Source organism: Paenibacillus sp. JDR-2 (assembly GCF_000023585.1).
Taxonomy (GTDB): Bacteria; Bacillota; Bacilli; order Paenibacillales; family Paenibacillaceae; genus Pristimantibacillus.
Genome location: NC_012914.1, coordinates 325,343 through 383,013, shown reverse-complemented (window position 1 = coordinate 383,013; position 57,671 = coordinate 325,343). Strand labels below are relative to the sequence as shown.

The following is a 57,671-nucleotide window of genomic DNA, read 5'->3' as shown; positions in this document are numbered from 1 at the left end:
CCAATTCCGGGGCATTATGGAGGGTGGACTCGATCCGTATCCTTCCGCCTTCACTCTGCTGAGCATGATCCAACGCAAGCCGGGAGGACCGGGGGGCCCCGTCAGCACAGTGCCGATAGAGATGCTGGCAACGCGAACGATTGACGTGCTGCTGTACGGGCTAGCCTCGGAGCTGGGAAGAGAAGAATCCAAGATTGAACAAAAGGGAGATGAGAAAGAATGAATGGACTTAAAAACATCGCAAATGCCGTCAGCGGCAAACGGGGACGATGGATTACGCTGGTGCTATGGATCTTAATCGTTGGCCTCGCGGGCGCCCTCCTGCCGTCTTCCAGCGATCATAAAGATGATGCGGCGGCCAATCTTACGAGCAGCGCACCGTCCGTGCAAGCCGATGCATTTAACGAACATAACGGTATCCCGGCTATCATTGCCTGGCACCGAACCGCCGGGCTGACGGATGAGGATATCGCACAGGTGCAGGCTTTATCCAAAAAGCTGGCGGATGATCCGCTGCCTCAGCAGACGGAGCTGCCTCCGCTTCACGAGATGCCGCTGCCTGCCTTGAAAGCGATGCTGTCGGAAGACGGCACCACGCTGCTGCAAACGGTCGTATTTGATAAAAATGCTTCGTCCGACGAGCTGAAGGTGAGTCTCGAGCAGCTTCAGGCGGATGCCGATGCGATTTTTACAACCAAGCCGTTTGATACCGCCCTGGATGACGAGGGACTTGTCGGCCGGATTACCGGGCCTGCGGGTATTGGAGTCGATGCTACGTCATTGTTCAAAGGAGCCGACGTGTCGCTCCTGATCGCCACTACTCTGCTTGTTCTTATCATTCTTTTATTGATCTACCGCTCGCCTATTCTTGCTCTTATTCCGCTTGTTGCTGTTGGCTTCGCTTATGGCCTTACCGGTCCGATTCTCGGCTGGATGGCCGATGAAGGCTGGATCTCTTACGACTCGCAAGGACTATCCATTATGACCGTCTTGCTCTTTGGCGCAGGAACGGACTACTGCCTCTTCCTGATCGCGCGCTTCCGCAGCGTACTTACGGAGGAATCGGATAAAAAACAAGCCCTGCTCAAAGCGCTCGGCGACTCCGGCGGCGCGATCACGATGAGCGGTCTTACGGTCGTCATGTCGCTGCTTGCCCTGCTGCTCGCGCAGTACGGGGCGATTCACCGCTTTGCCGTACCGTTCAGCTTGTCGATCCTCATTATGATGATCGCCAGCGTAACGCTTGTGCCCGCCCTGCTTGCCATTCTCGGCCGCGCTTCCTTCTATCCGTTCGTACCGCGTACGCCGGAAATGCAGGCTGCCCGCGCCGCGCGCAAAAACAAACCGTTGCCCGCTCCAAAAACCAAGCCGGCCTTTGGCATCCGGTTGGGCGAAGCGATCGTTAAACGGCCTAAGACTATTGCCATTACGACGCTCATCGTGCTTGGCATTACGGCGGCATTTTCGTCCCAGATCAAATTTACGTACGATACGCTGTCTTCTTTCCCTAAAGATATGCCTTCCCGCGAAGGATTTACGTTGATTGGGGAACACTTCGCGGAAGGCAGCCTGGCGAAGGTTCAAGTTCTGGTGAAAACGGACGGCAAGGACTTGCCGCTTGATCAGAAGCTTGGAGAGCTGGCGAATATAAGCAGCGTTTCCGAGCCTGCGGCCAATACGAAGGATTCGAGTATCGTCTCCTATAACGTGGAACTGGCGATGAACCCGTATTCCATCGAGGCGCTCGACATGATTCCGACGATCCGCACGGCTGCCGAGCAGTCGCTTACGGATGCGGGCATCACCGATGCTTCCGATAAAGTGTGGATCGCAGGCGCTACCGCCGAGCAATACGATACGCGCCATGTCACTAATGGCGATGCCTACCGGGTGATTCCGGTTATTATCGGAATGATTGCGCTGTTGCTGCTTGTCTACCTGCGTTCGTTTGTTGCGATGCTGTATTTGATGGGTACCGTCCTTCTCTCCTACTTCAGCGCGCTTGGAATCGGCTGGCTCGTGCTGCACTATCTGTTTGGCGCGGAAGCGATCCAGGGTCTTATTCCGCTTTATGCCTTTGTCTTCCTTGTAGCGCTGGGCGAGGACTATAACATCTTTATGGTGTCGAGCATCTGGAAGAAGAGCAAAACCATGCCGCTCAACCGCGCCATCGTGGAAGGCGTCGCACAGACCGGCGGCGTCATCACTTCGGCCGGCGTGATCCTCGCAGGTACCTTCGCCGTTCTGGCGACGCTGCCGATTCAGGTGCTTGTCCAGTTCGGCACCGTAACGGCCATCGGCGTCCTGCTCGATACGTTTATCGTCCGCTCCTTCCTTGTGCCGGCGCTGACGGTATGGATCGGCAAAGGGGTATTCTGGCCGTCGAAGCAACGGTCCGCTTCCGTTAAGGAAGTCGAGTTGTAACCCCTGAGCCGGGTGGTGCAGTTATTAATGTCCTTAACGATGCGCGGCATCGTTAAGGACATCAAAAAAGCCTCAGTCCCAACGGGACCGAGGCTTTTTGCTATTTTTTCAAATGGTACGGCACGGTGGTGATGATAACGTCCTTGCGGTACAGGAGCTGGGCACGGAGCATCAAGCTCGTTTGGTTGTGCAAAATGTTGTGCCAGCCCTTCTTCGGAATAAACTGCGGAATAATGACGGTTACCTGGTAATTGTTCTCGCTCGCTTTGCGCTGCACCGTATCAATGAACTTGAATAGCGGATTCGAAATCGAACGGTATGGCGAGTGCAGGGTCACCAGCCGGACATCCGGTTGGAATTTTTCCCACTTCTCTTCGAAGATCGTTTCATCCTCTTTCTCGAAAGGCACGTAAACGGCAATGATTTGTTCGGGCTTGAGCGACTTGGCATAGAGTATCGAGTGTTCTACCACATGCGTAATCCCTGAGACCGGCAAAATCATTACATTGCCCACAATCGGCATCACCGGCTCGCAGGTCGCAAGGCGAAGCTGCTCGCCTACTGCCTCGTAGTGCTTCTTGATCCGGTGAAACACGAAGATAATAAGCGGCAGGAAGATCAGAATCGACCACACCTGCTCGAACTTCGTCAGGAAGAACATCATCGATACGATAAAGCTGATTAATGCTCCGATAGAGTTGATGATGAACTTGCCGACCCAGCCCTTTGGCCGCTGACGGAACCATTTCACCAGCATGCCCGTCTGCGACAGCGTGAACGGTACGAACACACCCACCGCATACAGCGGGATAAGATGCTCCGTTTTACCCTGGAACGCAATGATCAGGATAATGGACAGAACGCCCAAGCTGATAATGCCGTTCGAGTAGCCGAGACGGTCACCGCGGACCGTGAACATTCTCGGGATGAATTTATCCTTCGCCAGGTTAACCGCGAGCAGCGGGAAGGCCGAATAGCCGGTGTTCGCCGCCAGTATAAGGATAAGGGCCGTTGTACCCTGGATAAAATAATACATGGTATGACGACCGAATATGCTCTCGGCAATCTGCGACACGACCGTTACTTCTTCTTTCGGCGCTACGCCGTAGTAATACGCCAGGAAGACGATACCCGCGAACAGAACGGACAGCAGACCGCCCATGGCCAGCAGCGTCTTAGCCGCATTGTTGGGAGCCGGATCCTTGAAGTTCGGGATTGCATTCGAGATGGCCTCGACCCCGGTCAGAGCCGAGCTGCCGGATGCGAACGCGCGGAGCAGCAGGAACAGGCTGATGCCCGCAACCGGCGTGCCAACGGCGGTGTGAAGCTGCGGCGATACATCGCCGGAAATGATTTTGTATAACCCAACGCCCACCATAATAAAGATCGCGAGCACAAATAAGTAAACGGGATAAGCAAGGATAGACGCGGATTCGGTCACGCCCCGCAGGTTTAATATCGTAATAAAAAGGACAAACACGATAGAGATCAGTACCGAATGCTCGTGCAGGCTTGGAAAAGCGGACGTGATTGCGTCCGTACCCGCCGAGACGCTTACCGCTACGGTCAAAATATAATCGACCAGCAGGGCGCCGCCTGATATGAGTCCCGGGAACACCCCGAGATTTTCCTTCGATACGACATACGCTCCCCCGCCATGCGGGTAGGCAAATATAATTTGCCGGTAAGACAAGATAAGTGCCGTTAACAAGACCAGCACCCCGACACCAATCGGAATCGAATACCAAAACGCCGCTGCGCTAACGGTCATCAAGACGAGCAAAATCTGCTCTGGCCCGTAAGCAACGGATGATAAGGCATCCGAGGACAGGATCGCAAGCGCCTTCGTCTTAATGAGCTTCTGTTCCCCTAATTCCGTGGACTTGAGGGGACGCCCGATCAGTAATCTTTTGATAAGAGTAAACACACAGGTCACCGCCAACATTGAAGTTAAACATCTAATACCTGGATACTTGGCTACTCGAACACTTATCAGTGCTAATGTAACCACCTTTGCTTTTTTCTACGCATAGAAAAAAGACCGCAGAGTATCCTCCCGCGGCCCGTAAATAACCGAAGTTCACCCTCTCTATCAACGCTTACAAGGTTAGCTGACGGATTCGGGCGTCTAGAGTCGCCCTACGGCTTGCTGCCGCAATCATGCGGCCGGCTTGCCGATTCACCCCGGCGACAAGCATGAACGTTCCTGCCTATCGCAATTGGTTCCCCTGCTCTCCGTTTCTAACGGAAACTCAGCGAATATGAACATATGAAGTTTTGCAGATTTGATCATAGTCCTCTTCCCCCTTTTCTGTAAACCACGATATAAACGCGAAAAAGGGCAGATTAGTCCGTTTTCTATTCATGAATGCGGATACATAATTGGTTCGCTCTCGGAATGTCCGAAATAAACCGCCATGCTTTCTTTTACCTTGCAATCGGCAGATAATCCCTGATATAACAGTGGAGATTGGCTATTATCTGTTAGGCATGCTCTATTAAAGGTGTTGTCAGCAAAAAAAGCGCGAACCTGCCGATGGCTGGCCCGCGCTTTTTTTGTTTTTATTTCGTAAGGCGGAACGATTTCGCTTCCGCATCGCGGCTGTTAGGGCCTACAAAGACATGGAATTCGCCTGCGTCGCTCTTCAACTGCAGATCCGCGTGGTAATAACGAAGCTGCTCCTCGGTAATCTCGAACGTCACCGCCTGCGTCTCGCCCGGCTGGATAGCCAGCTTGCGGAAGCCTTTCAGCTCCTTCAGCGGTCGGACAACCTCGCCGGCAAGATCGCGTACGTACAGCTGGACAACCTCTTCGCCGGCAGAAGCTCCCGTGTTTGTCACGTTAACCGATACCCGAAGCGTATCTCCCGCGTTCATAACGTCCGTCGACAGACTGGCTTCGCTGTACGAGAAGCTCGTATAGCTCAGACCGTAACCAAACGGCAGAAGCGGCGCATTCGGCATGTCCAAATATTTCGAGACGTAACGCTCATTGGCATTTTGAAGCGTAAGCGGACGTCCCGTATTGTAGTTGTTATAGTACACCGGAACTTGCCCAACGGAATAAGGGAAAGACATGGTCAGACGTCCGGACGGGTTCACGTCGCCGTAGAGCACATCCGCGATCGCATTGCCGCCTTCCGTACCCGGGAACCAGACCTCGAGAAGCGCATCCGCTTCTTCGATGACGCCATGCAGATCAAGCGGTCTGCCGTTGAACAGCACAACCACGATCGGCTTGCCAAGCGGCTTCAGCTTCCGAACAAGCTCCAGCTGCGCCTCTGGCAGACGAATGTCGCCGCGGCTTCCCGCTTCCCCGCTCATCTCGGAGCTTTCGCCCAGCGCCAATACGATTACGTCGGCTTGCGATGCCGCTGCGACCGCTTCCTGAAGCTGCTCCTCGGTCACGGCGTCGATGTCTGAACCTTTCGCTACCGCAACGATATCCGCAGCCTTATGGGCAGATAGACCCGCATGAAGCTGCACCGTTTCCTCTTGCTTGCCCCAGATCGACCAAGGACCCAGAATATCTCCGCTTTCGGCAAACGGCCCGATGAGCGCAAGCTTTTGCCCGCTGCGAAGAGGAAGAGCCTCCCGTTCGTTCTTCAGCAGCACGAAGGACTTGGCCGCAATCTCGCGTGCCGCAGCCCGGTGCCCGGGCGACAGCAGCACTTCCTTCTCCCGTTCTTCGCTTGCGGCGCGGTACGGATTCTCGAAGAGACCCAGCTTGTCCTTCAGCTTCAGAATACGGAGCACGGACTCGTCAATCAGCTTGATATCCACTTTGCCTGCTTCTACAAGCCCCTTCAAATGGTTCGCATAGTGGGAGGTCATCATCTCCATATCGACGCCGGCTTCAATCGCCTTCAGCGCGGCTTCCTTGCCGTCTGCCGCAACGCCATGGGGAATCATCTCCCCTACCGCGCCCCAGTCGGAGATCAGCATGCCGTCAAAGCCCCACTCGTCGCGAAGCAGGTTCCGCATCAGCCACTTGTTGCCGGTGGCCGGGATGCCGTCGACCGTGTTGAAGGCCGTCATCACCATCTCGCAGCCTTCGTCCAGCGCGGCTTTATAAGCCGGCAGATAAGACTCGCGAAGCTGTCTTTCCGACATGTTGACGGTATTGTAATCGCGTCCGCCCTCCGCTGCGCCATAAGCGGCAAAATGCTTCACGCATGCGGCAACGCGGTCCATATCGCCTGCCAGGTCATCGCCTTGGAAGCCGCGGACGAAGGCACGCGCATATTCGCTGTTCAGGTACGGATCTTCGCCCGTCGACTCCATCACGCGGCCCCAACGCGGGTCGCGGACAAGGTCCACCATCGGCGCAAACGTCACGTGAATGCCCGTAACGGCCGATTCCTTGGCTGCAATCGCGGCGCTTTTCTCCGCCAGCTCCAGGTCCCAGGTACTGCCGATCGCCAGCGTCACCGGGAAAATCGTACGGTAGCCGTGGATAATATCCGCCATTAGAAGCAGAGGAATGCCGAGGCGGCTGTTCTCCATGTATTTTTTTTGCAGGGCTATCGTTTCCTTCGCGCCAACGGCGCTCAGCACGGATCCTGCATTGTTCACCATATTTTCCGTAACGCCCATCCAGGCCAGCGGCCCCGTCAGGTTAGCGTCATCTTCGCTGAGAAAATTAGGGGTAAGCTGCATGAGCTGAAAAATCTTTTCTTCCAGCGTCATTTGCTCAAGTATTGCGGTCATTGATTGTTTCGTCACGTGGACAAACCCTCCATTTGAATCGGATGATTTCTTGTACTATTCCATTATACCGATTGCCGCCGGGCAGCAATATGTCGGGAATAGCCGAAAAACTCTACAATCTGGCTGTTTGGGTTCGGAACAGACGCTTGGCGGTTGCCGGGCATTATCGCTGCGCAAAAGACATGCTCCTTCGATCGCTGTTGTACCCTGATTTCCTCGAATATACCGCTACAGCGGTTGAAATCCGGGTACAAAGGCGAGCGCTGCGCTTCTCAGCGAGCATGTCTGTTGCTCCGCTCCGGCCTTGCCGCTCTTCATCGGTTCAATCTGCCAGGCCAGATTGTAATTAGTGCAGGATAAATGCCGCTTTCGCGCTGCCTGCTCAAGCTATGTTGTATAAAGTGCAGGATATTCGCCTTCCTAAGGACTTTTTAGACCAATTTGGCGGATTATCCTGTATTCCGTACAACGTAAGTCTTAACACTGCCCCTTCGGGGCTATTTATGTTGCACTCCGTACAACGTAGACCAAGTGGATCCCCTTGCTCGTCTGCCAGTCTAAACCTATTCATTCGTCCGACCAAGCGACCTTGTCCATTTCTTATATTGCTCCAACCTGGGCAGCATTGTATGATCGTAATATAAAATGGGTTTATATTCCATATGTCTGGAGAGGGTAAAATGAGCGGATCAACGGCAGAAGCCAAAATTACGGGTTCATCTACCGTTTTGCTGGTTAAAGATATACAAGAGGCCTCATCATTCTACCTCAATCTCGGGTTTACATACGAAGAGATTGGCGGACATGTCCATGTAACAAGAGAAAATATAACCTTTATTCTGCACCCTGCCGTAAACAAGGATGACGTGCGGCCAAATTCTGCTGTGCAAGGCGGCTTATACTTTGATGCTTTTGCTTACACGGATGCCGTTGACTTGCTGGCGGAAGAGTGCTTGGCTAAAGATGTCGAGATTGTTAACGGCCCTAACTACTCGGAGCATTGGAGTGAATTTACCATTAAAGACGCTGATGGATATCGGATCGCATTTGGAGGAGGCGTCTCCGCCCGGCCGGAATAAAAAATTTAGTTTAGCAATGAAACTTTTCGATACACTCATCCGTCTACATGGTGACTTCAATTCCCGAACTTATACTAGGAGGCCACCCATCATGAGAAAACCTTTTAAAATGCTTACCATTGCCGTTGCCGGCTCCTGCCTGCTTGCCTTTACTCCTGCGCTAGCCATGGCAGCGGAATCCACGGCCGTGCCTGTTGCCGTAACTGCCGAACCGATTACAGCCGTGCCAATCAGCGCCGTGCTTCCCGATACGCAAGCCGTTAAAGTAACAACAAAAGTGATTGAGGAAACATCCGACCTGCTTACCGTAAAAATCTCCGTTCCTGTAATTAGCGGTATGCTTGATACTTCCTATCAAGATAAATTAAACGCCAGCATTGAGGAAAAAGCGACGAAAGAAATCGACAAGCTGAAGGCTCTCGCGGCCGATGACAAAAAGTCCGCGCAAGAGAACGATTATCCGTTCCGTGCTTATGAACTCAATGTAGCCTACGAGCTGAAGGCCGACGGCAGCACTGCCGCGAAGGGCATCGTCTCGTTCACCGTGTCCACCTACGAGTTCACCGGCGGCGCTCACGGCGGCACTGCCGTAGAGGGCTACAATATCGTAAACAGCCAGCAGGCCGCCGAGCTTACGCTTGAGCAGGCGCTTGGCGACGGCGGCTTTGGGGCGGCCAACAGCGCGGTACGTTACACCATCAGCAAAAACCCGGATAATTTCTTCTGGGATGCCATGACAACGTTCAAAATTGACGCCGGTCATACTTACTTCGTAGACAGCAAAGGCAACGTTAATCTGGTGTTCCAGCAATACGAGATCGCGCCTTATGCCGGCGGCATCATCAACATTCCGGTTGACGCCACCACTTCGGTTGGCCCAACCTTAACCTTGTCCACCAAGGATCTGACGGCCGGTCCAAACGGCGCCCATTACATTCCGCTTCGTAAAGCTGCGGAAGCGCTTGGCTATAAAATAAAATGGAGCAACAAAACGCAAAGCGCGGAAATTTCCCGCGATGCGCAATGGACATCGGTAACCGTAGGCAAAAACAGCTACACCATTAACAAAATGGCTCCGATTCAGCTGTTTGCCGCACCTAAATTAATTAAAGGCTCCCTATACGTCCCGGATGAATTCTTCAGCAAAGTTCTTCACCTCGACGTGAAGAACAATACGAGCAATAATTCGGTGACGATTAAAGGGTAAGCGTACCGACACCGTGGCGATGATCTATGATGTTCCAACAAAAGAAAGGGCTGTCTCATTGAGACAGTCCTTTCTTTGCTTCTTAGCGTACATACATTGGATCCTCTCCAGCGTAATCGGACTGAAAGGCGCATCTTTTACGCTATGTTGGATTCATTCCAGCAAATAAACCCGGAATGAACCACTATCGTCCAAAAAGGTTGATTGTAATGGACTCCATCCATCTTAATAAAGCTCGTTATACAACAAATGAAGAACCTTAGCCGCCTCAGCGCGGGTCAAGTTGTTCTGAGGAGTCAGATAACCGTTGCTGCCGTTAATAATACCCGAAGCAATCAGCTTCTCTACGCTTGGCTTCGCGTAAGCCGCTACCTTGGCGGCATCCTTGTAGCCAGGCAGCGATGCCGTCTCCTTCAGCGGATGACCGGCTGCCGTAAAGGCACGGTCGAGCAGCACCATCATATCCTGGCGGGAGATCGATGCACCCGGATTAAACTTGCCGTCACCCGAGCCGCTTGCAAGACCAAGCGCTTGAGCGGTCATAACCGCATCATAGTAGTAAGCTTTGGACGTAACGTCCTTGAAGCCCGCGCCAGTCGACTCCGCATGCTTGGCGAGTACGCCTACCAGCAGCTTCGTGAAGTCCGCTCTCGTAATATTAGCGTTTGGCGAGAACGTGTCGGCGGTTGTGCCGTTAATAATGCCGCGGATCGCCAACGCTTCAATGTCTTGGCGTGCCCACGAGGACGTCGTGTCCTTGAAAGCTTTGCTGCTGTTCACAATCGTGTATAAGCTGAAATGCGTTGTGGAGAAGCTCATTTCACCGTCTTCCGCGTGGAAACGTCCTGTCGGTACAATCTGCAGCTTACCGTTGCTGTCGATATAAGCGGCAACAATCAGATCCGCGTTTACTTTCTCTGTAGCGGACAATGTGTACGGAAGCACGACCTGAACAGGCGCCTGCTCGTTCTTCCATTCAATCGCTTTGCCATCCAGTTCAAAATGCAGCTCCAGCACAGGGCGGCTGCCTACTTGCTGCTGGGCGGAAGCCGGCAAGGAAGCCGGATCGACCTGCTTAATACGAAGCGTCAGGCTTTGCGCCGAACCAAGCTGGCCGGCCGGAATGACATGATCCGGAATGGTAACCGTACCAAACGGCGTATTGATCTCAACCTGGCGTTTCTCGTCGGCGTTAAACAGAGAGTATGGCAACTGGAACGCAATTTCCTTCGCGCCGCCTACATCCGTGCTCTTCACTTCGAAGGAGATGGTTTTAACGTTCTGGCTGTTCGGAGCCGCATGCTCTAGAGCTTCCAGAGCTTTCGTATTGTCGATGACTTGCGTGTAAACGTTATCCGATCCACCTGTATTGCCTGTGCCTGTATTCCCGCCATTGCCCGGATCGGTTGTGCCCCCGCCCGGTGTATTCGAAGCTGATCGCGTAATTTGCAACGTTTGATTAGGAGTGAGGCTCTCGCTGGTGGCCCCGCCCGTTCCGGTCAATCTGGTCAGAGTCGTCTCCGCCAAGGTAACAACGGCAGCCGCGCTGTCCGTGTAAGTAAAGGTAAGCGTACAAGCCGTAAAGCTTCCCGAGAAATGGTTCGATGTATCAAAGAATCCGAAATAACTGATGCCGTTCTTCTCTTTAATGGATACTTGCGAGGCACTGCCAATTGCTTGCGAATAAGTAACCGATTTTAACTGCACATGGCTGTCTGTCTTGATTCCAAACTCCGCGCTGCCGAAAGGAGTCTGCGAGTTCAGAACAAGATCAACCGTGAAGGAGGAGGCATTCTTGTCAACTTCGATCGCTTGCTTCGAGAATTGAACCGTAGAAGAATCGGCCGCAAAAGCCAAAGCGTTAAACGGGAGAACCAGGAAGCAGATAAAGAGTAGACCTGCCAACAATTTCTTTTTCATCATCATGAACTCCTCATGGGTTTAAAATACAGGAAAAGGCGGCGAGGCGCCTTTTCCCGCTGCAGATTAGTGCTTACTTGCCTTGGAAAATATGAAGAATAATAATCGTGAAATCCGTCAAATCGACCTTGCCGTCGAAGTTCACGTCCGCCAGCTTCGCATTCGCCCAGTCAGTGTCCGTCGAGCTAGCGCGGTAATGATCGATTGCGACCGACAAGTCGGCCGAAGTCAGCTTGCCGTCTTTGAACAGGTCCGTAATATCTTTGTAGGAACGGATCAGGATCGAGGATGGCAATTTATCGAAGATTGCGTCTAAATCGGTATTTTCCGAGCTGGTGTTCACGACAACATTATCAAGTTGGACATCCGCTTGAACGTTGTCGACATCCGGATTAACCGGCTTGAACGTCAGCTTGATCATATCCGTAAATTCGGTAAGCGTAATCGGATGCTCCTGGAAGCCGGCGATCACACGAACCGTTCCCGGCTCGACTTCATTCGCCTGCAGGAAGCCGTTTGTTTTGTCCAGAAGCTCCGCCCCTGTCGCCGGATCAAACGTGAATTTCGTTGAATCAAACTTGAACGTTACATCAAGCACGTTAACCTTGTCGGATTTACCAAGAGCCAGATAGAACTCCGCCCCCGGACTTTCCTCTTTGATAATCGTATCTTTCTTCGCGTAAATCTTCACCATCGTGCCGACTACCACATCAAACGTACCTGTGTAAGGGACGCCGGCAATGGTATAAGTAACCGTGACATGCTTCGTGCCTTTTGTTGCGGAGTCAAAGCCAGTGATGGTTACTTGGTCAAGCGGCAAAGCCGTTTTGGAGCCGTCGAGGTTGATTTTGCTGACAGCCAAGCCCGTTGTATCCAGAAGCTCGCCTACCGCATAGTTCTTTTTCGCCGGAGCTGTTACTTCAATACCCGACATGTCCGTGTGAACCATAGTGTAAGTGTCCACTTTAGCCATTGTGTCCGTGCGGTAAGTATCTACGGAAATCGAGTTGTGGTCGATGTTGATCATCGAGAAGGTTGGAACCTTCAGCTGGCTCTTCACATCGGAGTAGTAGTCGTTCAGCGTTGTTTTCAAATCGTAGTACTTACTGCCGGAAGCGGAGTTCGCAGTCAGGTACATAATGCCTTTCGGGTTAACGAATACGCCGTTATCCATCGATTGGCCTTTGATCGCTTGGTCGCCTTCCATTTGGTACGTTTTTACGTAAGAGTGGTCATGACCCATAAAGACGAGGTCAATCTTCAGCTGATCAAATACCGGGAAGAGCACTTTACGCAGATTCAGAATTTCCGTATCCGTCGCATGGCTTGCCGCGCTATAGATCGAGTGGTGGAAGGTTACGATTTTCCATCTTGCGTTCGGGTTCGCTGCAATAGCATCCTTCATGAACGCTTCATGGGAAGCGCTGTTCGACGAGTTGGAGTTGAGGACCATGAAGAGCGTCTCGCCGTACGTATAGTAGTAGTCGCCGCCGGCAACGGTCGTGCCGTATTGAGCCGACTCGTTCGGCTGGTTGTAGTGGTACTTGTAGTTTACCGCACCGTCATGGTTGCCAACAACGGTTGCAACCGGCAGGTTGCGCAGCTGCGAAGGATTCAGGAAGTTCGTATATTCCGTCTCGCTGGACGCCGTATTCACTTGGTCGCCTGCCGACATGATGTAGCTCATATCCGGGAACATTTGGGTTGCTTTGTTCAGCGTGTTCGCCCAGCCGGCACCATCCGTTACCGCGTTGCCGCCTGCACCGATCTGCGGGTCACCTACGAACATAACGCTGAAATCATGGGAGTCTTTCGTGCTGAAGTTGTAAGCCGTGCTCCAATGCTCGTCCAGACCGTCACCTACGCGGTATACATAATCGGTCGATTCCTGAAGTCCCGTGATCGTAGCTTTGTTGGAGAAAAAGCCCGTCACCGCAGCCGAGGATGTACCGTTAAACGAAGCAGCCGTTGCAACTGGGAATACGCCGTCAACCACATCCGCTTTCTTCGCGATCTGAACAACAGTGCCTACCGGCTGCGTAGCTGCCGAATACCAAGTCAGGTTGACCTGCGATTCGTCTGCGCCCGGATTAAGCATAACGTTGCTCACCGCGTACGGATCAACCGCTTGCGTGCTGACACCTGTGCCCGGCTCATCCGCCGCATTAACCAGCGTTGCCGTCAGTGACGTAGCGAGTACAGAAGCGACCAGTACGGAGTACAGTCCTTTGCGCACGCCTTTTTGTTGCTTCAAAACGTTAAACAATGTAATACCCTCCCACTTTTTGATTGCCTTGACCTGTGGAGCTTGTCTATCTAAGGCATCATAAAAACCTTAGTGGTTAAATGTTTTGACAATGTTATCCTCATGGTGAAGTATTTGTAAACTTTTGTCGTACCTTCATGAAACCTATACATACCGCAGCGCAAATTCCGTCTATAGAAAAGCACGCTGAATCAGCCAGATCAGACCAAACACCGAAATCGTCGCCGACATTGCCGGCATGGTCCAACGGATCCTGCGGGCATAATGAATAACCGGATACAGCAGCAATACGATCATTAGCTGACCAAACTCGATGCCAACGTTAAACGTCAGCAGCGACGCCGCCATTTGCCCCCCGTCCAGCCTCATCTCCGATAGAGTAGCCGCAAATCCGCACCCATGAATCAGACCAAAGCCAAAAGCCAGGAACAGATTATGCTTGCTCGCATTTTTGTTCAGGATGCTGTTCAAGGCAACGTATATAATGCTAAGCGCGATAACCGACTCGACCAGCTTGCCCGGCAGATTAATGACGCCAAAGCCGGCCAGCAGGAGCGTTACCGTATGAGCCGCGGTAAATGCCGTTACGACGCCAAGAATCTGCTTAATCGAACGAGCGCCGATCAATAGGCTAAGCACGAACAAGATATGGTCATAACCCGTAATAAGATGCTCGATGCCAAGGATGAAGAACTGCTTCACCGCGCGGAGCAGACTGATTTTCCCGAGCTCCACTTCCCGTTTGTCGAAGTTCAGGACATAGCTTTGCTTATCGCTGCCGTCCTGCTTAAGGTCCAGCGTCACGTAATTCATGTGCCATTGATCCACGTCGTCGTAGATAGGCTGGTAGTCGAGCACGAAATGCTCGGGCTTGCCCGAAAGATCGAAGCGAAGGATCGCTTCCGCATACGGCTGATCCCGCGCTACCGTTGCTTCCAGCGTCAGCAAGGAACCGTCCAGCGGCAGGCTGTCCGCATACAGATGGATTTTGTCCAAAAGGTAATTCTCCACATCGTCCTTATGCTCGGTAACGAATTTCTGCAGCACTTCCGGCGAAAAATCGCCGACGTCCGGATCATTCGGCGCGACGGCAAGACGAAGATCGTACATATCGATCCGAAGATCATAAGCAATGGAGCCGTCCTGCAGTCCAATATCGGAGTACGCAACGCTGTTGCCGCTATGCGCTAATGCGGCTGTACCCCCGCCTAATCCGGCAACGAGCAGGAACAGTCCCAGCATGCTTGCCGCAAGCAGCCGGCGGATCCTCTTACGGTTCATAGTCGAAATAACCTCCAGTTCATGTCTAATCTTGTCTTATCGTATAGGTAAATTGTTAATGGAATTGGTTTATTCCTTAAATTAATTGTAAATTAATACCTAATTAACAATTCATTATTATGATGGGGACAAGATCGAAGGACACGGAGGGAAAACTTCAGTGAACGTATTTTGGAGCAAAATGGCGCAGCCCAGATTTCGGACAGGCGTATTTATCGCATTGCTGATCATATTTGCAGCTTCGGTATATCAGTTCAACCGGATGGATGAATTCACGTTTAATGAGCAGCTAGGCAGCGGCTATGAACGCTACGAGAAAGCACGGGTCGTGGAGATTACGAAGGAACAGCTCGAGAAGGATGCGAATATCGAAGGGCTGTATAGGGGTACGCAAGAGCTAAAGATTAAAGTATTGTCCGGCGAGCACAAGGGTGATATTTTGCCGGTGACCAACTACCTCAGTACCATGTTTAACATTCACGCAAAGGTAGGCACGAAGCTTGTCGTGAACATCTCAACGGCCAATGCCTCCCATTTCAATGTGACGATCTACAACTATTACCGCGCGCCTTATCTCTATGGCATGATCGCGATTTTTCTGGCTATTTTATGGGCAATCGGAGGCAAAAAGGGGCTGAAGTCGGCTGTTGCCCTCCTCTTTACCTTCAGCAGTATCATCTTCCTCTTCCTGCCCATGCTGTATCGAGGCTACTCGCCGATGCTCGCAGCGATAATCGTCGTGACCACAACCATTATTGCGACGCTGCTGCTGCTAGACGGCTGGAGCTCCAAGTCACTGTCTGCCATTATCGGCACGATGATTGGCGTTATTCTGGCTGGCGGCGTAGCCGCCTTAGCCGGACATCTGCTTCATATCTCCGGATTTAATACAAATGATTCCGAGACGCTCCTCATTATCGCCGACGATACAGGCATGAAGGTCGAAGGCCTTCTCTTCGCCGGGGTCATTATCGCCGCGCTAGGAGCCATTATGGATTTAGGCATCTCCATCGCATCGGCCGTCCATGAGGTGTACACAACGAATCGCGAGCTTGGGCCACGAGCCTTGTTCCTTGCCGGCATGAACGTAGGCCGCGATATGATGGGGACGATGGCAACAACCTTGATTCTCGCCTTCACCGGTTCATCGCTTATGTCCCTGCTTGTCCTCTATGCGTACAAGGTGCCTTATGACCAGCTCGTCAATATGAACCTCGTCACCATCGAAGTGCTGCAAGGCATGACCGGCAGTATCGGCGTTATCCTCACCGCGCCAATCGTGGCCTTCGTCTCTTCAAGGCTTATGCCTTATTACGACCGGATGCTGGCCCGCAAGGCTGCTTCCGCAGTAGAGCTCGATCAAGCCCGCCCAGTTCCTGTAGACAGCGAGAAAACCGCTGTACCGCAATAATAGGCCGATAAAAAAAGCCATCTTGCCCCAAATGGGCTAGATGGCCTTCTTTGTTATGCAGCTTAGTTTAGTCTTCATACTCCGCAAAGCCGTTCTCGACGAGATAATCCATCTCCGTATCGAGAATTTTCTCGACCGTCACTTCGTCCAGCTTCACATCGCGCTGCTTCAGCACATAATCGACCAGCTCGTCGCTGTCGATATCGATAACTTGGCCTTTCGCCGTGCTTTGCGCCTTATCGATAAAAGCCTGCTCATGCTTCAGCACCAGACTGATCGTTTCAGCCGCTACCTTGGTTTTCTCCGCCAGATAGTTCACTAACTCTTTTTGATTCGGTTCGCTCATTGTTACGACAACTCCTCGAATTTCAAGTTCTTGGACTATTGTACCATCCCGGGAGTCAGATTCAAAAACTGCCTTTTTAAAAGGAGGTGTCCTATAAAGACATGAAAATGAAAAAAAGGAACTTTTATCTGGGCCAAACAGCAGTCTGCGCATTAAACCTGTTTGAAAATGCTCAAACAATTATGCGAGCCTTTTTCTAGCGAGCCTCTTTTGAGGCAGCCTCTTTCCAGATCTGCCGTTTGCTGCTTATTGCGCCGTATAACCGCCGTCTACGGTTAGCGTTGTTCCCGTGATGAAGGATGCATCTTCGCTCGCGAGGAAAAGAACGGATTTGGCTATCTCCTCCGGCGTGCCGAGGCGGCCCATGGGATGCAGGTTGATCAGATATTGGCGCGCCTCTTCGCTGCCGCCTTGAATAAGCGGCGTATCGATATAGCCCGGGCAAACTGCGTTCACGCGGATATTTTGCTGCGCATAAGCAATCGCAGTGCTTTGCGTCAACAGCTTCACGCCGCCTTTTGCCGCCGAATAAGCCGGAATGGTGTTGCGGGCCACATGGCTGTGAATCGAACCGCAGTTCACGACCGCCCCGCCAGTGCCCTGCTTCAGCATCTGGTCAATCGCATACTTATCGCACAAGAAAACACCTGTCAGGTTGATATCAATCATGCGCTGCCAGTCCTTCATCGACAACTCATGGGTAACGCCTTGCGCGCCAATCCCGGCATTCGCGAACAAGATATCCAGCTTGCCGTATTTTTTCACCGTTGCGGCAACCATCGCCTTGACGCTTGCTTCGTCGGCTACGTTTGTTTTTACGAATAAGGTATCAAAGCCCTCACTGTTCAGCTCTTCGGATACCGTCGTGCCGCGGTCCGAGAAGTCCGCAATAACAACCTTCGCGCCTTCAGCAGCGAATGCGCGAACGGTCGCTTCCCCAATGCCGCTAGCTCCGCCGGTTACGATTGCTACTTTGTTGTCAAAACGCATCGTTATAGCCACCTCTTATCAAAGAATAAATAATTGCTTAGCGAGCCATCGCGCCGCCGTCGATAACCATTTCGGTACCCGTCATGTATGAAGATTCTTCCGAAGCCAGGAACAAGACGAGATTCGATACCTCATCCACGCTGCCTACTCGGCCAATAGGAGAAACGGCTTGCCCAAGCTCGGCTTTGTCACGCTTTGTTGTTGCCGCTGCATAATCAACCATAGCCGTATTAATGTACCCCGGATGAATCGAGTTGACCCGTACGCCCTGCGTGGCAAATTCCATTGCCACATCCTTCGTCATCGTCCTCACCGCGCCTTTGCTTGCGCCATATAACGCATGGTTCGGCGAACCGCCGATACCCGCGATGGACGAAGCATTAATGACCGAACCGCGCTGCTGCTTCAGCATAACCGGAATGACATGCTTCATGCCGAGGAAGACGCTGGTCACGTTGATGTTCATCAGGCGGTTCCAATCCTCCACCGTTGTGTCAAACAGCGGCTTGATCACGTAAATGCCGGCGTTATTGAACAACACGTCAATTGTTCCGAAGGTCTTAACCGCCTCGTCCACAACCTGGATCCAATTGTCCTCGCTGCCTACATCATGGGGGATCGCGATCGCTTCGCCGCCAAGTTTTTTCACCTCATCGGCCGTCTGCTGCACGCTAGCTTCATTAATATCCGTTACGACAACCTTCGCTCCCTCTTTCGCAAAACGAAGCGCCGTCGATTTGCCAATCCCGGTACCCGCACCTGTAATAATCGCTACTTTGCCTTTCAGACGCATAACCAAGCACCATCCTTGTCTCTATATTGCGTTGCGCGAAACGAATAATGAATTAACTTACAATTCAAGTATAGGACGGTTTAGTGTAATAATAAATTTAGTTAAATTTACGGTATGTTAAATAAAAATGAAGGAACGATCGTCCACCATGAATATTGACCAATTGGAATATATCCTGGAAGTCGCCAAGGTTAAGTCGATCTCGGCCGCTTCCAACAACCTGCATGTCACGCTGCCTGCGATCAGCCAATCCATTACGCATCTGGAGACCGAGCTTGGCGTGAAGCTGTTCACCCGCTCCAGGCACGGGACCTTCCCTACGGCAGAAGGCATCATTCTGATCGAGAAAGCCAGCGAGATTATCGAAAAAGTGCGGGAGCTGCGCGAGGAAGCGCAAAGCTTCACCAATACGATCAGCGGCGAGCTGCGCATCGCTACGATTCCGGGACCGATGTCGCTGCTGGTGAAGACGATTGCGGCGTTTAAGAGAGATTTTCCGAATATCCGGATCGAGATCTCGGAGACCCACTCCCAGGAGATGATCACAAGCATTCATCAGGATAAAACCGACCTTGGTCTGCTCGTCCTCTACAAGGATCTCGAGCCTAGCGTCGAAGGACTCAAATTCACGAAAGTAATGGATGTCAGCATGACCTGCTGCGTCAATAAGAACAGCCCGCTCGCCTTGCGCGACCGGGTTAAAGCGGAGGATCTGATGCGTTATCCGCTTGCCCTCTACAATGAGGACTATATTGACTGGTACGTCAAGCACCTGAACGAGAATTACGGCGCAACCAATCTGCTGTTTACAACCAATAATCTGGAGGCGATCCGTCAGGCTCTCGACGATGAGCTCGCCATTACGCTGGGGTTGAACTATTCCTTCAACTACGGGAATTACCAGAACTATCCGATCTATAAAATACTGGACATTGATCTGCCTACCGCGCCGCCCGTCCCGCTTGGCTGGATGCAGTCGAAGAGCAAGGCCAATTCCAAGATTATCAAAACCTTTATTCATCGGCTCCAAATGCAGTTCCCGATGCCGAATTGATTTGATCCGGTGTTCCCGGTTCGAAGCGTATAATAAGGTTCGGTTTGCTCCAACCTGTACCTATACAGGTTGACGCTTAAAGGAGCTGCATCATGACCGACACCGAGCCGAAAACGCTGCAGAAGCAATTGGACCAAAACCTTGCGATCATCAAGCAACGCTTCCACCATACAACCGATTTGAAGATCAGGGACATTCAAGCCGCTCATTTAAAAGCTTCAATTGTCTACATAGAAGGATTGATCGACAGCAAACGGCTGCAGGAATCGGTTATCCGCCCCCTGCTTCATATGGCACCCGTTGAACGCGAGCTGGTTGATTATATTAGAAGCAATGTCATTGAAGCTGCCGACGCAACGTCTTCTTTTCATATCCAGGAAATATCCGAAGGTCTTGTCGAAGGTAAAGCCGTCCTGCTGCTTGAGGGATATTCGAAAGCTATCCTGGTCGATGTCGCCGAGTGGAAAGAACGAAGTCTGGAGAAGCCGATTTCGGAACGTGCTCCACGAGGGCCTATTATCGGTCTGACTGAAAAAGCTTCCACGAATATCAACTTGCTTCGGGGAGCGATTAAGACCCCTGATTTCTGCGTAGATACCCATCAAATCGGAATCTTGGCCAAGACCAACGTGTCCATTCTGTACCTTAACGGTGTTGTCGATAAGCAGGTCTTGCAATTCGTTCAGAATCGGCTCCATGCCATTAAAGTCAAATACGTCACGGAATCACGAATCGTGGAAGAAGCGCTTGAGTTCCGCAAAAGCATATTTCCGCTCAGCCAAACCTCCGAAAGACCGGATAGCATCGCCTCCAGTTTGTACGAGGGCAGGGTTGCGGTTCTTGTGGATGGAACTCCGAGGGCGATTATAGTTCCGTCCTTATTTACGGACAACATCCAAACGCCGGATGAATACCATACGCGTTACGGCAGGTTAACAAACAGAATCACGAGGTTTATAGGTTTTTTGTTATCGATTTATATACCTGCCATTTTTGTTGCGTTATGCAATTTCCATCAAAGCGAGCTTCCAGAAGCTTTTGCAAAGGTTCTCATCCCAAAGGGAGTATTGATAAACCCACTATTTGAGATGATCTTGCTCATCTTTATTTTTAGAACCATGATCGATATTGCCTTCCGCCTTCCGCAGAGCTTAGTCATTCTGATTTCATTGGTGGGTACCATTACGATCGGGGATTCCTTGGTTAAGGTCAAATTGACCCACCCTTTCGCCTTGGTCATCGTCGCGGCAACCTTCATGTTAACCTTTCTCGTATTGAACAAACTAGTCGCCGCTATTTCAACCCTGAGATTCCTATTTCTGTTCTTGGGAGCTTTCCTCGATTTCACGGGGATCATTGTAGGAACAACGTTAGTTATTATCTACATGGCTCAGCTCAAAAGTGCCGGCGTTCCTTATTTATCGCCGCTAATTCCTTTCAAGCCAAGGGAATTAAAGGATACGATCATCCGCGGGGACCTGAAGAAGCTGCTCAATAGCGAGCATTCCTATCTACGCGAAGATAATGGATGAACGTATGGATGAACGAAAAAAAGAGTATCTCCTTCCGGGTAACCGGACCTGGAGATACTCTTTTATGTAGAGGAAGATATTAGTGCACGGCGGCTTCCGCGAGAATTTCGCATTTTCTCGCTTCACGCTCGTCGCTTGTCATACGCGGGCACGTATAGCATTTGGTCCCGTTCTCGCGGCGGTCGTACATGCAGCAGGAAGAAGGAACAAGCCACTTCTCCTCCGGCTTATACGGGTTCTCCACGTAACGCGGGTTCGCGAGGTAATACGGATTGCGTCTGCGGTTGAACAAGGCAGGATCAAGGAATTCCGCAAGCAGCTTGCCGTCCGCCAGGAATTGTTCCGTGAGAGGAGGCATTTGCATGTGATCCGCAATGAAATCCTGCGTCATCTTGAGCTGACCGCTGAATTGCTGCCAGATCGCATCCGGCTTCAAGTCGCCGGCCTCAGCGATTGCTTCAATCGCAGGGGTAATGAAATTCGTGAAATACTCCTCCCAATGCTGAAGCAGGAAGGCTATGCGCTCTTCGGGCTCCGTTGGCACCGGAATGGAGCGGAGCTCTTTTATTTTATAACCTAGATGGGCATGATCGTCATGCATCTCCACCTGGTAGTTGATATTATCCGGATACATATCGAGTAATTGATTATACATCGAAGCGAACAGCAGCTGTACGACGCTCACCTTGCACAGGGACGTTCCGATGAACGAAGCCGGCAGCGCATTCGAGATCGCCTGTACCGTCTCCCCGCTCCGCTGAAGCGCCTCTTTCAGGATAGCCGGATCAAAAAAGCCCGTTGCCGGTATATCGTAAATCGGATGCTCCGCCCCTTCGGGCGAAATATGATAATACATCTTTACGAGACTAAAATCGAACAACGTCTCCGACCTCCGTTTCATTATTCCGCTAGGCCTCTGGCCCACCGGATTGCCTCTTTCATCCTATGTAAAGAATCCTCTTATATGATAACGATTCTCATAATTACTGTCAATTTGCCGCATAAGATCCGCCTTTTTGCATCAAGCTGTAAAGAGAGGTGAATTGTTATGATCTTTATTATCGGAGCAGGGCTAGCTATAGCCGCAGCCATTGTCGGATGGATCAGTTACCGGAGCCAAATAGGCAAATCCGTCTTTGGCGGTCTCGCCGCCATCGCCATCTTCCTGGCTTCCACCGTTATTGCCACTTCCGCTACTCGTACCATTTTGGACGATACCATATACATGACCGAGATCCACTCGGTGCTAGGGTCGCCGACTTTTATCATTAGTACGGGGTATTTGATGGTGTACGGCATTGCGCGAATGGTTGCGGGGATTGGACGCGGGGCTGCTCGGACATAAAAAAAGCATCTCCCTTACGGGAGATGCTTTCGTCATTCTATTTCTGATGGCTAAAGCTGGTATTAGCAACCACAGCCAACATTCTTTCTTCCTTGATCATCGGGGATTGGCATAAGAAGCACACGGGAGCTTCGGATAATGAGAAGTTATCCCTCATCCATCCCTTGCATTGCTCGCTAGAGCATGACCATACCACTGTTAATTCAGTAGGCAGTTCTTCAGCCGTCTTTTTCCGAGAATACATCATATCCCTCTTTCCTCTGATCTGTAATAATGAAAAAAGCCCCAAACCTTGAAGTCCGGGGCATTTTTTACGAAAAGTCCTACAGTTTTACAACGTTTTCCGCTTGAGGACCACGGTTGCCTTGTACGATGTTGAACTCAACGCGTTGACCTTCGTCAAGGGATTTGAAGCCGTCGCCTTGGATAGCGCTGAAGTGTACGAATACATCGTTGCCGCCTTCAACTTCGATGAAGCCAAATCCTTTTTCTGCGTTAAACCATTTCACTGTACCTTGTTCCATGTTCAATTACCACCTTGTATATGATTTACATGACATTCTTATCTTGTGCTAACAATAAAAAATTCACATATCGTGCAGGATTATTTCCTTCGTTTAAAAATAACCCTCTACGAAATGTGAATTCAGGTCACGTTTATGAACTCATTGTACCACATCTTTCTGGAAATAGCTAATTCCAATGGAATCCATTAGGAAAATTGTTTTACAGAGAGCTTTTTATCGGGAAAATGTACGAGTAATGCGGTACCGGAAGCAAAAAGAATCTCGTGTGAAAGCGTCTTGTCATCCACGATTAGCAATTCATCATAACCCCAATCGTCAAAACCTCTGCGATTAAGCCAATCAGGCGGATCAATCGTGATTCCAACTCTGCTGATATTATTATAGACCAAAGTCCATTCATCCTGGACGCCCGTAACGGTGATATACAAGTCAACGACCTTCTCGTAATGCACTTCGGATTGTACGAGCTTGTATTCCTTCAAGTCATAGTCATGGAAACTGAAGGTATGGAAAAATTCATACAGTTCCTTGCCCAGCCTACCTTCTAGCCTCAAGTACTCAGTCCAGTACTGCTGATCGTTCACCTTCCACTCTGCTTTCGCTCGCTCTTGCACTTCCGGATCGCCTGAATTAATGGCTGACCAAAGGCTGGATTTGAAGTATTTCATTCGAATCATCTCCTTCGCTCAAGAAACATTTTCCTAATCGATGCGTTAATATAGGCAACCGCAGCAAACTTCGAATTGAGGTGACTCATGAAGACTTTAGACGGCCTCTAGCTTCCCCCTAAGGAGGTTAGAGAGTTATGAGCAGAAGTTTCAAGAAATCATCTGCATGGACGGAACAGAGTACACCAAATGCCATCTGGGCTAAAAGACAAGCCGCAAAAACCGTACGCCGCTTCACCGCCGATATTTCAAACGGAAAATGGTACCGGAAGCTGTACTGTCCATGGAATATTTGCGATTACCGTTTCTACCAAACGAAACAACAAGCCATTCAAGAATGGGAGACATCCCGATGGCCAAGCGACCTAACAAAGACCCGAGCTGAGATCATCAACGAGTGGGCTAAAATGTACAAAAGAAAATGAAGAGAAGCGTCGGCCAAGGGAAGCCCGGCGCTTTTTTTCTATGCTTAGATGCGGAAAAAGGCTTTCGCCGTCTGCGTAGTCGCCCGAGCCACTTCATCCGCCGGTTTCCCTATACACTCCGCAACCGCCTGCAAAATATGCGGCAGAATGGCCGGTTCATTCCGCCCGTCTTTCGGCTTCTCCTTCAAATCCCTAGGCGTCAGAAATGGCGCATCCGTCTCGATCATCAGCCGGTCCAGCGGAATCATCCGCACCAGCTCTCTGAGATGCTTGCCTCTCCGCTCATCGCAAATCCAACCCGTAATCCCGATATGGTAGCCCATCTCCAGATATGCCTTAAGCTCCTGCAGCGTGCCGGTAAAGCAATGCACGACGGCATTTTGCACGCGATGCTCCTTCAGCATCCAGATAAAATCCGCCGAAGCCTCCCGTTCATGAAGGAACAACGGCATATCCAGCTCAAGCGCCAGACGAATCTGCTCCCCGAACCATTTCCGCTGTACATCCCTCGGCGAGAAGTCCCTATTGTAATCCAGCCCGCACTCCCCGATCGCAACCACCTGCGGCATGGCTGATAACTCGCGCAGCTTCGCAATCGTCTCTTCATTGCAATTCTTCGCGTCATGCGGATGTACGCCAGCGGTGGAATAGAGCTTCCCGGAATATGTTCCGGCATAACGTGCCGCGTCCACACTGTTCCTTAAGCTAGTGCCGGTGATGATAAGAGGCGTAACATGGTTCTCCGCCGCTCTGGCAACCACTTGGTCACGATCCTCATGGAAAGAACGGTGCATCAGATTCACGCCGATATCTATAATGGAATTTGTCATTGTTATCTACTCCCTTTTTCCCGTTCAAAGACCGAGCAGCAATCTGCCGGAACACGGTCCGCCAGCCATACTTCGTTGCCTGCAAAGAAGAAGACGACACCCGCTTCTTTTGCACGCGAAGTATCAATCTTCAGAATCACTAGCTCTCCCCTGCGGCTTCCCGCCAGCGTTGCAAAATGAGTCCCTTCCGACAAATGCACATACTGACGGTTCATCGGATGAAGCCCCTCTCCCAAGATGGAAGGCAAGGCCTTCCTGTTGGTGCCGTGGTAGAGAATTGCCGGTGGTTCACCAGCTGTATATTGAACTCGATCGTGACTATGCCCATATCTTGCCCGAATACGTCCATCCTCGATGGCAAAACGCTGCTTTTCCGAGTTGCGGACGACCTGCTCTATATCTTCAATTGTGATCCCAGCCCATTTGGGCTGAGCTTGGATCGCCTCAAGTAGAACATGTATCCCGCAGGAACCATCCTCCGGATCAAGGCTGATTCCGAACTGTTCCGGCGTATGTCGAAGGATCTTCGTCATTAACTTGCTTAAGCTTTGCTCCATAGCCTGATTCAGCATGGCTTTCACTTCGCTTTCTCCATTAAACTTCCAGTCATTTCATTATAGCCTCTTCGCAAGAGATGCGGGCTGGATTAATTGGATTTAGCAAAACGTTCCCATTAAAAAAGCCTGGACCAATGAGGATTGGCTCAGGCGTTATTTTACTCGGGATTAATGGTCACCAGGAATTCGTATTGACCTGAACCTAATGTGACGACGATATCGTTCGGTTCCGTACTCCACTGGATCGTGTCCGGAGATTCGTCTGTATCAGATGACGGCCATATGTTTCGGTTGCATCCTTGCTCGAAGATGGATGAGATAAGGGCATTGCGGTTTTTTAACGGAAAATGGACTTCTGCCGTGCAGTTTGGCGGGATCTGGATCTCACAGGCCCAGCTACTGCTATCTTCTCTGGACCAGCGAATAGCATATTGACCCCGAATCGTATGGACCGATGCGGACGCGTGGTTTAAACTCGCAGCTTGGAACGGTTTAAAGACAGCCTGATCGAACGCAACGGAATCCGGATGCTGAGCTAATCCAGCAACATGCTTGTAGAACCAGGAACTAACACTTCCGAACATCGGATGATTATGGGAGTCATGTCCATCCCAGGATTCCCACAGGGTGGTGGCGCCATTTTCGATCATGTAGCCGTAGCCGGGGTAGTCTTTTGCCGCGACCATCTTTAACGCTAGATCCGTCTCCCCCCGCTCACTCAGCAGCTCAAACAAGAAGAAGGTTCCGAATATACCGGTATCCAAATGCCCGCCTAGATCATCACGGTAATGCCTCAGCACCCGCTCCCACACATGATCCTCGTAACCTTCTGGAACGCATCCCAGAACAAGCGGGAACAGATCCGCACCTTGCCGACCTATGGAGTAAGTGGCGGTTTCGGGATCGAAAAACGCCTCGATAAATGCTGCACAAATAAGATCAAACAGTTCCGCATACTGCTTGCCATCCTCGTTATGACCAAGCACTCCGGCGATTTCGGACATCATCCTTACCGTATAGGCATAGTAGAACGTGCTCACTAGAGTGGGAGGAAGCTCATTCGCTCCAGGGATACACCAATCTCCCAGAAACCAGCTGTCCGGTTCTTCGAATTCAACTAGATATCCTCCGCGATTACGCGTACTTAGATAGCTGATCCAGCTTTTCATCCCATCATAATGCTCAGCAAGCAGACGACGATCTCCATACAAACGGTACATCGTCCACGGCATGATGATATACGCGGATCCCCAAGCGACTCCACCTCCACCCCCGTTGAACGGAGCCGTATGCGGCACAAAACCCGTCTGCTTGTTCTGCGAATCGCTGATGTCACCAATCCACTTCGCATAAAAAGCAGCCATATCAAAGTTGTAACTCGCCGCCTCCGCAGTCAAGTGCCCATCCCCTGTGTATCCGAGTCGTTCACGATGCGGACAATCGCTTGGCACGCCGCCATGCATATTCGTAAGCTGCGACCAGCGATAAGCGCTCTGCACTTGATTGAGTAACGGGTCAGAACAGGTGAACTCGCCGGTTGATTCTACCGAAACATGAACAACGATGCCTTCGAGATCCGTTAGGTCTGGTACTCCGGGATATCCGGTGACCTCCACATAACGAAAACCATGCCAGACAAATCGGGGTTCGTATTGCTCTATACCTTCGCCTTTCATGATGTAAGTATCGGATTGAATTTGGTCGTTACCACCGCAGCTTAGCGTATCCAGCCCGCCATCTGGAGCGAGGTTTTCCGCAAACCTTAGCGTAACCTGCTGCCCGGCCTCCCCTTGCATACGAATGCGCACCCAACCGGAAAAGTTTTGACCGAAATCGAAAATGTAGATGTGAGGCTTGGGCTCGGCACGGGAGATTGGTTTGAGCGTGCTGATCTTTTTATCCGGAGGAGACATCTGAGCCGTCAGCTGGCCCTTCGGAGAACGAACCAAGCGGGCTTGTTCCCAGGTCGAATCATCAAAACCGTAGTCATCCCACCCCGGCTGCTCCAGCCTCGCATCATAGATTTCTCCGTAGAAGACATTATTGAATACAATTGGTCCGGAGCTGCATTTCCAGCCTTCATCACTGCGGATGTAATCTACCGTACCATCCTCGTAGGTTAGAGCCATCTGCAATATTAACTTTGGAGCGCCATATCGCATTTTTCCTTCAATTGTTCTCTCGGTCTGATTGTAGAAGCCGTTCCCAAGAATCACTCCAATCGCGTTCTCACCCTGCCGAACATGGTCCGTCACAGCGTATTGAAGATAATGGACCCTCTTGGAAGTCTGATCGTCGAAAGAATAGAGCAGCCCTTCGATCTTGCGATCATCATAATCCGTCCAGTTCGGAACCAGGACATGATCACCTACTCGTTCGCCGTTCATATATAGCTCAAAATAGCCCAGTCCCGACACTGCTATGGACGCCTGCTTAATTGGTTTATGTATGTGGAAGGAGGTTCTGAATAACGGTGATGCAATCGTCTCGTCTGCTCCTATCCACTGTGCAGTCCATTCGTCCGAGTTAAGAATTCCCATCTCGAAAAAAGCAGACTCTTCAGCTTCGTATAGCGTTCCATCCTGATCCCAACACTTGACCGTCCAGTAACAGCGTTGCCCGCTAGCGAGTGGGCTGCCAGTATACTCAATATGAAAGGTCTCGGCAGATTCGACTTTGCCTGAATCCCACAGAGCGCCGATTCCGGAGAACGTATCCTTTTCACTATTGGATACGATGATCTGATAGGCAGTTTGGTTGCAATTGCGTTTGGAGGATTCAAGCTCCCAGCTGAAGCGAGGCTGAGTTGTTTGTATGCCAATGGGGTTGTAATTGTACTCACAGCGTAGTCGAATGATTTTTTGCATGATCGTAGCCCCCTTTTATTAATGGATGAGTGGCTATGTATTCGCTTTCAAGAGTCAGTGAAGTTAGTATACAAATACATTGGATATCACAGTCATAATAACATACTAACTTGAGCAAATAAACCACAAAACTCATACAAACCAGAAAATGTCACGCGGATCAGATATTCTGATTCGCGTGACATTTTTTTGCTAACGTATTGATAACTAACAACATATTATTTCAGAAACTAATACTTCCTAGTTAGAGAAGCTAACTCTGACTTATTGAGTTATTTTTGCTTCAACGAAGTCTACTGCTATAGAATCACCATCTGTTTCATCAATGCTGAACTCAATTTTAAGTTTTGCAACTCCCGATATATTAATATCTACAGGAACCGCGTAATCTCCCCCTACCAATCCATTGCTTCTATACAACTCTGTGTCGTCTCCATAGATGGTCAAATAGCCTTTACTTGCTGAATTTTTAGAAACGTCATCAATACCGGCAAATCCCGTTAGTTTAGTATATTTGCCATCTAAATTATAATAAAGAATTGCAGTTTCTTCCGAATAAACACGACCTAGATCTGCTGCAAAACCGTGAAGATACTCTTTGCCAGCTATCTTTAATGGTCCTTTTTTGTTATTCCAAGTATCATTCCACTGATTAATAAAGAACTGTTGATAAAAGCCTGAAGTATCCATCTTTGTTGCAATTCCTTCTGCTCGAGCATAATCCATTTCAGATAAATATTTAAAACTTCCTACTTTTTTTCCGATCCAGATAGTTTTGTTCTTGCTGTCATATTGAATATCTTTCCCGGTAGCTTCCGCTGCAAATCGCAATGGCACATAAGTTGTTCCCTGGTAGAAGAACGGTTGTCCTGATGAAGACTTCTTTTGTACCCCGTCTACCATAAATTTTAAATTGTCGAAAGTAACTTGAATGCTCTTGGTATTAGCAGCATAAATAGTCCCCCCCCCGTAACCATTGTCCCCACTAACAAACCTGCAAATAGACCTTTGAAATTGTCTTTCATGTTAATTCCCCCATAATTTGTATTCAAAAATACCTATCTGCTAATTAATGGAAATTTTTAATAGAAAATTACTTTATTGATTAATATTCACGTAATAAAGAACCTCACTGACAAACAAAAAAGCCTGCTGACATTTGTCAACAGACTAATCGTACCTCCAAAATTCTGTTTGAGCGTGTAGAGTAAACTTTCTACACCTTATTCCTCGCCGGACCAAACTCAACAAGCAGCTTCTTCAGCTTCTCTCTTACCACCTCGTAAGGCAAAACGGTATGCTGCTGTTGGAACTCCGCTAAGCTTAACAGGATTAACAATGGCTTATGCGGAGCGCGTTGCCCGTTCTTTTTCCAGATGGACAGGTTCGCGATTCTTTGTTTAAGCTCATTAACCTCCATGCTGCTTCCCTGCTTCCAGCATCTCTACAAAAAGTATATCTGCCGGAGCAAACGTAAACTCCCCGAGCTCGGCAGAGGTGCTCCAACGGTACTCATCATGATCGACCAGCATGATCTCACCACTTACGAAAGTCGATTTATAAGCAATTAGCCTAATGTGAGTTGCTCCATAGTGATGATCATTAACGCCAAAATAAGCATATGGGTTAATCTCGATATGCATTTCCTCGAGCAATTCTCTTTTAAGGCAAGCCTCGGCCGTCTCACCCGCTTCAATCTTGCCACCGGGAAACTCCCACATCCCCGCTTGAGACTTCCCTTGCTTCCTTCTTGCGATCAATATCTGTCCTTGTCCATTCTCAATAATAGCTGCCGCAACCTCGATCATGTTATTCACGTCCTAAACAATCGCTTTATTCGCCGCTGGCACGAGGGCTGGCGGCATTTCTGTCTTGAGCCTCCACACAAAGCTCATCGGCTTATTGCCTTCATGTCTGACGTACTCCACTTCGCCTAGGAAAATAAACGGAGAAGTGTAGTTATTCTCTTCCTTGTACTCCCGAACAAACAAAGCAATACGAGTTCCGAGCTGACGATGATGAATATATCTTTGCGCGGTTTTCGACTCTTCAGACGTACGACTCTGCGTTTGCCAATGGAACAACCGCTCGTTAATCGCATAGTCCTCATAAAGCGTAGACGGCGAAAAATCTTTATCCGACTTATTTAACGTGATGAAGAAAATATCCGTTTCTTTATCGTCGAAATATTTTACTCCCTCGCGAAAGGCCGGCGACTTCGTCTCATCCCAATAACCAAACGCGGCCAGCACCTGATCCGTCGAATAGCTGCAATGCACATCGAGCGGACAAGCATAAGGGAAGGCATTCGACTCATCCACGAAGCTAATATGCGACTCGTTATATTGCAGAATCTCCAGCAGCTCTTCACGGAACTGCGGACAGGCCACGATAGAACGAATGCCATGCCCAATGCTATCGAAACCATTTCTCTTAGGCTCAGATCGGTAAAACGTATAATAGAAAAGATTCAGCATTAACTGCTCTTCTTCGGTACTTACTTGTTTTTCACCCGAGAGATAACCAATGAGGAATCTCAGCAATCTCCGGGAATTAAGGCATAGGAGCGCTGGAATTCGCTTCGTTAAATAATCCCCGTTTTCGAACTGGAATGACTCAAGAAGCTCTGCCTCCACCATTAGGCCACGGAACGTACGGTTACCTGTTCGGCCACCATATAACTCCTGAATACTAAGTCCGTGATAGCGCAGGAAATTGGTGATGGTAAGCTTTTGCCCCGAATCGCCTTCAAAATACTTCATCTTATGAATGAGACTGCGACGATTATTGGTCGCTTGCTTCAGATTCCGCAGGATGTAGTCGCGAGCGACCTTCTCCAGCTGAATAAAGCTGCCTCTAGGCAGACTCGAAAAACCATGCTCCACATAGTGCTGGACGGAATGCTTGGTTTTGCCGAGCAGCGCCCGCAGTTTGTCGTGGAAGTTATAATCCTTGTGAGCTTGTCCGATAAAATCAAGGACGGTCAGGCACTCTTTTCCCTCGGCTAAGCGAAGTCCCCGGCCCAATTGCTGCAGGAACACGGTCAAGCTCTCCGTTGGGCGAAGGAACAGCACCGTATTCACCTCTGGAATATCCACGCCTTCGTTGTACAGATCAACAACAAAGACCATTTTGATCTCGCCGCGAGCTAGCCTGCCCTTCACTTGATCCCGATCCTCATCGCTGGAGCCGCCATGCAAGGAAATCGAAGGAATGCCTGCTTCATTAAATACCTTGGCCATATAGAGTGCATGCTCAACGCCAACGCAGAATCCGAGCCCCTTGACCTCATCCAGATCGGTCACATACTTCCTCAAGCTATTGAGGATTTGCGTCGCCCGGATTTTGTTGTTCGTAAACAGATTTTCCAACTCGGACTGGTCGTATCCCCGTCTTGTCCACTTCACCTGCGAGAGATCCACATGATCACTCACCCCAAAATACTGAAAAGGACATAACAGCTTCCGATCGATAGCATCAGTCAGTCGGATCTCAGCCGCAATCGTATCGTCGAAATAGCGAAGCACATCCTTGCCATCCATCCGCTCAGGCGTAGCCGTTAAGCCAAGCAGGATCTGAGGCTCGTAATGAGCGAGCAGCTTCTGATAAGAAGGTGCAGCAGCATGGTGGAATTCGTCCACGATAATGAAGTCGTAGTAATCCGGAGTAGTGATTTCCGTAAGCTTCATTGAATTCAAGCTCTGAATGCTTATAAAAAGATGTTCAAGCGACTTCGCCTGATTGCCGCCAACATGAAGTTCACCAAAGTTCAGATCCTTCAGGATAAAACGAAACGTGTCCAAGCTCTGCTTCAGAATCTCTTCGCGATGAGCCACGAATAGGAGTCTTGCACGTTGCGGGTTCCGCTGAGCAAATCGGCGATAGTCAAAAGCTGAAATGACCGTTTTCCCAACGCCAGTCGCAGCCACAAGCAAATTCTTATGCCTGCCGTATAACGTCCGTTCCGCCTCTAGCTTCTCAAGAATCTCCTTCTGATAATCATAAGGTTGAATACTGAACTTGAAGAACATCGCGTCTTGAGCTTGGTCTTTGGAGTAATTTTTGCCTAAAGCTTGTTTGAGTTGCTCCTCATGGGCAGGGTTGTCTCCTGAGAATTCGGAAAACTCTCGGTCATTCCAATAGCTCTCGAAGGTTGCTTCGATCTTCTTGAGAACGTCGTAGGAGTCTTTCTCTGTTACTTTTAGATTCCACTCGAGGCCACTGGTTAACGCTGGATTGGACAGGTTAGAAGAGCCTACATAGGCCGTCGTAAAGCCGGTGTCCCGTTTAAAAACATAGGCTTTTGCATGAAGCCTCGTCCGAGTAGAGTCGTAGGAGATTTTGATCTCCGTATTGGGCAGCTTGCTAAGCTCCATAATGGCTTTGTAGTCCGTTGCTTCCATGTATGTAGTTGTGATAACCCGCAGTTGTCCACCTCGAGCCGTAAACTGCTCGAGTTGCTCAATCATACAACGAAGACCGCTCCACTTGATGAAGGAAACCAAGAACTCGATTCGATCCGAAGTGAGGATCTCATGCTTTAGTTCACTGAGCATGTTCGGCTCAGCGTGGGAGCCTGTGAAGAGTGAACTTTGGGAGAGTGGAGTCGTCGGGCGTAGCACCTTCTCTTCCTTAACAGCACGAATAGAGTTGAGCTTCGCATAAACATAGGTCAACACTTCCCCTTGTTCAGCGAGCTGCAACTCTTCATAGTCTTGCTGGTCTAATGCGTTTTTGAGGGTGGAGATAATGTCGTTACAAGCCCGAACCTGGGCTAGTACTGCTTCTTCGTCGGTGTCGGAGTTTTCTCGCACAGCCTTCAATGCTCGGCGTGTAACGGTAGCGATATAGTTAGAAAGCAGCTTTCGTGCTTCCTCTGGATCGAGAGCTTCTTTGCCAATGTCAAAAGCAGAGGTGTCCAGTGAAGTTAGCTGCTGTAAGGTTACGTTGTTGATGAGCTGTTCGTAGAGACCTTGTTTCATTGGGAAGCACCTCATATTCAAATAGTTACCATAATAAAATTTTACCACTTATATAATTTATAAGTAACCGAATTAAAAACACAGCACCTACTGCCTCTAAAACAGATGCATAGGTGCTGCTTTATACAAATTACTTACTATTTTCAAGAATAATCACTGACTCACGTAACCATTTAACCTCTTCATACTGTTGACTACTTGTTTTAATTTTTCGTGCTAAACGTATTTCTAATACAGAATAACCTAGATTAGTAGCAATCTCTTCTATTATTCGGTCAGTTTCAATAATGACTCCATAATAAGAGGAGTTAGCGACGTTTATATATAATTTCCCCTTTGTTTTCATCTTTACCCTAAGTGCGCTTAGCAGTTCCTCGATGTCCTTAAAATAACCAACAATCATACTTGGAATATTTCTATTCCAAAACTTTTTTTGAAATTTCATAATCTCAAAAAGACATTCCTCTAAAATTTTGCTAGTAGGCTTTGGAATTTCACCCCAGGTTACTTGAACATGCGAACGCATAGTTTTTTGTCTCAGCGCTCTAACATCACTATAGTTATGAACATGCCCTAACAGCCACAGTTCAATCATATGTGAATCTGTATAATCTCTAGAATTTAAATAAGGAGGAGATGTGATCACAAGATCAAGTTCATTGTCATTTAGTTCACCGACCAGATCCCTACAGTCACCATTAATAAAATAATTTTGATTATTTATTTGTTTATTAATACTGGACGAAGCTTCTATCTGCTGAATATCTAAGAGAACACTTCCTAAACACTTTTCAATATAGGCATTATATATCTGCTTCGTTTTATAATATTTTGTCCTCCAATTAGCTTTATACTTCACAGCCTTTCCATCTCTATAAACATTGCTAAATTGTAGCAATATTGATCCCAATGCAACATTTAAGATATCATAATATACAGGAAAATCGGCTGTGGAAATCTCAATAGCTTTACGTATATTCAGTAAGGATGTCAACGCAGTTTTGTGAAACAACCATTTATCTAGCGTTTTTTTTTTGGATATTGTTTTCAATTCAATTCGATAATCATTTGTAAACCCATCCTCTAGCAATTTACTTTTCAACAATTCAACAACACCAACAAATTCTGCAGACTTATAATCATTTCTTAATTTAGCCCTACAAACTTGACTCATAAAGGGACTAACTTCAAAAGAATAACATTTGACACCTAATTCTTGTGCTACTAAAGGAGTTGTTCCCCCACCTGCAAACGGATCAAGGCAGATTAAATTATTAGTTTTACATTGTTCATTGATAACCGATTCAACAAAACTATTTGAGAATCCTTCAAGTATGGGGTACCACCTATTTACAGACTTTTTTTTATTTTTATTTGCACTTACAAATCCCTTGTATTCAGTTGACCAATCCTTGATCTTCACTGATCTATATGTTTTCATGTTAGTTCCCGTCCTCAATACATCTATCTTTCCTTTAATTGTACCAAAATAAATTACTATCCGGAATAGCCACTATTATTAGAAATTATAAAAAGTCCGGAAACCCGGACTTTACGCTGGATGACGTTTATTTAATTTTATTTGCGGAATTATTTCAAACAATTGCATGTATTTTTTTAACCCTGGGGAAACAAATTGAAGTTGTTGATAGTCAATGTCTTCCGACACATCTCTAGCATCAAATATGACTAAATATCCGGTCCTCACATTAATACTCATAGTGTCTAATATCTCTTCAATATATTCTAAAGTCTGCGTTACACCTTCTCGAGCTCTTGCATCACCGTATGGGTTAGTTAACTTTGTACCACAATCACTTATTGATTGACCAATCCACTTTATCTCAAAAAAGTAAAATTCACCATTTACTTCTGTATATATATCTAATTCTCTTTTACTTCCGGATAACTCAGTTTCTATTAAAAAAGTATGTTTCATTCTATCATTTAGATAATTTCTTAGATGGTCTCTCATATATTTCTCGGGCTTGTTTTTAAGGATATTTCTTCTTACCAAAGACTCATCGATCCGCCTTAATGTACTATTATCAGCAAAAAAGACCATATACTCACTCTGGTTTGTTAAGTGTGAATTCTGGTAACTTCTAATTACCTCATTTATTTGAGAAATATCCTTCTTTTCAGCAAATCTAGTGAGATCTTCTGTACAATAAAAGAAATTATTCTCACCTGTATTCTCACCTTTAATAAAAATATCAAGCCCTACCTGTCCAAGAAAAACTACAATATAACCATCTCGTGAACAATCTTTAAAATATTTCTTAGCCTCAGTAGAAGTTTTGAAATTAATAGTTTTGGCATTAACAACTTGCAATAAATCATCTACTTCTATTACATTATTGTCTCTAGAAACCTGGAACATATTTGTCTGGTAATCTTTACTTATTTTCTTAAAGCTTATTGTATCTAAATATTCCTCTCTTAGTATAAGAGTGAATAGTTGTCCCTTATTAATTCTATTCTGCCATAACTTATCAAAATACTGCGCCTTTAATATTCTAAATTTCGGGTGATTTAATATTTGGTTTCTTGCGTGAAGCAAAATATCATTAGCACGAGAACCAATTTCCTTTAAAAAGTCGGGAGAATCAAAATTAAACTGTTGCATTATTCTGTTTCACCTCGAAGTATTTTACTGAAAACATATTCAAAATACATGTCTAAATATCTTTTATTATTAAGCTCTAAAGCAGCTTTGCCCAGGGTTTTCTCAAAAGCATCCTTCATCTTCATCAAAGTAAGTTCCGTTTTATTTCCTTCTTTAATGTTAATTTCCTTTATCGAGTTCCTTTGCAAATTATCTTGATATTGTGGATCCCTAAATACAAAATCATATATTTTTTCTTCTCCATAAATGCCCAATATATAAATTACTGCTTCTAACCATGAACTTCTTTCTTGATAGTTAGGCATTAGGCTCATATCAGGAAGTTCTCTTGTTGAAAGTAAATACTCTCCCTTTTCATTAATAAATATATATTTATTAGCTTGTAGATATTTCAAAGAGTAAGGGACGATATCAGAGTAAGGCCCCCTTAAAGACACAGAGAAGTCATAGTCTTCCTCAAATGGATTAAAAGATAATTCTTCAAACCTAAACCTATATAAAACCGAGGAAATATATAATATTCTATGTATGGAATATTCACTAATTGAGTCCCACCCGATTTCCTCTCCTGAAGATAATATAGAGGTTACGTCTCCATTAACACGGAATATTAGCTCAATAGGTTTTTTTTGCATTTATCTTCTCCTCAATTCTTTTTGAAATCCCTAATAATATATCACTATTTTTTTGTATAATTGAGGGTTTTCCATATTCAAGTAAATTCAAAAAACTTATTTGAGTTGATCGCTGAATAATTAAATCAAGAAACTCACTATTATTGAGGTTGGAAGTAACAATTAGAGTATTCGGTTGTTGCAAGTATTTCAAGAAAATTTGTGCTGCGTTTGCTTCGTATGAAACATCCAAACTACTATCAGGAGTCTCACAAACAAAAAATGAAGGTGTTGTATAGAAATAATTTAGCAAGCTCATCCTAAATGCTTGATCAGTAAAGAATCTTTGCGATTCTGATAACTCTAACGGATCTAATCGTACTTTATCCCCAATAACCGGAATGTACATTTTCACTTCTTTTTTAATTAAGTTATCAAAAGTCAGTCTACAGTCTACTCCTAAAAAATCACCCGCAAAATCAGAAAATATCCCAGATAATTCTTTAGTAATATCCGACAAATTACTTTCAATTCTCTGAATTATTTCATCAGCTAAGTGATTATACTTATCGCTCAGTTGCACATTTTCTTGCTTTTCTCTCTCTAATTCATCCAATTCAGCCATCATTGCTGTATATGTGAAAGATTCATCTGACCTTTCATTATTACTATACATCTTATGATCTAGTTCCCTTACCTTTGATTGAAGTTCAAAAACCTCTCTTTTTAGTTTATTGTATTCACTGTCCATCTTACGTAACTCATTTTCTAAATTATATATTTCTTTCTCACAACTTTGAGATAGTAAAAGTAGTTTTTCAAGTTCTAATTTCATTTCTTTTACATTTGTAGGAATTTCCACTTCTGTCGTAATACTTTGATGGCATAAAAAACATTCATTTTCTTCAGTTAGATGCTCTTCTGTAACATTTTGATTACACATAGGGCATAAGTGAAGCATCTTTAGATTATCATAATAGATATTATAATTTGGATTCCTTGTTCCCCAAATTTTACGATATAAACTTGACTCCTCTTCTTTAATTTGTTTCTCTAATTCTTTGGCTTTTCTATTATGATTTACACGTTGATTAACGCAAATGCTTATTTTTATTTCATAACCCTTTCTTTCTGTTTGAATATCATTTAATAACTCATTTGCCTTATCCAATTTTTTCTTCAGTTTATTTATTTCATTTAGTCCATTTATTTGGGTATCATTAGTTTCCCCTTCTAATCTCTTAACGATTTTACTGATTGCCCGTATATCCTCAGATTTGTGCCTCGAAATACTATCATGATACTTCGCTTGTCTTTTTGCTTCTTGAAATTCTTCATCCAATCTTGGATCATTGAAATACTTGCTTGAGAGTCTTTCTTGAATTAATGGCTCCCAAATAATTGTTTTTCTATCTTCATCAAAAAAAAGAATTTGATTCACAAAAAAGATTAAATCATTAAAATCATTAATATTTGATTTACTTGAAACTAATTCCTCATATCTACCCTGCAAAAAATTCTTTCTATCATCCTCGTCTAGCTTTTCATACTTATCTTGTCTAATTGGTATACCATCTAATTCAAAACTACTATTGTTTTCTATCACTATAACTTTTTTTAAAATTATTTCATTTAATCCTCTAGTTACTACAAATTGAGTCTTATTAATGTTAAAGGTTAGAATTACTTCAGCATCTTCATTCTTATACAATTCCTCATCATACATTCTATTTTTAAAGTAGAATTGTGAGTATTGTTCCCTGACAAGCCTCTTTTCACTTTTGTAAGTTCTAACATCCAGTTCTTTTTTGTATAAACCTATTAATCCATACTTAATTAAATTAATAAAAGTTGTTTTTCCAACTCCGTTTCCTCCAACTATCAAATTTACTCCATGAATAAATTCAAAATGTATATCCTTCTTATATAAAGAAAAATTCTTAATCTCAATTCTTTTTAGTTCCGGAAGGAAAATTTGATTCATTTCCATCATCCCCATATCTACCAAATTCATCTAATTTAAAAATACCATAAATAGAGCAAAAGAACTATCCATACTTTAAAACTCATTTTATTTTTCACTTTCTAATTTAGAGTCTGTATAACGCATTATTTAAATGATTTACTTATTAAATTTATCTCCATTTTATTAATGAATATAGCTTTATTCCCTTTTTCAAAAATATAAAAAAACGCCAACTTTTTCTGGCGTTTTAATAAATAAATATCTCTATTTCAAACCCGCTTCGGCAACAACTTCGCATACTTCCTTCTCAACCGATGCAGCTCCTCGCTCCCAGCAAGCGCAGCTTGCTCCCACTCTTTCCCCACTGCGACGATCAGCGCTTCGATGACAGCGATCGGAGCTACCATCGAGTGGAACTCCCAGAGCTGGCCGCGGGCGGTGAAGAGGGAGATGTCGGCTTTGGCGAGCATGGGGCTGACGGCAAGGTCGGTGATGAGTAGCGTACGGCAGCCGCGTTCACGAGCGAAATCCAATAACACGGCCATCTCAGGGGATTCGGAGACGAAGCCGAAGATGACGATGACGTCCTCCGGACGGATCGGCACCATGCTCTCGAATAGCTCATGCCCGCCGCGGTCCAGGCGGCGAACGTCGGCACCGAAGCGCGAGAGACGGAAGTCCATTAACGCGGTTAAGCATTCAGCAGAACCGGGACCGTAGATATGTACGGTTCCCGCTCCTGCTAGCATCGCCGCCGCAGCATCAAAAGCCGCCTGATCGATACGATCAGCGGACTGTTGCAGGTAGTCTGCTACGCTCAGTACATTTGCGGCAGCACCGCTATCTCCGCCAACCTTATCAAAAGCAGACTGCAGCTTCCGAGCAGGAGAAAGCAGCACCTCGTCTTTGACGCGCTGCTTGAATTCCTTCAGGTTCTTCGAGCCGACCTCGGCCCAGAAGCGAGAGACGGTGGAGACGCTCACGCCGCATGCCGCTGCGATATCTTCTTCTATCATAAACGGGACATCGTCCATGTTCTTGCTTATATAATCCGCGATCCTTTGGTGACCGCGAGTGAGCTTTGCATGTTCAAATTGCATCATAGCTAAGATTCTCCCCCGTCTGCACCCTGTTAAACTACAACTTCGACTTTCTTCTTCAGCAGCTTCTTCACGTAATTTGCCGCACGCACCTGCAGATCGAGACTAGGCGAGATCACGCGCTTGTACGCTCCGTCACGGATCGCTTCCCTCAGCTCGGCTACGGTCTCGAAATCTCCTTCGAACTGGTTATATACGCAGCCCACCTGGAACATCTGGTGCGCGTCGCTTCCCGCGATAACCGGAACTCCTAGCTCCGCGCCAAGCGTCAGGACCTTCGCGATATTTTCCTGGATGCCGATCTCATGCAGGTCTTTGCCGTTCAGGTCAAACGCATCGAACCGCTTGAGCAGCTCCTTGTCGATATGGTAGAGATGATTGGATTCGCGGAACGGATGTCCGCCGATGACCATCAGACCGCGCGGGTGGCACAACTCAAACAAGCGCTCCAACCCGATAAAACGATCCGCAGTCAGGTGATCCTCCAGCACGGCGCGTACTTCGAGCAGCTTATCCTTTGGACCGCTGACGAGGATATGGCCGCCTTCGGCTACGTCAACCTCCATGCCGGTGAACAGCTTGAATCCGTCGACATTGTAATAGTGATTGTTGCAAGGATACATCTTATCGAGCGTGCCGTATACGTCCTCGAAGCGGTGCGTGTTGAAATGCTCGGTCAACGTAATCGCGTTAAGGCCTTGGGCCTTCGCTTCATTGATCATGCTATTAAAATGCTCGATTTCAAAATTGGTTTTCTTCGAAAGTTTAACGTGAATATGAAAGTCGATCTTCATGAGTGGATTCCCCCGGTTCGTTGTTGTGATTCGCATATTGTAATTCCATTCGGATACCTGTCTTCTTATCGTAAGCATTCATCTGCTCCTGGCGAAGTACCGCGTATAAGGTGGTGCCTGGCTCGTATTCGGATTCGCCGATGACACGGGCCATTAAGGACATGCCTGCGGCGTCCATCTGGACAAGCGTCTCCGCGCCGGACGGGAATACCGCTGACACCGACATCGCGATACTCCCCGGACGGCGTTCCTCGTACAGCCGGATATCTTCCGGCCTGACGGTAAGCACCACTTCCTGTCCTTCGTCCATGCTTACGCCTCCCGCGAGGTGTGAAGGATGGGGGAGGCTGACATCACTGGTGAGTTGAGGAGGTTTGGAGTAATTCTCACCCGTAGCAAGAGGAATCAACACCACTGGCGTCTCCAGCCAGCTTAGTCCTTCCTCATCTGTACGCACAACTCCCTCCAGCCGGTTCATCTGCATCCCCGCGCTTCCGATAAACTCGGCGACTTGAAGCGTTTTTGGACGCTTATAGAGCTCCCGAGGTTTATCCAACTGGACAATCTGCCCGCCGAAAAAGACCGCGACCTGCGTCGACAACGTCATCGCCTCATGCTGGTCATGCGTGACGTAGATGACCGTTGTGTTCAGTTCCTGATGGAGCCGCTTCAGCTCGGCGCGCATCTCGACGCGCAGCTTGGCATCGAGGTTCGACAGCGGCTCATCGAGCAGGAGAATATCCGGCTCGGTGACGATAGCGCGGGCGATGGCGACGCGCTGCTGTTGTCCGCCGGACAGCTCGCTTGGGTAGCGGCCGGCAAGCTCGGCGATGCGCATTTTGCCTAGCGCCGCCTCGACTTTCTCCCGCACAACCGCCTTCGCCAGCTTCCGGACTTGAAGGCCAAAGGCGACATTTTCGTATACAGTCATATGCGGCCACAACGCATAGCTCTGGAAGACCAGGCTCAGCCTGCGCTTCGACGGCTCCATATGGAACCGTGTCTCGCCGTTTGCGACTTCGCGTCCGCTGATCGTGATAGTTCCGGCGTCGGCCTTTTGCAGGCCGGCGATGGTGCGGAGCAGCGTGGTTTTGCCGCAGCCGGATGGCCCGAGGAAAGTCATGAAGTCCCCCTGCTTAATCGTTAATTTAATATCGTTAAGAACCTGCTTCCCATCCAAAACAACGTGGATGCCCTGCAGCTCGATTGCGTTCATGGTTATTGCCCTCCAATCCCTTGCGTCAGATCGGCCTTGCCGAACTTAACCGCGAGGAAATATACCGTAATGACGATCGCGATAATGATCATCAGGATGACGTTCGTCAGCTGCTCATAACCCTTCTCGGCATAATAGAAGGTAATGGTCGTCAGCGTCTCCGTGCGCGGCGTGATCAGCAGAATGATAAGCTCCATCTCCTTCATCGCCCCGATAAACACGAGGAGAAACGCCGACATTAAGCTTTTTCGGTTAAGCGGCAGCAGGATCCTTCGGAACCGCGTAAGCCACGAAGCCCCGCTGATCTGCGCCGCTTCCTCCAGCTCCTTGCCGATCTGCATCATCGAGGCGCTGCCCGCTTTGACGGTGAACGGCAGTTCTTTTACGACGGTAATTAATATGAGCAACGTAATCGTCCCGTACAGAGCCGGAATGATTAAGGTTGGCTTCGCAAACATCGAGATATAGATCGCGGCAAGCGAGATGCCCGGAATGAGATACGGCAGGAAAGAGACCTGATCCACCATCCGCCCGATCCACGACTGCCTGCCCCTTGCGACAACATAGCCCAAGATAAGCCCGATCACCGCCGCTATGACGGAGGCGACTCCCGCGATGTACAGGGAGTTTTTGAGCGCGAGCATAAAAATATCGTTTTGCAGGACGCCCTTCTCACCGGTGTTAATGTTCGGATCGGAGCCGCCCCACCAGTAATGCGTGGTGAAGTTGCTGAGCGAATAGACGCCTTCCTTCAGCATAAAAGATTGGAACAGCAGCACAAGCAGCGGCACCACGGAGATCAGGATCATCACAGCCGCCGCCGTCCCCGCCGCCGGATATCTCCAGCGTCCAAGGGAGGTCAGCGTTTTGGCGCTGTCTTTACCCGTTACGGTAACGAAGCTTTTCCTCCGCCCCACTACCCGTTGATTCAGATAAATCGTAAGCATGGAGATCAGCATCAGCGTTAAGCTAAGCACATTGGCTTCGGTCGTCAGCCTCGAGCGCATGCTGGAATAGAGCATCGTCGAGATCATATAGAAGTTCACGGGCGTACCGAGCAAGGCCGGAACCCCATAGGAGCTGATTGCCTTGGTGAAAATCAGAATAAAACCGGACAAAATCGATGGCATCACGAGCGGAAACACAATCCGCCGCAAAATCGTCCACCGAGCCGCACCCGTCACGGATGCCGCCTCTTCCAGCTGGCTGTTCATCGAGCTAAGCGCCGCCCCCACAATGAGGAAGAAGAACACGCTGTCGTGAATCGACAGGGACACTACGATTGGCACAAAGCCGTAGGACAGCCAGTCCGGCGGAGACACATGCAGGAGCGCCTCCATAATGCCGGGCGTCCCGCCGATTTTGCCGTTTTTGAAGAAAGTGAGCCATGCCTGCGAGATAATCCAGGACGGCAGCAGATACGGGATGACCGCCAGGAACGCGATCGTTTTTTTCCAAGGTACATTCGTCCGCACGACCAGCCATGCCAACCCGCACCCGATCAGCATCGACAGCGCCGAGACGGCAAATCCAACGCCAAGCGAATTAAGAATCGGCTTGTAAAACAAATTCATGCTTATATCGCTCGCCAGCACGCGGGTCCAATGGTACAGCGTGAAATGTCCCGGGTTCGCTTCTCCCGTCAGACGGACATCCTGCTGCCTCCATAAGAAGGTCGTATACAGGATTTTTAGGACCGGCCATGCGATCGTATACGCCAGGAAGAGCAAGGCCGCCAGCCCGATCAGATGAATAGGGCTCCTCAGCCCGTTCAACATCCCGTTATAGAACCGCGTGCTTCTCACGGTTAGAGCCATTTTGTTCGCCAATTCTCTCTCCACCTTGCCGCGTTATTTTTGCTTAATCCAGAAGTCGCGCACTTTCGGTGCGGTCTTGTACAGAGCATCGCCGTCGAACAGCCACAGGTTCAGCTCTTCGAAGGAAATATCGTTTTTCGTCTTCACGTCGGAACGCGGTACCCACGAGCCCACTTCGTTGAACGGAGCAAGACCTTCGCCTGAGCCGTCCTTCTCGCCCATCATCCAACGGATGAATAGCTTAGCGGCTGCTTCATGAGGAGCTTTGTTCGCGATGAAAAAGTACCCGGAATCCGGAACCGATGTTTTCGGCTTAATATCGTAGATCGGAGCGATCGTCCAGCCCTTCTCCTCGTTCTTCGATACGTCGCCCGATACCGCTAGGCCAAGCGCTTCACTTTTGGCTTTGCCGATGGCGTCGAGGACGTCGTCGCTGCCTTTTAACACGATAAGGCCGTTGTCGAACAGCTCTTGGATGAATTCGTAACCTGCATTGTCCGTGCCGTTAAGTACGATATCTTTGCCGAACTTCTCCTTGTAAGCCGCCGCCATGTCGTCGCTGTTGATGACCATAGTCGTGAACAGATCCATAAACGCCGGGGAGCTGAGCGGGTCGGCCGTGTAAACTTTGCCCTTGAACTCCGGAGTCGTCAGATCCCACCAGTTCGTTACGGGCGCTTCCGCGTATGTAGATTTATTGTAGAAAAGAGTCCGGAACTCCACGTAGTTCGCATAAGCTTCCGCCTGCGTGCGGTAAGGCTCGTCGACCATCGGCGCGATATCCTCCGGCAGGTATTTGATATAGCGGCCCGTCATCACCATCTCTTCCTCAACGGCTCCGCTGACTTCCTTCGTCAGGATAACGTCCGGGTTGAATTGCCCCGCATCCTGCTCCTTCGTCACCTTATCCATCATCTCGTCGGACTTCACCTTGCTGACTTCAACCTTGATGCCCGGGTATTGCTTCATAAAAGTCTCCGCCGCGTCGTTCGCGCGTCCGGAGGTGGAATATACGATCAGCTTGCCTTCTTCCTTCGCTTTGGCGTACAATTCATCAACCGATTCGGCTGCCGGTGCAGCGGATGGGTCGGCGGAAGGCACCGTGGCATTTGCATTTGTACTTGCCGGCGCGTCTGATGGCACCGCATCCGAGAGTGTATTCGAGCTCTTGTTGTCTTGGCCGCAGGCCGACATGATCGTCATGGCGGATGCTGCCGTAAGCAGGACTAAAGCTGTTTTTTTCTTCGAAATGAACATAAGGATAACTTCCTCCTAGTAGATGGGCTCTCCACGTCCTCATCTTTGTTTGTCTCTCGAGTTAGATGATAGTGCCCGATTGTAAGAAGCATGTTACGGCTATGTAGAGTTTTAGTAAAAAACTATTATTTTTTACGTTATGAAAGTTTTTCTTCATTTCTTGAGGGCGCAAGAGAAGGAAAGTTGAGTAAGCGTGGTTCATCCCGTAAACTTGTAAGAACATGGAATCCAGTAGCGAGGAGTCGTAAGATGAAAATAAACCGCATAGAGATGAAATCCGCAAGCCGTTCAGATTTCGTGGCGATTGCCGATGGAGAAAAGAATACTCGATTTGCGGATCTCATCATTGATGGGAGATCGCTCTTTCAGATGCTGAAAACCTATGATATGGTCCCTTCCCTCGGCTGGATGAGTCAGGATTGCCAGAGAGAAATGATTGATTATTTCCTGCTTCGGAGGCCGCATGAAACCATGTGGTACAGGTATCCTGTCATGGTATGCTATTGGTGTGGCGATGAAGGTTGCGGTTTTATTTCCGTAAAAGTCGATAGAGAAAATAACATCGTCACCTGGAAGGATTTTTTCCTTGAGCCTGACATGAAAAAGATTGATATCGGCCCGTTTCACTTCCAGTGGGATCATTATAAAAGAGTTATAAACAGCACCTTTGGTGTTGCGGGAATTCAATAGTGTACCGGAGGAAGCAAAAATGAACAAAACCGACCGGCAGCTAGCCATCATGCTTGAGCTGCAGCGGAGCAAGGTAATAAGAGCGGAGGATTTAGCCTCCTTATACGAGACGAGCGTGCGGACCATCTATCGGGACATTCAAGCCTTAAGCGAAATGGGCGTTCCCATCTTTGGCGCTCCCGGACATGGCTATTCCCTGATGGAAGGCTATTTTCTGCCGCCCATCGGATTCTCGGCTGAGGAAGCGGTAGCCCTGCTGATGGGCGCTGACTTTATCGAGCAGCGGCTGGACGGCGATTACGCTAGAGTAGCGAAGGCTGCGAAGAGCAAAATTGAAGCGATCCTCCCGGAGACTGTACGGGAGGAATCGACACGCGTCCGGGAAACGATGCGGCTCCTGAATGCCGGAGAACCAAGAACAGGCTTAAGGGAAAAGGACATTCTCGGACAAGTGCGGCGAGCCATCCTGGAGCGTCGTAAAATAAGCTTTTCGTATAAGAAAAAGACCCCGGAAGCAGACGGCAACCGGAACAGTACCCGCGAAGTAGCTCCGTACGGATTGGCTTTTGCCCAGGGCAATTGGATGCTGATCGGGCATTGCGGACTGCGCCAGGATATCCGCCATTTCCGGTTGTCGCGAATGACGGAGCTTGCGGTGCTCGACACGCCGTTTGCGATGCCGCATGGGTTCAACTTAAATCGTTACCGTCCGCAGGATGACCGCAAGGAGCATATATGGATTCGGGCCAACCCCGAGATCGCCGACAAAATCGCGGAGACCGGCAACTTCTATATCGAATCGGCAGAGGAACGCACTGACGGTCTCTGGGTACATTTTCGCGTTCGGGCGCCGGAGGAAATTCTTCCTCTTATCCTCAGCTGGGGCGGAGACGTTGAGGTCATGGAACCGGAGTCCTTGCGCTGTCGTGTTCGGGAAGAAGCCGAAAAAATGTTAAAACGCTACTGACACACTGTTGTCAGTAGCGTTCTTTTATAGTGGGATTATCCGAAATATTGAAGGAGTGTTGGTAAGATGAGAAACACAACGGAAGCTTTGCAGGCATTTGAGAAATCGGTTGAACGGTATATAGATGAACTGGGCCAATTCAGCTTAGAACAGTTACTTGCTAAGCCAAGCGAGGAAGATTGGTCGGTTGGGCAAATGGTTGTCCATTTGATCCGGTCTGCTCAATACATGCATCTGCGCAACGTGGATCAATGCATTGCGGGAAGCGAAGCGGTGTTGGTTGGCACTGGCGTCAAAACGGAGAACGGCAAAGCTGTCTTTGAGCTTGGAAGCTTCCCGCCCATTCGGATCCGGGTACCGGCATCTCCGCAGTATACGCCTCAGCAGCCGGACAATAAGGAACAGCTGATCGCGGGACTTAAGGACGTTGCGGAACGAATGAGAAGTACGGAACCCACTTTAAATCAAGCGCCACCAGAACATACAGTCCCTCATCCCAACTTTGGCGCACTAAACGCAACAGAGTGGTTTTTGTTAGTCGAGATGCATTACAGGCATCATTTCCTGCAGCTGGAACGGCTGAAAGCCTTTTTGGAAATCCAATGAAAAACCGAAACAAACCGGCGTTGCCATTCCAAGCGGCAACGCCGGTTTGTTTCGGTGCTATATTTTGTCAGACGGAACTGCCCTTCGCGAAAAACTCCCGCGTCTGCTTGCGTGTCTCCGCAGGCAGCACGCGATCCAGCTCCTCCTCCAGCCAAGACAATTTCTTATTCCGCAAATAATTCTGCATAGTCTCTTCGGCTTCGAGCATTACTAAATTAATCGAGCAGGAGCCCGTGGATGCCGCACAGTCCGAACAGTCGCGATTGCGATAGAGATAGCCTTTATCCTTGATGTTCTGACACTGGAATATCGGCTTCTTCCCCTCCACGGCTTCGACTACATCCCAAAAGGAAATATCGTCCGGAACGCGCGCAAGCTTGAATCCGCCTTTAACGCCTGGAACCGACGAGACGATGCCGGCCTTGGTTAGCTTTGTGAAAATTTTGGACAAGTAGGTCTCCGGAATGCCTTGAAAAAAAGCAAGCTCCTTGATGCCAATCGTTGATTCATTAGGAATCAAGTAAACCAGACAATGCAAGGCATACTCTACTCCGACGCTATACTGCATGATAACTCCTCCCATTATCGCATGGGTAAATACTATAAATTTAATGATAACGGCGCCTATTGTCAACTTAGGCTTGCCATAATAATGGAATTGACTTTGCCGAATGGAAGTCGTATATTGGAGTCAAACCTAATCGGCGATTAACTTTGTCGCCAATTAATGAAAAAAATATTTAGGAGTGAAAGAATGGAAAAGCTGCTTATCATCAATGCACACCCTAATGTGGATTCCCCTGCTTCTGTCAGCCTTCAAGTCGGCCATCATTTTATTGAGAATTACCGCAAGATGAATCCAAATGAATCGATCGAGCAAATCGATCTTTATAGTGAAGAAATCCCGGAATTAGACAGAACCGTACTAGGAGCTTGGGCTAAATCAGCCTCCGGAGAAGAGTTAACGGATGAAGAAAAACGCGTCACCGGCAGGATGAACGAAATCCTGCAGCAATTCAAAAACGCAAAAAAATATGTGATTATCATGCCACTTCACAATTTCAATATTCCTTCCCGATTGAAGGATTATATGGATAACATCTTGATCGCCCGCGAGACCTTCAAATATACGGAGAACGGCAGCGTAGGGCTGTTGACCGACGGCCGGAGCTTGCTTGTGATTCAAGGAAGCGGCGGCATCTACACGAATAACGACTGGTACACCGACATCGAATTCTCCCACAAGTACCTGAAATCGATGTTTAACTTCCTCGGAATCGAAGATTACCAGATTATCCGCGCGCAAGGCACAAACGTGCTGGACAAAGCGGAAGTATTGGAAAAAGCGAAAAAAGAAGCCCAAGAAGCAGCCGCGCGCCTGGCAAGCAAAGTAACGGTCTAAATACAGCTTAACCCTGAAGATTCATCCATAGAAGAACATTTAGAGGCAGTCGAGACCTTTCGGTCTATGATTGCCTCTTTTTTATTTCTATTCCTTAAATCTATGTGTCATAAAAATTAACATTTATATTACATAATTTGCACTCCAAGGAGGTCATCCTCAAAAAACCGATTAAAACGTTAAAAACATGGGATTTAAGCGGTTTCTTCCGCTTTTATCTCGTTTGATTTGCTTAACCAACTTAACTAATATTAGCGATAGATTAATAGAGAGATTCAAAGGGGGAACATTCTATGTAACTTATATGTCATATATAATCTAATTCTCTCTGCCTCAACTGTCTACTAGGTTATTATATTTGACATTAATAGACTGGCTTATGCCAACCCAAGGAGGACGCCATGATTAAACCGATTACGAAATTAGCCAGCCTTGTAATGCTAAGCACCTCGCTTCTTTTCACCCCGATCCTGGATACAAGCGCTTATGCCAGCGGCACAAGCACGCCAACCGCACTGGAGCAGCCCCAAGTACAGGAGCCGAAGGCGTTGGTCCAGCTCTCCGGCCCTGCCCTTACCTCGGTCGGTAACTCCTTCGACGTAACCGTATCGCTAACGGGCGCTACCGGCGATGCAACCGCAGGCAAATTCATTTTCGAATACGACCCGACTCAGTTCGAGTACCTATCCGCTTCGTCTGCGAATTCGGCCGTGAGCATTGCCGGCGTAAACGCCGTATCCGGCAAGGTAACCATCGTAACGACGGATGCAACGGGCAGCCTCACAACGGCCGGCTCCCTCCTCACCTTGACCTTCAAAGCCAACGCCGCTGCGGATCTTAGCGGAATCAGCGGTACCGTTGAGCTTGGAATCGACGACGGAAGCACGGTTCAAACGCCGGAGGAATCGCTTGCCGTCCAGATTACGGGCGCAGCCGAGGGTGATCTGAATAATAACAGCGTAATCGACGTGGGCGATCTCTCCGTCCTGATCAAATACTTCGGTATTGCCTCGGACGATCCGAACTGGACGAAGGTTGCAAACGGCGATTTCAACAAAAACAATACCATCGATGTCCAGGATCTCGCCTCGTTAGGCAAAAAAGTGCTCTACGACAACGGCCAGCCGTTCCAACTGATGGAAGCCGATATCATGAGCATTCAGAACGCCATGGCGGCCGGGAAATTGACCTCCGAGGAACTCGTCCAGATGTATCTGGACCGGATCAATGAATACGACGACGATATTCATTCGCTGATCACGGTTAATCCGGATGCGCTGGCTACCGCCAAAGCGCTCGACGAAGAGCGCAAGGAGCAAGGCCCGCGCGGTCTCATGCACGGCATTCCGATCATCGTCAAGGATAACTACGATACGCTTGGCATGCCAACGAGCGCGGGCTGTACCTGCCTGAAGGACAACCAGACGGTCAGCGACGCCTTCATGATCAAGAAGCTGAAGGATGCCGGAGCGATCATCCTGGCCAAGGCCAACCTGAGCGAATTCGCGATTAACACGGACACGAACAGCTCGTTGGGCGGACAAACGTTGAATCCTTACGATTTGACCAAAAACCCGGGCGGCTCCAGCGGCGGAACGGGCGCATCGCTTGCAGCCAACCTTGGCGTAGCCGGTCTCGGCACCGATACGGGCGGATCGATTCGCATCCCTTCGTCCTGGAACAGCATTGTTGGCATCCGTCCAACGATTGGTCTGACAAGCCGCGACGGCATCATCCCGCTCGCGCTGTCGCAGGACGTAGGCGGACCGATGGCCAGAACCGTATCCGACGCGGCCATTCTGCTTGACGCGGTCAGCGGCTACGATCCGAACGATATCGCCACAGCCGGCAGCGTAGGCAGAAAGCCGGCCAGCTATACGAAGTTTTTGGATAAGAACGGTCTTAAAGGCGCCCGCATCGGCCTTGTCATGGACAGCAGCGTTATAGGCAGCAATCAGGAAGTGCTGGCTCTGCTTAATCAAGCTGCCCAGGATATGCGCGACCAAGGCGCAACGGTAGTTGGCGTTAATATTCCTAATATCGCCGATATTTTGAAATATCCGAGCCTTAGCGGTTACGAATTCAAATTCAACCTGAACGACTACTTGTCCAACACTAGGTTTGTCGACCCTAATGTGGTCCGCTATCATTCCCTGCAGGACATTATCAACTCGGGCACCGACTTCCTGTCGGTTCTGAAGAGCACGTTGACCACTCGAAACAACGTCGAGTCGCTTGATACGCAGGAATACAAGGATATCATGCTGTTCCGTCCGCGCACGACGCAGCAGTCGCTGCTTCGCTTGATGGCCGACAACAATCTTGACGCAATCCTGTATCCTTCGACCTCGGGACCTGCCGGTTCCAGCTCCGGTAACGCGAACCGCCTGAGCCCATTCTCCGGCTTCCCTGCCATTAGCGTTCCTGCGGGTTACGTATCCAGCGGTCTGCCGGTTGGCATTGAACTGCTCGGGCGCCCTTACGAGGAAGGCGAGCTGATCAAGCTTGGCTATGCTTACGAGCAAGCGACGCATCACCGCGAAGCGCCGAAGTCGGTTCCGGCTTTGACCGGCAAGTAAGGCATAAGGAATCCGCCTTCGCCGGCGTTATACTGTAAGAGAAAGGACGAACCTGTTATGGCGCGTAAACGACTTTCTATGCTTGCGACGATCTGCTTGGCGATAGCCATGCTCGTCCCCCAATATGCAATGGCAGCGGCCGATCCGCCCTCCTTTTCCATGACGTCCGACAAAAGCGCCCTAAACAGCGGCGATGAGGTCACCGTAACGGTAAAAGGAAGCAAGCTGCAGGATGTATATGCCTACGAATTGCAAGTGTATTATGATTCCGATCTGCTGACGTTCAAGACGGGCAGCGAAAAGACGGCCTTGGTCGGCTTCAGCACGCCGGCTAAGGTTGTCGCAGACGGAGGAGGCGAATCCCATCTCGTATTCGCCCACACGAAGTCGGGAAGCTCGCCAGGCGACAGCGGCGATCTGGATCTTGCCTCCTTCACCTTCACCGCAGCTGCCAATGGAAAGGCTGACGTCGAAGTCAGAAAGATCCGGCTCGTCGATTCGAAGCTGGCTTCAAGCACGATTGACAGCCCTTACGGCACCTCCATTCAAATCGGTTCATCGGGTGGCGGATCAGGAGGATCCGGCGGTTCCACGGGCAGCCCGCCCGCCCAGCCGGAAGGCACGTTGACCGTAACGACCGATCAATTGAAGAGTGGTAAATCAATCGAGGTACCGGCATCCGCCACCTTGATCAAGCTGCCGGCCAATACGGACGAGCTGCTTGGAAAAGACGCGCTGAACATCATTACCTCCGGCAAAGCGGAGCTGAGCATACCGTCTGGCGTGTTCGCCGAGCTGAAGAAAACATTGACTGCCGCGCAGCTGCAGGGCGGATCGATCGCCCTCACCGTCAAACCGGTCGAAGGGGCCGCTAAGCCTACGCTCGGCACGGATACCAAGCTAAGCGGGCCTATCTACGAACTGAAGCTGCAATGGATTGCGGCGGACGGCACTTCGTACGATCTGCATCAATTCAAAGAGCCCGTGACGCTTCGATTGCCGGTCGACGCTTCGACCAATCCGAAGCTGGCGTCCATCTTCTACCTCCCGGATAGCGGAGCCCCCGAGTTTGTTGGCGGGACGTACGGGAATGGCGTTTATGTCGCGCAGCTCTCGCATTTCAGCTCTTACGCGATACTTGAGATCAACAAGAATTTCTCCGACGTCCCAAGCAGCTACTGGGCTTCCGGCGTCATCAAAGAGCTCTTCGCGAAACAGATCGTGACCGGCACGACGGCATCCACCTTCGAGCCGAACCGCAGCGTTACCCGCGCCGAATTCACCGCGCTGCTTGTCAGAGCGCTTGGGCTGAAGGCGGAAGGAACGCCTGCCTTCACGGATATTCCCGCGGGCGCCTGGTATGCGGCCGACGTTGCCACGGCTTACAAAGCCGGCATCGTGCAGGGCGTAAGCAGCACAACGTTCTCCCCGGGCGCTAGCATTACCCGTCAGGAGATGGTTACGCTCGCGATGCGAGGCTACGAGTTAATGACAGGCAAGCCTGCGGATGCGACGGCGGAACCATTCAAAGATGAAGCCTCCATCTCCGCTTGGGCATTGAATAACGTCAAGAAGGCTGCGGCGCTTGGCATTGTTCAAGGACGGGCGAAGGGCGAATTCGTTCCGCTTGGCACCTCGACCCGCGCGGAAGCCGCTCAAATGCTGTACGGAATAATAAATAAGCTTTAAGCTCGGTTCACCGGGAACATAGCCATTCGAATTTCCATCAGAACCGGAAGGGATCTTACCCCCTTCCGGTTTTTTTCGTTTGTTTGCATCGTCCCCCATCCTCCTCTAAAACTTTTTTACCAACTTTATGCAAAACGCCATTGACACGACACCAAAAGGTGTCCTATACTGAAAGCACAAACCGACACTAAACGGTGTCATATTAAAGCAAATGACATACAGCCAAGTCGCAGCTCGCATAAAACAAACCCATTCGAGGAGGAAATGAAAATGAGTAAAACAGTTGGAGCGGTAACAGCCGCAAACGCAGGAACTAAGGTTCAGGGAAAAAAGGTCGCCTATTGGTCCGTGACTCTGCTGCTTGCAGGAGCTCTTACGCTCAGCGGTCTCGGGCAGCTGATGAAATTAGGCGGGAATGTCGATCTCGTCGCGAATCTGGGATACCCCCTGTATATCATGCAGATTTTAGGGGTTTGGAAGCTGCTTGGCGTGATTGCCGTCCTGACGCCGCGTTTCCCGCGGCTAAAGGAATGGACGCATGCCGGGATCTTCTTCTTGATGACGGGCGCCGCATTCTCCCATCTGCTTGATCACGATTACGGCGCCGGCGGGTTCAACGTGATCCTTCCGCTGTTCTACGCCGCGCTAAATATCGCATCGTGGACACTGCGTCCGGAGCACCGCAAGCTCTAGAGCACAATAATGAGGTTTACTATTTTGGAGGGAGTGTTGTGGGCGATAACGACCAGTTGAAGGATGTATTCGAAGCCATTGCCGATCCAACCCGGCGTCAATTGATCCGCCTGTTAGCCGAAGCTAACGCGGAAGTCCCGCTTCACGAGCTAACGAAACAATTCGCCATGGGACGTACAGCCGTATCCAAGCATCTGGCCATTCTGAAAAGCGCCGGACTGGTCCTTGACCGGAAAATCGGCAGGGAAACGCGATACCGGCTGAACGTCTCCCCCATCCAAGAGATTCAGGATTGGGCAGCCTTCTACAGCAAGTCCTGGAGTACGAACATGCAGCGCCTTAACCATTTATTAGAGTAGCACATGCTTACGAAGCTAATAATTGTTTCACAATTATTTTTAGGAGGAAGAAAAATGAGTTTAACTTTATCCATGGATTTTCAGTACGCAACAACGATCGAGAAGCTGTGGTCGGCCCTGACCGATTCCGGCAAGCTTGGCAAATGGGTGGCTAACATCCATACCGGCGAAGCGATGGAAAATAACTTCAAGCCCGAGGTCGGTCACCAATTCCAGTTCCATACGCAGCCAAACGACTATTGGGATGGCATTATCGACGGCGAAGTGCTTACGGTGGATGCTCACAATAAATTGTCCTATACGTGGAACAGCGGCGGAATGAAGCATACGGTTACCTGGACGCTGCTGGATTTGGGAGAAGGCAAGGTTAACCTTCATCTCGAACAAGCCGGAATCACCAATGAACAAGCGCTGCATGGCGCCAAGTACGGCTGGAGCAAATGGTGCGGCGAGCTTGAGAAGGTCGTTGCTTAAGAGGCGACAGACTTGTCGCTCGGCAGTATTTAGCTACGTTGGCTTGAATGCGGCGTAATGCAGCTTTTTTGACTGACAGCTTAGGCTACATTGGATTGAATACATTAGAATTGGCTTAAAGTGACCGATTGGGCTCATTCCGGCCAATTTCACTGGAACGAATCCAACATAGCGCCGCGCAGCCTCCCTTTTGGGTTGACTTTAATGAAGGAAATCCAACATAGCCGTCTTTTCTCAGCGAATAGAAAACAAACAGCCCCCGGAGAGCCTAAGCTCCCCGGGGGCTGTTCTATTTATAAAATTTCTATTTCAAAATTTCTATTTTAAGATTTCTTCCTGAATAGCCTTCTGATCCTTCACGATTTGGAAGATATCATCCGGCATAAGCGCCGTATCTTTGTTGGCCGTGTACCATTCTTGGTAGAACGCGTCCAGCTTCGAGCCGTTAAATTTTGCCCAGAGCGCCTGCATATCGGATATTGCTTTATCCGTGGAATAGCTTGGGCCGCTTACAATCGCTTTCGTAACAAGGTTACCGATCTCCGTGCTGGCATTCTGGAAGTCAACGAGCAGATCCTGCGGAACCGTAGGCAGATGCTCTACGTGCGTCAGGCCAGGGAATTTGGCACCTTCGTCAATCATTTTATACAGAATTTCCATGTTTTCATTAAACTTATCCTTCGCGAGCTTCTCATCCGGCTTGTCCGGATTAAAGCTGCTGGCCAGGAATGAACATTTTCCGCCGCTCACGACCGAGAAAATCATATTGTAGTCCGTACCTAGATAACCAAGCTCCGTCTTGTTCTTTTCCTGATCGATCGGGTTCGGGCATCCGGTTGGTCCCGCTTGCCAATGCACGCCCTCAAGGCCGTACGCAAGCGTTCTGCCGGTTTCCGGAGTAGACAGGAAGTCAACGTACTCCATGATTGCTTTTGGATCCTTGGCATTCCGGTTAACGACCGCCGTCATTTGCACCGGATTGTTAATCCAGACCGTGTATTGGCCAAGCGGAGATTTCGGATTTGGCACGATTTCGAGATCCGCCCCCGGTACATTCGCCTTCAAAGTCGCGTAATCAGTAATCCACAGGCGATTCCACATATTGGTGTTGGCTTGCACGAAATAGATGCCCGTCTTGCCGTTCAGAAAGTCCTGACGCGCCTTTGCTCCGTTGTTGTCTGTAATGAAATCTTTATCGATAATGCCTTCGTCATACAGATGTTTTGCAAAATCAATGTAATATTTGAAGTTATCCCAAGTACGTACAAGCTTGCCGTTCTCGTCCTCATAGGAGTTATTCAAGCCGGTTCCGCCGAACATATCCGTAATACCCGGACCAATATTCAAACCGTACGTATCCTTCTTGCCATTGCCGTCGGGATCCTGCTCGGCGAATGCCTTCGCCACCTGGTACAGCTCATCGGTTGTTTTCGGAGCCGTTAATTTCAGCTTGTCCAGCCAGTCCTGGCGGATAACGATAACATTCTGCGGAATCGCTTCGTTTAACTTGCCGAACTCGTACATTTTGCCGTCCGACTTGGTAGCCGCCGATTTCAGAATCGGGTTGTCCTCCAGCAGTTTCTTATAGGTCGTGCTGTACTGGTTGATCATATCGTCCAGCGGCATCAGCTGCTTCTGGTCATAGAGAGGGTTCTTGATGTTAGGATCGAACTCGAAGATCAGATCCGGCGCGCTGCCGGATGCAAACAGGGTATTCAGCTTCTGCTTCGACTCCGTCCGCGGAATAGCTGAAAATTTCACGCTTGTCGGGCTATTCTCGTTAATCCACTGGGTCCAGCGGTTTTTCTCCATCGTACCTTCGGAAGCCGCGATCAATCCACGGTCGTAGACGGTTGCGCTGATCGTTGGCTTTTTGCCGCTGCCGCTATCAGCCGATTTCCCGCTGTTATCTGCATTGTCGTTGCTTCCGCAGGCTGCCAGAACCCCTAGCAGGGTTACCGATGCGCCGGCCAGCAAGACGTTTCTCTTCGTCATCTTTAACATTTATCTATTCCCCCATAGCCATAATGTAAAGTTAGTTACCCTTTCACAGACCCAAGCATGACGCCTTTTACGAAATATTTCTGCAAGAACGGATAGATTATAACCATCGGCAGGATAAGGACGATAATACCGGCCGATTTGATGCCTTCAGGCACTAATTCCAGAGCAGACGTATCGTTTGCGAGCGATTCGGTAAGCAGCGACTGGCTTGCAATCATTTGCTGAATAAGAACGGTGATCGTATATTTTTCGGTCGAATTGATATAAATCAGTACGTTCATGAAGTTGTTCCAATAGCCTACGCCATAGAATAGGATTAAGGTTGCGATCACCGGCATGGACAGAGGAAGAACAATCCGGAATAACAGGGACATCTCCCTGCAGCCGTCAATCCGGGCAGCCTCTTCGATCTCCGGCTCGATGCCTTCGAAATAGGAACGCATAATGAGCATATTATACGTGCTGACCGCACCCGGCATCCATATCGCCCAATACGAATCGATCATGCCTAAGCTTTTCACTACCAGATAAGTGGGTATTAAGCCGCCTGTAAAGACCATCGTGAAGAGCAGCATCAGCGTAAAGGTTCTTCTGCCGAAGAAGTAGCCCTTCGATAACGGATAAGCCGCACAGATCGTAAACACCATCGAGATCAGGACGCCGCCAACTGTCATAACAACCCCGTTCCACAGTGAAGCCAGCACCCGCGTTCCTTCGAATAAAGCGGAATAGCTTTGCAGGGTTACGTCGATTGGCCAGAGCAATACTTGACCGGACTCGACAGCCTGCTTACCGCTGAAGGAGATGGATAGAATGTTAATGACGGGAGCTAGACACGAGATCGAAATGAGCAGCAGGAGAATCGAAATCCCTATTCTTGTTATTTTGTCTCCATAAGATTCTCTCATCTTCGCTTCACCTCAGAACAAGTTGCTATTGAATTTTTTGGCGATCAGGTTTGCGCCCAGAATAAGAATAAAGGCTACCACCGATTCGAACAAACCAAGCGCCGTTGTCAGACTGAATTGTCCGCCTTGGATGCCGAGGGTATAGATATACGTGCTAATCACTTCGGAAATATCCGATACCATGGCATTCCGCAGGTTGTAGATTTGATCGAAACCAACCTCTAAGACTCGTCCCATGGAGAGAATGAGCACTAGGATGATCGTGCCTCTTATGCCGGGCAGCGTAACATGCCAGGTTTGTTTCCATTTGCTTGCCCCGTCCAGCGCCGCCGCTTCGTACAGGGCCGGCGAGATCGACGTAAGCGCAGCCAGATAAATAATCGTACTGAAGCCCATCTCCTTCCACACGCCCGATCCTACGAAGATCGTCACCCAGGAGAAGGTTTTGTACAGGAACGGATACGGCTCGCCATACTTGTCCTCAATCCAATGGTTCAGGAAGCTCGATTCCATCGAGAACAGCGTAATGACCATGCCGCCTACGATAACCCAGGAGAAAAAGTGCGGCAGGTAAACGACCGTCTGAACGAATCTTTTATACCATGAACGTCTAACGCTATTAATCATAAGCGCCAGAATGATCGGTACCGGGAAGCCAACGACCAAGTTCAGCACGCTGAGCCATAACGTATT

At 49.0% G+C, this 57,671-nt stretch carries 49 protein-coding genes, 1 pseudogene and 1 riboswitch (2 of these 51 running past the window's edge); of the genes and pseudogenes, 18 read left to right on the top strand and 32 right to left on the bottom strand.

Annotated elements, in window-relative coordinates:
• On the top strand, positions 1-223 hold the 3' portion of the coding sequence (locus tag PJDR2_RS01760) for a TetR/AcrR family transcriptional regulator (protein WP_012772322.1). Its footprint begins 437 nt before the window's first position; the window shows 223 of its 660 coding nt (coding positions 438-660); its start codon lies off the left edge, out of view; it ends in the stop codon at positions 221-223.
• Positions 220-2,424 carry an MMPL family transporter gene (locus PJDR2_RS01755; protein ID WP_012772321.1) on the top strand — a complete coding sequence of 735 codons (2,205 nt, stop codon included), beginning with the start codon at positions 220-222 and terminating at the stop codon, positions 2,422-2,424. Before PJDR2_RS01760 ends, PJDR2_RS01755 begins: the two co-directional genes overlap by 4 nt.
• A gap of 100 nt (positions 2,425-2,524) precedes the next feature.
• Here the strand turns inward: PJDR2_RS01755 and PJDR2_RS01750 are convergent, their stop codons facing one another.
• Together PJDR2_RS01750 and PJDR2_RS01745 are read right to left on the bottom strand one after the other, a co-directional pair.
• Entirely contained in the window at positions 2,525-4,351 is a 1,827-nt protein-coding gene (locus tag PJDR2_RS01750) for an APC family permease (RefSeq protein ID WP_012772320.1), read from the bottom strand.
• Positions 4,352-4,504: 153 nt separating this feature from the next.
• Positions 4,505-4,692, bottom strand: a riboswitch (cyclic di-AMP (ydaO/yuaA leader).
• Positions 4,693-4,986: 294 nt separating this feature from the next.
• Entirely contained in the window at positions 4,987-7,134 is a 2,148-nt protein-coding gene (locus PJDR2_RS01745; protein ID WP_190276203.1) for a glycoside hydrolase family 3 N-terminal domain-containing protein, read from the bottom strand.
• A gap of 680 nt (positions 7,135-7,814) precedes the next feature.
• Between PJDR2_RS01745 and PJDR2_RS01740 the strand changes: the two genes are divergently transcribed.
• Together PJDR2_RS01740 and PJDR2_RS01735 are read left to right on the top strand one after the other, a co-directional pair.
• Positions 7,815-8,213 carry a VOC family protein gene (locus tag PJDR2_RS01740; RefSeq protein ID WP_012772318.1) on the top strand — a complete coding sequence of 133 codons (399 nt, stop codon included), beginning with the start codon at positions 7,815-7,817 and terminating at the stop codon, positions 8,211-8,213.
• Positions 8,214-8,304: 91 nt separating this feature from the next.
• Entirely contained in the window at positions 8,305-9,420 is a 1,116-nt protein-coding gene (locus tag PJDR2_RS01735) for a stalk domain-containing protein (protein WP_012772317.1), read from the top strand.
• A 225-nt stretch (positions 9,421-9,645) separates the two neighbouring features.
• Here PJDR2_RS01735 and PJDR2_RS01730 read toward each other — a convergent pair whose 3' ends face one another.
• The 3 genes from PJDR2_RS01730 to PJDR2_RS01720 all read right to left on the bottom strand — a co-directional run bounded on the left by PJDR2_RS01730 (position 9,646) and on the right by PJDR2_RS01720 (position 14,887).
• Positions 9,646-11,340 (bottom strand): S-layer homology domain-containing protein, encoded by a 1,695-nt coding sequence (locus PJDR2_RS01730; protein WP_041613251.1) that lies wholly within the window; start codon positions 11,338-11,340, stop codon positions 9,646-9,648.
• Positions 11,341-11,413: 73 nt separating this feature from the next.
• A complete protein-coding gene (locus PJDR2_RS31650) occupies positions 11,414-13,606 on the bottom strand; it encodes a metallophosphoesterase (protein WP_012772315.1) in 2,193 nt (730 codons plus the stop codon).
• A gap of 171 nt (positions 13,607-13,777) precedes the next feature.
• Positions 13,778-14,887 carry a HupE/UreJ family protein gene (locus PJDR2_RS01720; protein ID WP_012772314.1) on the bottom strand — a complete coding sequence of 370 codons (1,110 nt, stop codon included), beginning with the start codon at positions 14,885-14,887 and terminating at the stop codon, positions 13,778-13,780.
• A 160-nt stretch (positions 14,888-15,047) separates the two neighbouring features.
• Here PJDR2_RS01720 and PJDR2_RS01715 point away from each other — a divergent pair, with 160 nt between their 5' ends.
• A complete protein-coding gene (locus tag PJDR2_RS01715) occupies positions 15,048-16,298 on the top strand; it encodes a YibE/F family protein (protein ID WP_012772313.1) in 1,251 nt (416 codons plus the stop codon).
• A 67-nt stretch (positions 16,299-16,365) separates the two neighbouring features.
• Here the strand turns inward: PJDR2_RS01715 and PJDR2_RS01710 are convergent, their stop codons facing one another.
• The 3 genes from PJDR2_RS01710 to PJDR2_RS01700 form a co-directional block, all read right to left on the bottom strand.
• Positions 16,366-16,644 carry a hypothetical protein gene (locus tag PJDR2_RS01710; RefSeq protein WP_012772312.1) on the bottom strand — a complete coding sequence of 93 codons (279 nt, stop codon included), beginning with the start codon at positions 16,642-16,644 and terminating at the stop codon, positions 16,366-16,368.
• Between the two features lie 246 nt (positions 16,645-16,890).
• Positions 16,891-17,634 carry an SDR family NAD(P)-dependent oxidoreductase gene (locus PJDR2_RS01705; RefSeq protein ID WP_012772311.1) on the bottom strand — a complete coding sequence of 248 codons (744 nt, stop codon included), beginning with the start codon at positions 17,632-17,634 and terminating at the stop codon, positions 16,891-16,893.
• Between the two features lie 37 nt (positions 17,635-17,671).
• A complete protein-coding gene (locus PJDR2_RS01700) occupies positions 17,672-18,427 on the bottom strand; it encodes an SDR family NAD(P)-dependent oxidoreductase (RefSeq protein ID WP_012772310.1) in 756 nt (251 codons plus the stop codon).
• A gap of 148 nt (positions 18,428-18,575) precedes the next feature.
• Between PJDR2_RS01700 and PJDR2_RS01695 the strand changes: the two genes are divergently transcribed.
• The gene (locus PJDR2_RS01695; RefSeq protein ID WP_012772309.1) at positions 18,576-19,481 is read left to right on the top strand and encodes a LysR family transcriptional regulator; all 906 of its coding nucleotides are present in this window, start codon (positions 18,576-18,578) and stop codon (positions 19,479-19,481) included.
• A gap of 92 nt (positions 19,482-19,573) precedes the next feature.
• Positions 19,574-21,013, top strand: a complete 1,440-nt coding sequence (locus PJDR2_RS01690) for a spore germination protein (RefSeq protein WP_012772308.1) — start codon at positions 19,574-19,576, stop codon at positions 21,011-21,013.
• A 79-nt stretch (positions 21,014-21,092) separates the two neighbouring features.
• Here PJDR2_RS01690 and PJDR2_RS01685 read toward each other — a convergent pair whose 3' ends face one another.
• Positions 21,093-21,914 carry a (2Fe-2S)-binding protein gene (locus tag PJDR2_RS01685; RefSeq protein ID WP_012772307.1) on the bottom strand — a complete coding sequence of 274 codons (822 nt, stop codon included), beginning with the start codon at positions 21,912-21,914 and terminating at the stop codon, positions 21,093-21,095.
• A gap of 147 nt (positions 21,915-22,061) precedes the next feature.
• Here PJDR2_RS01685 and PJDR2_RS01680 point away from each other — a divergent pair, with 147 nt between their 5' ends.
• A complete protein-coding gene (locus PJDR2_RS01680; RefSeq protein ID WP_012772306.1) occupies positions 22,062-22,358 on the top strand; it encodes a hypothetical protein in 297 nt (98 codons plus the stop codon).
• Positions 22,359-22,395: 37 nt separating this feature from the next.
• Here PJDR2_RS01680 and PJDR2_RS32295 read toward each other — a convergent pair whose 3' ends face one another.
• From PJDR2_RS32295 to PJDR2_RS01670, 3 genes are all read right to left on the bottom strand, one after another.
• Positions 22,396-22,602, bottom strand: a complete 207-nt coding sequence (locus tag PJDR2_RS32295; protein WP_308443831.1) for a cold-shock protein — start codon at positions 22,600-22,602, stop codon at positions 22,396-22,398.
• A gap of 79 nt (positions 22,603-22,681) precedes the next feature.
• Entirely contained in the window at positions 22,682-22,882 is a 201-nt protein-coding gene (locus tag PJDR2_RS01675; protein WP_012772304.1) for a cold-shock protein, read from the bottom strand.
• Positions 22,883-23,070: 188 nt separating this feature from the next.
• Positions 23,071-23,553, bottom strand: a complete 483-nt coding sequence (locus PJDR2_RS01670) for a hypothetical protein (RefSeq protein WP_012772303.1) — start codon at positions 23,551-23,553, stop codon at positions 23,071-23,073.
• 137 nt (positions 23,554-23,690) lie between these two features.
• Here PJDR2_RS01670 and PJDR2_RS01665 point away from each other — a divergent pair, with 137 nt between their 5' ends.
• A complete protein-coding gene (locus tag PJDR2_RS01665) occupies positions 23,691-23,978 on the top strand; it encodes a hypothetical protein (protein ID WP_012772302.1) in 288 nt (95 codons plus the stop codon).
• A gap of 44 nt (positions 23,979-24,022) precedes the next feature.
• Here the strand turns inward: PJDR2_RS01665 and PJDR2_RS01660 are convergent, their stop codons facing one another.
• From PJDR2_RS01660 to PJDR2_RS01585, 16 genes and pseudogenes are all read right to left on the bottom strand, one after another.
• Positions 24,023-24,808: a TatD family hydrolase gene (locus tag PJDR2_RS01660; RefSeq protein WP_012772301.1), complete on the bottom strand. Its 786-nt coding sequence runs from the start codon at positions 24,806-24,808 to the stop codon at positions 24,023-24,025.
• A 2-nt stretch (positions 24,809-24,810) separates the two neighbouring features.
• Positions 24,811-25,380: an RNA 2'-phosphotransferase gene (locus PJDR2_RS01655; protein ID WP_041613790.1), complete on the bottom strand. Its 570-nt coding sequence runs from the start codon at positions 25,378-25,380 to the stop codon at positions 24,811-24,813.
• 143 nt (positions 25,381-25,523) lie between these two features.
• Positions 25,524-27,905 carry an alpha-L-rhamnosidase gene (locus PJDR2_RS01650; protein WP_190276175.1) on the bottom strand — a complete coding sequence of 794 codons (2,382 nt, stop codon included), beginning with the start codon at positions 27,903-27,905 and terminating at the stop codon, positions 25,524-25,526.
• Between the two features lie 591 nt (positions 27,906-28,496).
• Entirely contained in the window at positions 28,497-29,135 is a 639-nt protein-coding gene (locus PJDR2_RS01645) for an NPCBM/NEW2 domain-containing protein (RefSeq protein WP_041613249.1), read from the bottom strand.
• Positions 29,136-29,460: 325 nt separating this feature from the next.
• Positions 29,461-29,652: pseudogene (locus PJDR2_RS01640) on the bottom strand (restriction endonuclease); the annotation flags it as partial.
• Positions 29,642-30,040, bottom strand: a complete 399-nt coding sequence (gene mutT / locus PJDR2_RS01635; protein ID WP_012772296.1) for an 8-oxo-dGTP diphosphatase MutT — start codon at positions 30,038-30,040, stop codon at positions 29,642-29,644. The gene mutT and the pseudogene PJDR2_RS01640, both read right to left, overlap by 11 nt.
• Before the next feature lie 12 nt (positions 30,041-30,052).
• On the bottom strand, positions 30,053-33,214 hold the full coding sequence (locus tag PJDR2_RS01630) for a DUF3427 domain-containing protein (protein WP_012772295.1): 3,162 nt from the start codon (positions 33,212-33,214) through the stop codon (positions 30,053-30,055).
• A gap of 130 nt (positions 33,215-33,344) precedes the next feature.
• The gene (locus tag PJDR2_RS01625; protein WP_012772294.1) at positions 33,345-34,655 is read right to left on the bottom strand and encodes a hypothetical protein; all 1,311 of its coding nucleotides are present in this window, start codon (positions 34,653-34,655) and stop codon (positions 33,345-33,347) included.
• 111 nt (positions 34,656-34,766) lie between these two features.
• Positions 34,767-35,843, bottom strand: a complete 1,077-nt coding sequence (locus tag PJDR2_RS01620) for a hypothetical protein (RefSeq protein ID WP_012772293.1) — start codon at positions 35,841-35,843, stop codon at positions 34,767-34,769.
• The gene (locus PJDR2_RS01615; RefSeq protein ID WP_012772292.1) at positions 35,843-36,478 is read right to left on the bottom strand and encodes a hypothetical protein; all 636 of its coding nucleotides are present in this window, start codon (positions 36,476-36,478) and stop codon (positions 35,843-35,845) included. Before PJDR2_RS01615 ends, PJDR2_RS01620 begins: the two co-directional genes overlap by 1 nt.
• Positions 36,459-38,441, bottom strand: coding sequence for an AAA family ATPase (locus tag PJDR2_RS01610; RefSeq protein ID WP_041613248.1), 1,983 nt, complete (start codon positions 38,439-38,441; stop codon positions 36,459-36,461). Before PJDR2_RS01610 ends, PJDR2_RS01615 begins: the two co-directional genes overlap by 20 nt.
• A 251-nt stretch (positions 38,442-38,692) precedes the next feature.
• Positions 38,693-39,526: a MurR/RpiR family transcriptional regulator gene (locus PJDR2_RS01605; protein ID WP_012772290.1), complete on the bottom strand. Its 834-nt coding sequence runs from the start codon at positions 39,524-39,526 to the stop codon at positions 38,693-38,695.
• A 29-nt stretch (positions 39,527-39,555) separates the two neighbouring features.
• Positions 39,556-40,317 (bottom strand): PHP-associated domain-containing protein, encoded by a 762-nt coding sequence (locus PJDR2_RS01600; RefSeq protein WP_012772289.1) that lies wholly within the window; start codon positions 40,315-40,317, stop codon positions 39,556-39,558.
• Positions 40,289-41,533, bottom strand: coding sequence for an ABC transporter ATP-binding protein (locus tag PJDR2_RS01595; protein ID WP_012772288.1), 1,245 nt, complete (start codon positions 41,531-41,533; stop codon positions 40,289-40,291). The genes PJDR2_RS01600 and PJDR2_RS01595 overlap by 29 nt, the downstream gene beginning before the upstream one ends.
• A 2-nt stretch (positions 41,534-41,535) precedes the next feature.
• Positions 41,536-43,362, bottom strand: coding sequence for an ABC transporter permease (locus PJDR2_RS01590; RefSeq protein ID WP_012772287.1), 1,827 nt, complete (start codon positions 43,360-43,362; stop codon positions 41,536-41,538).
• A gap of 21 nt (positions 43,363-43,383) precedes the next feature.
• Entirely contained in the window at positions 43,384-44,607 is a 1,224-nt protein-coding gene (locus tag PJDR2_RS01585; RefSeq protein ID WP_012772286.1) for an ABC transporter substrate-binding protein, read from the bottom strand.
• A 249-nt stretch (positions 44,608-44,856) separates the two neighbouring features.
• On the opposite strand from PJDR2_RS01585, the gene PJDR2_RS01580 reads away from it, so the two are divergent.
• The 3 genes from PJDR2_RS01580 (at position 44,857) to PJDR2_RS01570 (ending at position 46,870) form a co-directional block, all read left to right on the top strand.
• Complete coding sequence (locus tag PJDR2_RS01580; RefSeq protein ID WP_012772285.1) at positions 44,857-45,297, top strand: hypothetical protein; 441 nt, start codon at positions 44,857-44,859, stop codon at positions 45,295-45,297.
• 19 nt (positions 45,298-45,316) lie between these two features.
• Positions 45,317-46,264 carry a helix-turn-helix transcriptional regulator gene (locus PJDR2_RS01575; protein WP_012772284.1) on the top strand — a complete coding sequence of 316 codons (948 nt, stop codon included), beginning with the start codon at positions 45,317-45,319 and terminating at the stop codon, positions 46,262-46,264.
• Between the two features lie 66 nt (positions 46,265-46,330).
• Positions 46,331-46,870, top strand: a complete 540-nt coding sequence (locus PJDR2_RS01570; protein WP_012772283.1) for a DinB family protein — start codon at positions 46,331-46,333, stop codon at positions 46,868-46,870.
• A 67-nt stretch (positions 46,871-46,937) separates the two neighbouring features.
• Here the strand turns inward: PJDR2_RS01570 and PJDR2_RS01565 are convergent, their stop codons facing one another.
• Positions 46,938-47,438, bottom strand: coding sequence for an Rrf2 family transcriptional regulator (locus PJDR2_RS01565; protein WP_012772282.1), 501 nt, complete (start codon positions 47,436-47,438; stop codon positions 46,938-46,940).
• Positions 47,439-47,624: 186 nt separating this feature from the next.
• Here PJDR2_RS01565 and PJDR2_RS01560 point away from each other — a divergent pair, with 186 nt between their 5' ends.
• The 6 genes from PJDR2_RS01560 (at position 47,625) to PJDR2_RS01535 (ending at position 54,066) form a co-directional block, all read left to right on the top strand.
• Positions 47,625-48,272 (top strand): FMN-dependent NADH-azoreductase, encoded by a 648-nt coding sequence (locus PJDR2_RS01560; protein ID WP_012772281.1) that lies wholly within the window; start codon positions 47,625-47,627, stop codon positions 48,270-48,272.
• A gap of 401 nt (positions 48,273-48,673) precedes the next feature.
• Positions 48,674-50,851, top strand: a complete 2,178-nt coding sequence (locus tag PJDR2_RS01555; protein WP_265525096.1) for an amidase family protein — start codon at positions 48,674-48,676, stop codon at positions 50,849-50,851.
• Positions 50,852-50,908: 57 nt separating this feature from the next.
• Positions 50,909-52,540: an S-layer homology domain-containing protein gene (locus PJDR2_RS01550; protein ID WP_012772279.1), complete on the top strand. Its 1,632-nt coding sequence runs from the start codon at positions 50,909-50,911 to the stop codon at positions 52,538-52,540.
• 270 nt (positions 52,541-52,810) lie between these two features.
• Positions 52,811-53,233, top strand: a complete 423-nt coding sequence (locus PJDR2_RS01545; protein ID WP_012772277.1) for a DoxX family protein — start codon at positions 52,811-52,813, stop codon at positions 53,231-53,233.
• Positions 53,234-53,271: 38 nt separating this feature from the next.
• Positions 53,272-53,592 (top strand): ArsR/SmtB family transcription factor, encoded by a 321-nt coding sequence (locus PJDR2_RS01540; RefSeq protein WP_012772276.1) that lies wholly within the window; start codon positions 53,272-53,274, stop codon positions 53,590-53,592.
• Positions 53,593-53,646: 54 nt separating this feature from the next.
• Entirely contained in the window at positions 53,647-54,066 is a 420-nt protein-coding gene (locus PJDR2_RS01535; RefSeq protein ID WP_012772275.1) for an SRPBCC family protein, read from the top strand.
• Between the two features lie 318 nt (positions 54,067-54,384).
• Here the strand turns inward: PJDR2_RS01535 and PJDR2_RS01530 are convergent, their stop codons facing one another.
• The 3 genes in view from PJDR2_RS01530 to PJDR2_RS01520 are tightly spaced (at most 35 nt apart) and all read right to left on the bottom strand, a layout consistent with a single transcriptional unit that may run on beyond the window.
• The gene (locus PJDR2_RS01530) at positions 54,385-56,070 is read right to left on the bottom strand and encodes an extracellular solute-binding protein (protein ID WP_012772274.1); all 1,686 of its coding nucleotides are present in this window, start codon (positions 56,068-56,070) and stop codon (positions 54,385-54,387) included.
• Between the two features lie 35 nt (positions 56,071-56,105).
• Positions 56,106-56,978 (bottom strand): carbohydrate ABC transporter permease, encoded by an 873-nt coding sequence (locus PJDR2_RS01525; protein ID WP_012772273.1) that lies wholly within the window; start codon positions 56,976-56,978, stop codon positions 56,106-56,108.
• A gap of 12 nt (positions 56,979-56,990) precedes the next feature.
• A protein-coding gene (locus PJDR2_RS01520) for an ABC transporter permease (RefSeq protein WP_012772272.1) crosses the window boundary here: on the bottom strand, positions 56,991-57,671 show its 3' portion. It continues 228 nt past the right edge of the window; only the last 681 of its 909 coding nucleotides appear in the window; the start codon falls outside the window, past its right edge; it ends in the stop codon at positions 56,991-56,993.

Excerpts from the sequence above, each read along its gene's own strand:
- PJDR2_RS01665 (WP_012772302.1), top strand. The coding sequence starts at position 23,691 with ATGAGCAGAAGTTTCAAGAAATCATCTGCATGGACGGAACAGAGTACA.
- PJDR2_RS01550 (WP_012772279.1), top strand. The coding sequence starts at position 50,909 with ATGGCGCGTAAACGACTTTCTATGCTTGCGACGATCTGCTTGGCGATA.
- PJDR2_RS01675 (WP_012772304.1), bottom strand. The coding sequence starts at position 22,882 with ATGGAACAAGGTACAGTGAAATGGTTTAACGCAGAAAAAGGATTTGGC.
- PJDR2_RS01660 (WP_012772301.1), bottom strand. The coding sequence starts at position 24,808 with ATGACAAATTCCATTATAGATATCGGCGTGAATCTGATGCACCGTTCT.
- PJDR2_RS01720 (WP_012772314.1), bottom strand. The coding sequence starts at position 14,887 with ATGAACCGTAAGAGGATCCGCCGGCTGCTTGCGGCAAGCATGCTGGGA.
- PJDR2_RS01740 (WP_012772318.1), top strand. The coding sequence starts at position 7,815 with ATGAGCGGATCAACGGCAGAAGCCAAAATTACGGGTTCATCTACCGTT.
- PJDR2_RS01525 (WP_012772273.1), bottom strand. The coding sequence starts at position 56,978 with ATGAGAGAATCTTATGGAGACAAAATAACAAGAATAGGGATTTCGATT.
- PJDR2_RS01600 (WP_012772289.1), bottom strand. The coding sequence starts at position 40,317 with ATGAAGATCGACTTTCATATTCACGTTAAACTTTCGAAGAAAACCAAT.
- PJDR2_RS01680 (WP_012772306.1), top strand. The coding sequence starts at position 22,062 with ATGATCTTTATTATCGGAGCAGGGCTAGCTATAGCCGCAGCCATTGTC.
- PJDR2_RS01690 (WP_012772308.1), top strand. The coding sequence starts at position 19,574 with ATGACCGACACCGAGCCGAAAACGCTGCAGAAGCAATTGGACCAAAAC.
- PJDR2_RS01560 (WP_012772281.1), top strand. The coding sequence starts at position 47,625 with ATGGAAAAGCTGCTTATCATCAATGCACACCCTAATGTGGATTCCCCT.
- PJDR2_RS32295 (WP_308443831.1), bottom strand. The coding sequence starts at position 22,602 with ATGTATTCTCGGAAAAAGACGGCTGAAGAACTGCCTACTGAATTAACA.
- PJDR2_RS01585 (WP_012772286.1), bottom strand. The coding sequence starts at position 44,607 with ATGTTCATTTCGAAGAAAAAAACAGCTTTAGTCCTGCTTACGGCAGCA.
- PJDR2_RS01730 (WP_041613251.1), bottom strand. The coding sequence starts at position 11,340 with ATGAAAAAGAAATTGTTGGCAGGTCTACTCTTTATCTGCTTCCTGGTT.
- PJDR2_RS01630 (WP_012772295.1), bottom strand. The coding sequence starts at position 33,214 with ATGAAACAAGGTCTCTACGAACAGCTCATCAACAACGTAACCTTACAG.
- PJDR2_RS01530 (WP_012772274.1), bottom strand. The coding sequence starts at position 56,070 with ATGTTAAAGATGACGAAGAGAAACGTCTTGCTGGCCGGCGCATCGGTA.
- PJDR2_RS01670 (WP_012772303.1), bottom strand. The coding sequence starts at position 23,553 with ATGAAATACTTCAAATCCAGCCTTTGGTCAGCCATTAATTCAGGCGAT.
- PJDR2_RS01755 (WP_012772321.1), top strand. The coding sequence starts at position 220 with ATGAATGGACTTAAAAACATCGCAAATGCCGTCAGCGGCAAACGGGGA.
- PJDR2_RS01535 (WP_012772275.1), top strand. The coding sequence starts at position 53,647 with ATGAGTTTAACTTTATCCATGGATTTTCAGTACGCAACAACGATCGAG.
- PJDR2_RS01625 (WP_012772294.1), bottom strand. The coding sequence starts at position 34,655 with ATGAAAACATATAGATCAGTGAAGATCAAGGATTGGTCAACTGAATAC.
- PJDR2_RS01545 (WP_012772277.1), top strand. The coding sequence starts at position 52,811 with ATGAGTAAAACAGTTGGAGCGGTAACAGCCGCAAACGCAGGAACTAAG.
- PJDR2_RS01565 (WP_012772282.1), bottom strand. The coding sequence starts at position 47,438 with ATGCAGTATAGCGTCGGAGTAGAGTATGCCTTGCATTGTCTGGTTTAC.
- PJDR2_RS01700 (WP_012772310.1), bottom strand. The coding sequence starts at position 18,427 with ATGCGTCTGAAAGGCAAAGTAGCGATTATTACAGGTGCGGGTACCGGG.
- PJDR2_RS01610 (WP_041613248.1), bottom strand. The coding sequence starts at position 38,441 with ATGAATCAAATTTTCCTTCCGGAACTAAAAAGAATTGAGATTAAGAAT.
- PJDR2_RS01745 (WP_190276203.1), bottom strand. The coding sequence starts at position 7,134 with ATGACCGCAATACTTGAGCAAATGACGCTGGAAGAAAAGATTTTTCAG.
- PJDR2_RS01555 (WP_265525096.1), top strand. The coding sequence starts at position 48,674 with ATGATTAAACCGATTACGAAATTAGCCAGCCTTGTAATGCTAAGCACC.
- mutT (WP_012772296.1), bottom strand. The coding sequence starts at position 30,040 with ATGATCGAGGTTGCGGCAGCTATTATTGAGAATGGACAAGGACAGATA.
- PJDR2_RS01580 (WP_012772285.1), top strand. The coding sequence starts at position 44,857 with ATGAAAATAAACCGCATAGAGATGAAATCCGCAAGCCGTTCAGATTTC.
- PJDR2_RS01655 (WP_041613790.1), bottom strand. The coding sequence starts at position 25,380 with ATGCTGAATCAGGCTATGGAGCAAAGCTTAAGCAAGTTAATGACGAAG.
- PJDR2_RS01620 (WP_012772293.1), bottom strand. The coding sequence starts at position 35,843 with ATGCAACAGTTTAATTTTGATTCTCCCGACTTTTTAAAGGAAATTGGT.
- PJDR2_RS01695 (WP_012772309.1), top strand. The coding sequence starts at position 18,576 with ATGAATATTGACCAATTGGAATATATCCTGGAAGTCGCCAAGGTTAAG.
- PJDR2_RS01705 (WP_012772311.1), bottom strand. The coding sequence starts at position 17,634 with ATGCGTTTTGACAACAAAGTAGCAATCGTAACCGGCGGAGCTAGCGGC.
- PJDR2_RS01575 (WP_012772284.1), top strand. The coding sequence starts at position 45,317 with ATGAACAAAACCGACCGGCAGCTAGCCATCATGCTTGAGCTGCAGCGG.
- PJDR2_RS01710 (WP_012772312.1), bottom strand. The coding sequence starts at position 16,644 with ATGAGCGAACCGAATCAAAAAGAGTTAGTGAACTATCTGGCGGAGAAA.
- PJDR2_RS01650 (WP_190276175.1), bottom strand. The coding sequence starts at position 27,905 with ATGGGAATTCTTAACTCGGACGAATGGACTGCACAGTGGATAGGAGCA.
- PJDR2_RS01685 (WP_012772307.1), bottom strand. The coding sequence starts at position 21,914 with ATGAAACGGAGGTCGGAGACGTTGTTCGATTTTAGTCTCGTAAAGATG.
- PJDR2_RS01595 (WP_012772288.1), bottom strand. The coding sequence starts at position 41,533 with ATGAACGCAATCGAGCTGCAGGGCATCCACGTTGTTTTGGATGGGAAG.
- PJDR2_RS01735 (WP_012772317.1), top strand. The coding sequence starts at position 8,305 with ATGAGAAAACCTTTTAAAATGCTTACCATTGCCGTTGCCGGCTCCTGC.
- PJDR2_RS01605 (WP_012772290.1), bottom strand. The coding sequence starts at position 39,526 with ATGATGCAATTTGAACATGCAAAGCTCACTCGCGGTCACCAAAGGATC.
- PJDR2_RS01615 (WP_012772292.1), bottom strand. The coding sequence starts at position 36,478 with ATGCAAAAAAAACCTATTGAGCTAATATTCCGTGTTAATGGAGACGTA.
- PJDR2_RS01645 (WP_041613249.1), bottom strand. The coding sequence starts at position 29,135 with ATGGTAGACGGGGTACAAAAGAAGTCTTCATCAGGACAACCGTTCTTC.
- PJDR2_RS01570 (WP_012772283.1), top strand. The coding sequence starts at position 46,331 with ATGAGAAACACAACGGAAGCTTTGCAGGCATTTGAGAAATCGGTTGAA.